We start from the raw sequence: 56,992 nt of genomic DNA on the forward strand, positions 1-56,992 counted from the left end.
ACGGGCCAAGCGTTTAGCGGCTTCCAGGCGGTTCGGCCGCAAATCCTGCAGCTCCATGGAGCCCGATACGTCCAGCACCAGCAGAATATCAATGCCTTCGCCGGTCTGCACCACCCGCTCATCGGTCCGCTGCGGACGGGCCAGGGCCACCACCCCGAAGCTGAGGCTCAGGGCCAACACTACATCGGGCACGAAACGCAGCACGGTGCTCCAGTCGCGTGGGAGCTGTCCGGCCACAAACGCCACGCCCAGCTTCGAACGGTGCCGCCGGGCCATCACCCACCGCAGCACAAACAGCAGCGGCACCAGGGGCAGCAGCAGCAGCAGCCGTGGCTGTTCCCAGGTATAGCTTACGAGGGTGCTGTAGCGCACACTATCCAGCAGGGAAGTCAGAACATCGGGCCAGGGCATGCGCAAAAATAAGGAGGCAGAAATAGAAGGGAGCCGGCAACGCGGCCTGGGAGTTACAGCTCAGGTGGATTGCTGTGCGGCTACGCGAGCGTACTGCCGCTCCGCAAACGTGCGCAACAGTACAAACGCCAAGTCCGTTTCCGTCTCGTCTTCCGAGAACTGATTGCCATACACTACCCGGTCGGCCAGGCGCAGGGCCAGGCTCACGTCGGCATCATTTTGGTAGTGGGCCACAATTTCGCGGGTGGTCAGGCTGCTGATGTTGTTGTCTTCGAGGGCGGAGAGGTAGTTTTTCCAGAGCGTAATGGCCCGCTCCATATTAGTGAGGGAGCGGGAAAGGGCAAACCGCTCTACGTGGCGGGCGTACTGCGCCAGAAAATAGGCGTGGTTTTTCCGGAGCCGGTAGTGCCGGTAACGGCGACGCAGCCGCTGCCGGAACCCCAGAACCAGCGCCCCGGCCACCGCCAGCACGGCCGCCAGCCCCGCCAGCCAATACGGATAATTGAACTGTGGCTCCACGGGCAGCAGCTGCAGGTTCTGGCGCAGCACCGGTGCCCCGGAGCCTGCGGTGGCCGGAGCCGTGCGGACCAGGCGTACCTGCGTGGGTGCCGTGGGCAACAGCAGCGTATCGCGCCCTTGCAGCAGGGTAACGGGTAGCGTCAGGGTCTGCACTGAGTCGAGGCTGAAGGTGCGCAGCCGGTACACGGCCCGGTCGAGGCTGCGGCCCTGCCGGGTGCGGGTAGGCGAGTAGCGGCGACTCACGTACTCAAAAGGCGTAAAATCGGCGGCGGAGTCGGGGAAGATAATTTCCCGGCTGGGCGCGTGCCGGTAGCTCAGCTCAAACTCAATGATTTCGCCCACGCGTACCGTTGGCTGCCGAAACCGGCCCCGGGGCACGGTATCGGCTGGGGCCTGGGCAGCCACCTGCAGCACCCCCAGCAGCAGGCAGCCCAGGGCCACGCTCGAAATCAATTGCGCACGGCCCTGCTTACCCACGACCACCGCGTTGGTTACGCCGCCGGAACAGGTTCACCAACTGCGGAACGAAGTCGGTATCGGTGGCAATGGAGAGGTACTCGGTGCGGTGGCGGCGGCAGATCTGGCCAATCTGCTCCCGGTTCTGCTCGTAGGTGGCGCGGTAGCGGGCCCGGAACGCCTCCGACGAGGTATTTACCCACACCGTCCGGCCCGATTCCTGGTCGTGGAGCGGAATGATGCCCAGGGGCGGGAATTCCCGCTCGCGCTGATCCAGCAGCTGCAGCACCACCAAATCGTGCTTGCGGGCCAGCATCGTCAATTCCCGCTCGTAATCGGCGTCAATGAAATCGGAAATGAGCAGCACAATGGTGCGCCGTTTGAGCAGCCCCAGGGCCTGCTTGATGCCCGCCGCCACGCCCGTTTGCCGGCTACGGGGCTCCAGCTCAAACAGCCGCTTGATGAGGGCGTACGCGTGGCGGGTACCTTTGCCGGGCGCGAGGTAAAACTCCTTCTGATCGGAAAAGGCCAGAATACCGAGCTGCGCGTCCTGGCGGGCAGCGGCCAACGCCAGCACCCCACAGATTTCGCGGCCCACGTCAATTTTGCGGCGGTTAACGGCGCCCACCTGCTGCGAAGCACTTACATCAAGCAACAAAAGCACCTGCTGTTCACGTTCTTCCTTGTAGGTCTTCACGAAGGTGCCGTGGCCCTTGCTGGATACTGCCCAGTCAATGGCCCGCACTTCGTCGCCGTACTGGTATAACCGCACGTCGTCGAACTCCAGCCCGGTGCCTTTGAAGACGGAATGGAAATCACCCTGCAACTGGGCATCTACCGCTTTCAGGATGCGGATTTCCATCTGGCGGAGCTTGCGTACGAGCTGCTGGAAAGGCGAATCAGCGGGTTTCATCTCGACTAAACTACGGCTTACTCCTAACTTTGCAGCTGTGAAACGATATTCCTTCCGCCTGCTGGGCTGGCTAAGTGCCTTGAGTCTGCTGGTTGCCGCCTGCCAGAAACCCGAAGAAGTGCCTGTGCCTCAGCAACTCATCCCGCGCGACAAAATGGTGAGCCTGCTCATCGAAATGCATCTGCTGGAAGCCCGGACCGATGCCGCCGCCCTGCCCACCGACTCGGCCCGCGCCCTGTTCCGGCAGCAGCAGAAAAACGTGTACTGGCGCTATGAAGTCAGTGACTCGGCTTTCGTGCAGAGCTACCGCTACTACGCCACCCACGAGAAGGATCTGGACGATATTTACGCTACCGTGGTAGATAGCCTATCGTTGCGCGAAGCCCGGCAGCAGGAGCCCGGCAGCCCACCGCCGCACCGGTAAGGTAAAATGGTGAAATGGTGCGCTTGACGTTCTGCCGGGCCTGATGGCGCAAGCAGAACGTCAAGCGCACCATTTCACCACCTCACATCAGGCGGCTGCCGTTGGGAACGGGGCCGGCCAGTGCCGTCAGTACGATGTGCCCGGCGGCATCGGGCAGGCCCGTAACCAATACCTCCGACATGAACCGTCCGATTTGCTTGGGCGGAAAGTTGACCACGCACAGCACCTGCCGGCCAACCAGGTCAGTGGGTTGATAGTGGTGCGTTACCTGCGCGCTCGTCTTTTTCAGGCCGATTTCCGGGCCCAGGTCGATAACGAGCTGATAGGCCGGCCGCCGCGCTTCGGGAAATTCCCGGGCTTCCAGAACGGTGCCGGCCCGGATATCTACCAGCTCAAATTCAGCCCAGGTTAGCATGTGGTGAGTTAGTGAGATGGTGAAATAGTGAGTTTTCCTTTCTGATGACCTTGGCGATGCAGTTGGCGCAAGTTGCGCAAGCAGAACGGTAAACTCGCCATTTCACTGTTTCAAGGCAAATGCCTCCAGCTGAGTCAGGCGCTGCTGAATCTGCTGGTCCCAGGCTTGCTGGCGGGGGGCGTTAAGGCCGTGGTTTGTTTCCTGGTCGTAGCGGGCTTCATCACGCTGCCAGGTCAGAAAAGCCATTTTGGTGAGGTTGCCGAAGGCCGGCTGGAGCTTCTCGCAGTCGAGCTTCACCAGGCTGAGCTTCTGCCGCAATAGGCGGGCATGAATTTCGGTAAGGTCGAAGTGCAGCTGCTCGTGGCGCAGCAGGGCCGGCGAGGCCTGCGCCATGTTGCGCACCCACGATTCAGAGGGCGTAAATACGGCCCGCACCTGCGCCGAAAACTGGTAATCGACGCAGCCTACCTTGGCATCAATAGTAGAAGAAGTGAGAGCCGCCAGCCGGTCGGAGTTGGGGCGGGCCTTGAAATCGGTCCAGGTGAGCGGGCGGGCGGCGCTCCATTCCAGCTTGGCGGGCGAAGCCGGCGGGGCGGTTTGGGTGGGAGCAGGAGCGAAGGTGGGAAGCAGGCTCAGTAGCCAGATGGGAGCAACAGACGACAGCATTCGGCGCTAATGGCAAGCGAAACAGGTGGGAAATCAACCGGCAAGGTACGGCCCGGCGGCCGACTCACAACGGGAGCTTAACGCGCGGCAAGGGCCGGTTCGTTCACGGCCGGGGCGAGCAATGCCGGCCGGTTGCGAAACCGCACCAGCAGCACCCCGGCCACCAGCGAGAGACCAGTCAGCAGCCCCACCCACACGCCTGTAGCGCCCCAGCCCAGCCGGAACCCCAGCACGTAGCCCAGCGGCAGTGCCACGGCCCAGTACGCCAGCAATGCTACCACCGAGGGCACCTTCACATCCTCCAGCCCGCGCAACGCGCCCAGCCCCACTACCTGCAACCCATCGGACACCTGGAAGGCGGCGGCAATGAGCAGGAGCGTGCCCGCCTGCGCCACCACGGCCGGGTCGTGGTTGTAGTAATGCGGCACGGTGTGGCGGCCCAGTACCAACAGCAAGCCCATCAGGCTCATAAACCCAAACGTGATGAGGTAGGCCATGAGGCCTGCCTGTCGGGCACCGGGCGCATCATGGCTGCCGATGTGCTTACCCACCCGGATGGTAGCCGCCGCCGCAATGCCGCTGGCCGCCATATAGGTCACCGAGGCCACGTTGATGGCAATCTGGTGCGCGGCCAGCTGAGTGGCACCCAGCCAGCCAATCATGATGGCGGAAAAGCTGAACGCGCCCATCTCAAAAGTCATCTGGACCCCAATAGGAGCCCCCAGCCCGAGTAGTCGGCGCAGGCCGGCGGCATCGGGCCGCAGGTTAAGAGCCGCCGCCTGGCGGTAGGGGCGCAGGCGCACGGCCACCAGCACGTAAGCCGCCATGAGCAGTGCCATCAGTACGCGGGCAATAAACGTGGCCCAGGCCGCGCCCATCATGCCCATTTCCGGCATGCCCAGCTTCCCGAACACCAGCCCGTAGCACAGCACCGCATTCAGCAGGTTGGCCTGCACCGAGAGCAGCATGGCTTGCCGGGTGAGGCCCAGTCCTTCGGCAAACTGCTTAAACCCCTGGAACAGCATCAGCGGGAAAAACGACAGGAACATCACTTTCACCCAGGGCGCGGCCAACGCTACCACCGGTGCCGGCTGCCCGAGGTAGGGCAGCACCTGCGGGACCAGCAGCCCCAGCAAGGCCAGCAGTAACCCCGCGCCGGCGCTTAGCCACACCCCATTTACCAGCAGGCGGCCCAGGCCGGGCACGTCGCGGCGGCCGTCAGCGGTGGCTACCAAAGGCGTGATGCCCATCGTGAGGCCCAGCCCGAGGACCATCACCACGGTGCTCACGCTCACGCTCAACGACACGGCTGCCAGGGGAATTTTGCCGGTCTGGCCTACCACCATACTGTCGCACACATTTACCAGTACGTGGCCCAGCTGGCTCAGCATCACGGGGTAAGCTAAATCGAGTGTGGGCCTGAGGTGGGAGCGGAAAGCGGAGCGGGACATACGGCAGTAACAAGCAAGAAGCCGCAAAGGTACGACGAAGAAACCCCGCCCGGGCCGGAAACCTGAGCGGGGCTGCGGCTGAACTACCGCTTAATCGACCTGTTTTAAATGCAACACCGTAGCCAGTCGGCGCAGGCCTTCGCGCAAAATCGGCTCGGGTACCGCGTAGGAAATCCGGATGAAACCGGGGGTGCCGCAGGTAGCACCATCTACTACCTCCAAGCCACCCCGTTGCAGGCGGCCCACCAGCTCCGCCGACGCTTCGGCGGCCGGCAGCTCCGGCCGGACATACGCCCGCAAGTCAGGAAACGCATAATAGGTAGCCTCCGGGGCCACGGGCGGAATCCGGGGAATTTCAGCGAGCAGCTCCAGCATGAGGCGGCGGGTGGGCTGCAGCTGGTGCACCAGCCCGCCGGCCACACTGGCCGCGGCCCGCGTGACGGCCAAGGCTGCTTCCTGAACCGGTGCTGCCACCGCGCCACCCGTCGCTCGTTGCGCAGCGGCGCAGGCCCGGGCAATAGCCAGCGGAGCCACTAAGTAGCCAATGTTCCAGCCAATCAGCCCCAGTGACTTGCTGAACCCGTTTACAACCAGATGCTGTCCGTGAGGATCCGGAAATTCCAGCAGCGAAGGAACAGGCCGGGCCGCAAAGGTCATCAGGTTATATATCTCGTCACTGAGCACAAACAGGTCCGGGAACTCCCGCGTGATGGCCAGCAAAGCCGCCAGCTCCTCGCGGTGGTACACGCGGCCGGTGGGGTTGTTGGGGTTGGAAAGGAGCAACACGCGCGTACGGGGCGTGAGGGCAGTGCGCAATAACTCCGGCGGCAAGGCATAGTTATCGGCGGCGGAAAGGGGCAGCGCGCGCACAACGCCACCGGCCCGGGTTATCAGCTCTCCGAAACCAAACCAGTTAGGCGTGGGCAGCAGCACTTCATCACCGGGGCGTAGCACGGTTTGGAGCAGCAGAAACAGGGCGGCTTTGGTTCCCGGCGTTACCACCACGTTTTCGGGGCTGGCGTGGGCCGCCGGCACCTCTTGGCCGCGTTGCGCAATGGCCTCGCGCAACGCAGGTAAACCGGCCGCTTCCGGCACTGGCAGCGGCCCGGCCTGAATGCTGCGCACGGCCGCTTCGGCGGCCACGGCCGGCGTGAGAAACGCGCCGTAGCCGGAAGCCAGGCTGATAGATTCGGTCATGAGAAACACCTGACTACCTGGTTAAGCCGGCCGTAGCAGCACGTCGGCAAAGAAATCCTGCTCATCTGTAAAAACGTGCTGTACGCGCAGGCCAGCAGCCTGAGCCACTTCCGCAATACTGGCGCGGGTGAACTTGTAGGAGTTTTCCGTATGAATCATCTCCCAGGCCGCAAAGGCTACTTCCCAGCCTACTGCGGTAAAACGAACGGTCTGGGCCCGGGTGCTGACCAGGAAAGACCGCACCGCGCCGCTCAATGGGTCGTAATCAGTATAGTGCTGCCAGTGGTCCAAATCGAAATCGGCACCCAGCTCCCGGTTGAGGCGGTGCAGCAGATTAAAGTTGAACGCCGCCGTTACGCCCTGGGTATCATCGTAAGCCGCCCGGATACGGCGCGGGTCTTTCTGCAGGTCGAAGCCTACCAGCAGCCGGTCATCGGCCGTAAGGGGCTGGGCCAGGTTTTGGAGGAAGCGGTGGCGGTCATCGGGCAGGAAGTTGCCGATATTGGAACCCAGGAACAGCACCGCCTTACGGCCCGGCCGACTGGCCATCAGGCGCAGCGCATCCGCGTAATCGGCCACTACGGTTTCTACGCGCAGCGCAGGCAGCTCAGCACGCAGACTGGCAGACAGCCCATCCAGCGCCGCCGCCGAAATATCAACCGGTACGTAGGTGAACTGGGCGCCGCTGTCGAGGAGCTGGCGCAACAGGATTTTGGTTTTCAGCCCGTCGCCGGCCCCCAGCTCCAGCAGGAAAAAATGTTCGTCCGGGTTCTGCGGGCGCAGTTCGGCGGCAATGGCGGCCTGGTGGCGCGTGAGCAGCGCAAACTCGGTGCGGGTGGGATAATACTCCGGCAGGGCCATAATCTGCTGAAACAGGCGGCTGCCTTCGTCATCGTAAAAATACATGGATGACAGTGCCTTGAATTGTCGGCCCAGGCCTTCCTGAACGTGCCGGGAAAGGTCGGTAGCCACAAATTCGGGCGGTGCTGCGGGAGTGGTGAGACTGGTGGTAGCAGAGGACATAGGGGAGAGGGTCGTTTGCCGGACCGGGCGTAGCAGGCAGAAAGTATTCGCGCGGGGCTACCTCTGGTGCTACCCCGAACCGGCCCTAGTATGCGTTGGAGAGAGGAGGTCGGTGAGCAGGCCCGGCAGCTACCGCGCCAGCCGGATGCCGGTGAACTGCCAGCGTTTATCGGCCTGGAAAAAGTTGCGGTAAGTGAGGCGAATGTGGCTTTCGGGAGTAGCGCAGGAGCCGCCGCGCAGCACCAGTTGGTTCACCATGAATTTGCCATTGTACTCGCCCAGCGCACCGGCCGCGCGCTGGTAGCCGGGGTAGGGGTGGTAGGCCGAATACGTCCATTCCCAGGCGTCGCCCAACAGCTGGTGGCACTCGTCGGGGGCGGCATCTGCGGGTAACGGCTGCGGATCGAAGAGGCCACTTTCCAGGAACGTGCCACCGGCCGCAGTGGCCCCGAAATGGCGGGCGGCAATTTCCCATTCCTGCTCGGTAGGCAGGCGGTGGCCACGCCAGTTGGCATAGGCATCGGCTTCGTAAAAGCTGACGTGGGTGACGGGGGCCGCCATGTTCACCGGCTGGAGGCCGTGGTGCGTGAAGCGGTGCCAGCGGCCGTGGTGCAATACCCAGTAGAGCGGAGCTTCCCAGGTTTGCTGCTGCACCAAATCCCAGCCTTCACCCAGCCAGTAGCGGAAGTCCCGGTAGCCGCCGGCCTCCATGAACTCCAAGTACTCCGCGTTGGTAACCAGGCGGTTTTGCAATTCAAAATCGGCCACGTAAGTGTCGTGCGGGGCCTGTTCGTTGTCAAAGCAGAATCCTTCCTCCTCAAAGCCTATACGGTGCACACCGCCCGGCACCGGCAACCACGCCACCGGCGGCGCGGAGTGGATAGGCGCCGCTGGTGGCACCGTTTGGTAGGCCGGCGCCAGCGGACTGGTACTCAGAATGTACTTGATATCAGTGGCCAGCAGCTCCTGGTGCTGCTGCTCATGCTGCAGGCCCAGCTCAAACACCTCCCAGCAGGCGGCTGGCAGGGTATCGGCAAGAGCCAGCAGCTGCTCCATATGCTCATCTATGTGCTGACGGTAGTGATAGACTTCTGCCAGCGCGGGGCGGGAGAGGGTGCCCCGGTCGGCGCGGTTCACGCGGGAGCCCAGGGAGTTGTAATAGGAGTTGAATAGGAAGGCGTAGTCGGGATGAAAAACCTGGTAGCCGGGCAGGTATTCACGCAACAGAAAGGTTTCCCAGAACCACGTGGTATGAGCCAGGTGCCACTTCGGGGGGCTTACATCAATGACGGGCTGCACCACCGTGTCTTCAGGCAGGAGCGGGCGGCACAGCGCCTCCGACTGCTGACGAACCGCCTGAAAGCGGAGAACGGGCGAAGAAATAGCGGGAGCAGATACCGAAACGGCAGCAGGAGCAAGTGACATAGGCAGTGGGTAAAGGGCCGGATATACAGATAACGGCAAACCCGGCCAGTAGTTTTGACCACACTGGCAGCCGGTGAAACCGTGCGCGCTTCGCAAGGCTGCTCCGTAGTTATACGGAGCAGCTCCTCAGTACAAAGTGGTATTTTGGCTGTATCTGCTGGTATTTAGTGGTTTCGTGCGTTACTATTCGCAGCCATAGGCCGTAAGCAAACGACCTTCTGATACGAAGAATCTACCTGTCCAACTAACTACCCAGCCAACTCTAGCATGAATACCAAAGCTGCCACTCGCCCCACCACTCCCGAGACTCCCGTAACCAAGCGTCCACGCGGCTTTGCTGCCATGGATGCCGCCACCCAGCGCCGCATTGCCAGCGAAGGGGGCCGTGCCTCGCATCTGAGCGGGCGCGGGCACCGCTTCACCTCAGAAGAAGCCCGCGCCGCCGGCCGTAAAGGGGGGCAGGCCAGCCGTGGGCGCGATAACACCCAGGGCAACGCCGCAGAGTAAGCTGCTGAGGATAAAAACGGAGCCGGTTCTGCCGGTTTCGTTGCCTTACCGCGCCGCCTTCCTGACCGGAAGGCGGCGCCTGCGTTTCTGAGGGGCGTATATTGCCGCTGCTATCTGCCTCCGGTTCTTTACTTGCCCCGTCTGTCTATGCTCCAGCTGCGCTACTCCCACCGTGTTCTGCATTTTAACTTTCCGGCTCGCACCTCCCGGGGGGCTCTCACGGAGCATACCGCGTACTATCTGCACCTCTCTGACACCAACCAGCCGGAAGTGACAGGCATTGGTGAAGCCGCTCCGCTGGCTGGCCTTAGCCCCGACTACCGTCCCGATTTCGTTTCTGCGCTGGAAGGCCTCGTGCGAGAATTCAACCGGCAGCAGCTGTACGACCTGCGGCCCGAAGAAGCCGCCGGGCTGGTTGGTCCTGAGTGGCCGGCCCTGCGCTTTGCCCTCGAAACCGCTGTCCTCGACTGGCAGAATGGCGGCCGGCGCGTGCTGTATGATAACGCTTTCAGTCGGGGCGAGGCGGGGCTGCCCATCAACGGGCTGGTGTGGATGGGCGATGCGGCCTTCATGCGCCGGCAGATTGAGAAGAAGCTGACGGAAGGCTACGACTGTCTCAAGCTCAAAATCGGGGGGCTGGATTTCGCTGCCGAGCTGGAAATCCTGCGGGAAATCAGAGCCGTGGCCGGCCCCAGACAGCTCACTCTGCGGGTAGATGCCAACGGCGCGTTCAGCCCTCAGGAGGCTCTGCCAAAGCTGGAGCAGCTGGCCCGGTTTCAGCTTCACTCCATCGAGCAGCCCATCGGGGCGGGGCAGTGGCACGCTATGGCCGAAATCTGCCGCCTCTCGCCCGTGCCCGTGGCCCTGGATGAGGAGCTGATTGGCATCACCGAGCCCGCGCAGCAACAGGAGTTGCTGGACCTGACCCGGCCAGCTTTTCTTATCCTGAAGCCTACTTTGCTGGGCGGGCTGCAGGCCAGCTTGAACTGGGTGGCGCAGGCCGAAAGCCGGCAAATCGGCTGGTGGCTCACTTCCGCGCTGGAGTCTAACATCGGGCTGAACGCGGTCAGCCAGCTGGCGGGTTCCTATGCCACACCCGGCTTTCCGCAGGGACTAGGCACCGGGCAGCTGTACCACAACAACCTAGCCGCGCCGTTGCACATCCACACCGGGCAGCTGCATTACCACCCCACCGGTCTGTGGGAGCTGCCGGCGTAGCGCACGAAGGGCTTTTGATCCGCTCATTTTACACAGTTTACAGAAACTATTCGGGACTAGAACCCGCACTTTAGTGTTCAGCTTTGTGTCGCAAACAAACGGTTCATCGAAAGCGTTTGTTTCAGTAACTTCAGGGCTCTTTCACTCCGGATATGTTGCTGCGAATCTGTGCGCTACTGCTGTTTTCGGGCCGCGGCCGGGCGGGGGGGCTTGGGCTGCTCGTACTGCTGCTGGCCGTTGGGGCCGCTTCGGGGCAGCCGGCCGCCTTCCGGTTCGAAAAAACCCGCACCCGGCATGTGCAGCTGCCTTTCCTGTTGCAGCGTAACCTGATTGTGGTGGAAACCTGGCTCAATGGCAAAGGCCCCTATAATTTCCTGTTGGATACCGGCATCGGCACTTCCCTGATTACCGATCCGGTGCTGGCGCAAGAGCTGGGTCTACCGCTGGAAGGCCGGTTTCTGGTGGCTGGGGCGGGGGAGGAGCGGCCCCTGGAAGCCTTCCAGACGGCGGCCGATGTGAGTTTGAGCGGTGGCATCCGGGCTCCCAAGCTGCCGTTCCTGATTTTGTCAGATGACGTGCTGAACCTTTCGGGCTACGTGGGCATGCCCATTCACGGCCTGTTGGGCTCCGACGTGTTTCGCAGCTTCGTGGTGGAAATTGACCCCGAGCAGCAGCACCTGACCATGTACGCCTCAGCTTCGTACCGGCCGCCGCTGGGCCGGCGCTGGGCTAGGCTGCCGCTGGATATGGAAGGCCGCAAAACCTACCTCACCCTGCCCGTGCAGCTCACCGATTCCCTGACGCTGCCCCTGAAGCTGGTGCTAGATACTGGTGCCGGCCACGCCCTCTCGCTGGAAACTACTTCCGATGCCCGCCTGCAGGTACCAGCCACCCGCCTGCGCACGCCGCTGGGCCGGGGCCTGAACGGCAACATCAACGGGTATCTGGGCCGGGTGACGGCTTTGCATCTGGGCCGCTACCGCCTGCCTACCTTGCTCACTTCCTTCCCCGATGCCGCCGATGTAGCTTCCCGGGTGGAAACGCCCCGCAACGGCAACCTGGGCTTCGAGCTGCTGAAACGGTTCAAGGTTATTATCGACTACGAGCGTAATACTCTGCTTCTGCGGCCGAACGGCATGTTCCGGGAGCCGTTCGAGCATGATATGTGTGGGTTTGACCTGCTGGCTACCGGCCCTAACTACCGCAACTACAAGGTGCTGCGCATCGAACCCGAAAGCCCTGCCGCCCGGGCCGGCATCACCGTAGGCGATGAAATTCTGTCCATCAACTTGATGCCAGCGGAGTATCTCAACCTGAACCAGTTCAGTAAGATGCTGCACTCCGAAGACGGCCGGCAACTGCTGTTTATCGTGCGGCGGAGCAACGGTGAGCTGTTTACCACCACCCTGCGTCTGAAACGGCAGATTTAGCCTGGACGTGTTGCGCGGCCGGCCTCGGGAACGCGCGGTTGGGTGGGCCGGGCTGCGGCATGTGAACGTAGCCAGGGGGCTTTTTTCGGGGTTTTCAGCCGAGAGCCTGGCAAAATCAGTACATTAGAAGCCCATCGTTTCGGTCTGTTCCCTTATTCGCCGCTCCGTCCGCCCATCCATGGCTCAACCTTCCGCTGCGCTGCCTCAGCCATCCCCCGCTATTCTGGCGAACCAGCATATCTACAGTGATTATTTCGATGAACACTTCGTTGAAACGCTTGACCGGAACATTCTGCAGTTGCTGGATCGGGTGTGGTTCCGGTCCAAGCTGATTGGCTTCGAGAACTATCCTCAGCGCAATAACCCCGAACGGCCGCTCATCTTCGCTTCCAACCATTCGGGCATGGCTTTCCCCTGGGACGCTATGGTGGCCCTCTCGCACCTGTGGCGCGTACTGCCCGATTTGCGCGACCTGCCCCGGCCCTTGTCGGCCCCCATGCTTTCCCAGTCGGCCCTGATGAACCCGTTTCAGGTGCAGGATTTCTGGAAGCGCTGCGGCTGCGTGGATGCCACCACGCTCAACTTCGAGACGATGATGTACTACAATGACCACAACCTGATGCTGTACCCCGAAGGTGTGCCGGGCATCGGGAAGGGGTTCAATAACAAGTATCGGCTGCAGCGGCTGGCCACCAGTACGGTGCGTATGGGCATTTTGCACCGCACCGATATCATCCCGTTCTACACCATCAACGGCGAGTACTTGAACCCCTACACGTATAGCTGGGAGTGGGTGAACCGGCTGAGCAAGAAAATTGGAATTCCCTTTATTCCCATGGGCCCCGTGATTCTGCTGGTATTACTACAGCCGTGGTTTTTCTATATGGCCTTTCCGGCCAAGCTGACTTTCGTGCTGGGTTCTCGTATCAAGCCCTACGAGCTAACCAACAAGACTACCGATGAGTTGACTCGTTCCGAGTACGAGGACCTCTCGAACCAGGTACGTGCCCGCATGCAAACGGAAATGGACGCCGCCGTGCAGCAGCACGGGCAGCACCCCTATCAGTGGAAAGAGCTGTGGCAGCGCATCAAAGAAAACTGGCGATACTTTCCGTTTTTCCTGCCCTGGGCCTGGCCGGCACTGTTCCGCGAGTTTGAGCGGCAGTACATGCGTCACGGCCGGCGCGACTTCGACCTGGATTTACGCAGCCCTGGTGCCTACTGGCGCATGTTGTGGCGCAACCCCTTCACCCTCACCTTCTTTATTCCCGTATTAGGCTGGATTCCCATTGCCATCCGGGGGTACAAGGGCCATCGGATTAATAAGTGATAAATTCAGAGGGCAGGGCTGATCGGCCTGCCACTGCCTGCTTTTCAGCCCCAGCCATTAGTACCCAGCCTCCGGAAGAATGAACGCGTAGCGCATCCTTCAAGCAAGAAATTCCCACCGCCCACCCAATGCCTTCTACCCAACACCTGCTGCTCAAGCAGCTGCTCACGGCCGCCACCGGCCCGCTGGCCCGGCGGCGGCCCCGTCTGCCGGCCATGCGTCTAGCTTTCGAGTTGATGTCTTTTGGCCAATTGATGCCCTGGAACGTGTTTTTGGAAGACGCGGATATTGATGGCATGCCCGGCGAGTGGGTGCGGCCAGCCCAAGCTCAACCTGGGCGGGTGCTGCTCTACCTGCACGGCGGGGGCTACGTGCTGGGTTCCCTGAACACGCACCGGGCCCTGGTGGGCACGCTGGCCCAACGTTGCGGCGTGATGGCCCTGGCCATCAACTACCGCAAGGCCCCCGAGTACCCGTTCCCGGCTGCCCTCGATGACGCGCTGCTGGCTTACCGCTGGCTGCTGGCGCAAGGATACAAGGCCGCCAACATCATGGTGGCCGGCGACTCGGCCGGGGGCGGGCTGGCACTGGCGCTGCTGGTGGCTCTGCGTGACGCGGGTGATGCGCTGCCGGCCGCCGCCATCGGCCTCTCGCCCTGGACCGATCTGCTCCTGCCGGCCGGGAAGCTGCGGCGCGTGGCCCTTGAGGAAAGCCAGGTGCTGGAAGCGTTGGAAATCCGGGGCTGGGGGCCACTTTACGCCGCTGAAACTTCCCTGGCCCACCCGTTGGTGTCGCCGGTGCAGGCTGACTTGCGCGGGTTACCGCCCTTGCTAATTCAGATTTCCGACGCCGAGGTGCTGGGCGACGATGTGCAGCACTTTGCCGCCAAAGCCCGGGCTGCCGGCACGCCGGTGACCCTCCAGGTGTTTGAAGGGCTGGTGCACTGGTGGCATCTGTTTTGGCGTTTCCTGCCTGAAGCCCGCACCGCCCTGGATCAGGTAGCCGATTTTACGCGGCAGGTGTGGCCTGCACCATCTGCTTACGTCCCCCGGCGGGCCGCCTGAAGCGCAAATAGGCCGCTAAATAGAGCTTTTTTGGTGTGTCAACCCGATATGATTAGAAAAATATATCCTCAGGTTCAACTATATAGCCGTGTTTTCGTAGGTTTGCTGAAAGTATTCGGCTTGCATACTACTTAGTCTGAAGACTGTTTTCGCGTTTTCCTTTTATTCTTTTCTCACTCCCTTACTTAACCGCCCAGTTTCATGGAAGATCTGTTTAAAAAGTTCATAAATGCCGGTGTCGGCTTCGTTTCGCTCACCAATGAGCGGGTTCAGAAAAGCATCGATTCGCTGGTGCAGGAAAGCAAGCTTTCGGAGCAGGAAGGCGCCAAAATAATGGACGACCTGAAGAAGAACACCGATGCCAAGCGCAAGGAGCTGGAAAAGCAGGCCCAGGGCCTGGCCGCCCGCCTGCTGAAAACAGTAGGAGTAGCCCCCAACGCCGACGTAGAAGAGCTGAAGCGCACCGTGAAAGGCTCTAAATCTTCGGCTTCGGCAGCTGCTCCCGCCAAGAAGGCCCCGGCCGCCAAAACGGCCGCTCCGGCTAAAGCCGCTGCTGCCGGCGCCACCAGTAAAGTGGCCGGCACCGTGAAAAAAGCCGCCGATAAAACCAGCGCCGCCGCTGGCAAAACCCAGAAATCGGCCGCTGGCAAAGCCGGCGCGGCCAAAAAACAGGCGAACGATACGGCCGCTGCCGAAAGCAACGCGTAGGTTTCGGCCTCAGGCCCGTAAAACCCCGGCCGTTTGTAGCGGCCGGGGTTTTTTATGCGCTTATTTCGCAGATTGGACGAGTTGAACAGCTGCTCGCTCTTCCAGGAGAACTGCCGGCTTCAATCCATGAAATCCGCCCGCTCCGTTTAACCCCGTGCTGCATGTTTAAGAACACCATTTCCAACCTCACGCGCATCCGGCAGGTAGCTGAGGTGCTGATTCGCTACGGCTTCGAGGACGTGGTGACCAGCACGGCGCTGCGGCGGCTGGTGTCGCAGAGTCGGCGCCGCTCGTGGCAGGAAGGGGAGCAGGCGGTGTTCGAAACCACGCGCTGGGAGCGGATTCGCATGATTATCGAGGAGCTGGGGCCTACCTTTATCAAGCTGGCCCAGGCCCTAAGCAACCGCGCCGACCTGCTGCCCCAGCCGCTCATCGATGAGTTTGAGAAGCTGCAGAGCAACGTGCCGCCGTTTCCGGTGGCGCAGGCCCGGCGTATCATTGAGCAGGAGCTGGGCCGGCCGCTGGAAGAGGTGTTTAGTGAGTTCGAGGAGGTGCCACTGGGCTCGGCCAGCATCGGGCAGGTACACGGCGCACGCTTGCTTACGGGCGAGAAAGTGGTGGTGAAAGTGCAGCGCCCCGATGTGCAGGAAAAAGTGCGCACCGACCTGAGTCTGCTGCACGAGCTGGTGCGCCTGACGGCCCCGTTTCTGCGTCGCCAGGGCCTGAGCAACCCCCAGGACATTGTAGACGCCTTCGAGCGGAGCATGACCAAGGAGCTGGATTACACCTCCGAAGCCCGCTCGATGGAGCAGTTTCGCAAGCTCTATGAGGATTATGAGTCGTTCTACATTCCGCGGCCGTACCGGGAGTTGAGTACCAACCGCATCCTGGTGATTGAGTACGTGAGCGGTTGCAAGATTACCGATAAGCCGCAGCTGCTGGAGTGGGGCCTGAGCCCCGAGAAAGTGGCCGAAACCGGCATGGATATTTACCTGACCCAGATTTTCGAGTTCGGGGCCTTCCACGCCGACCCGCACCCCGGCAACGTGCTGGTGCGCCCCGATGGCACGCTGGTGCTCATTGACTTCGGGATGGTGGGCCGCCTCAGCAAGCAGCAGAAGTATGCGTTTGCGGGCGTATTCATCGGGATGGCCCGGCAGGACGCGCGCAGCATGGCCCTGAACTTCCGCCGCCTGGCCCTGACCTCCGAAATCCCGGATATGCGCGCCTTCGAGGCCGACCTTAGCCAGCTGATTGAGGATTTCGCCCTGCTCGACGTGAAGGAAATGAGCATGTCGGACCTGGCCGACGCGCTTCAGAACATCATTTACCGCTACAAGCTGCAGGTACCCGGCTCGGTGTTCCTGATTCTGCGGGCCCTGGTGATTCTGGAGGGTATTGGCAAGGTGCTACACCCGCGCTTCAACACCTTTGAGTTTGTGCGGCCCTATGGCGCGCGCATCATTGGGGAGCAGTATTCGCGGGAGAATATTCAGAACGAGGCCCTCTACACCGGCACCCAGTTGCTGGCCCTGCTGCAAACCCTGCCCAGCGACGTGCGCCAGATCATGCGCAAAATCTCGCGCGGTGATTTGCGGGTGCGGGTGGAGCTGAGTGGCTACCAGCTGCTACTGCGCAAAGCCGATCAGCTGGTGAGCCGCAGTATTCTGGCGGCGGTGGCGGTGGCCGTTATTGTGTTTGCAGGCCTGAGCCTGCTGGGCCGCTACCCGGCCACCATGCCGTTCTACCGGGGGCTACCGGTGGTAACGTGGTATAGCCTGGGCCTCGCCGCGTTTCTGCTGCTGATTCTGTTTATTCTGGGTACCAAAAATGAGCGGCGGCGCGAGTAGCGGCAGGCGTTTAGAACCCAATGCTTACATCCAGGCGTGCTGAGGTATGAATCGGATTAAAAATGACAAACCCGTTGTAGTTGGTCTGTTCGTAGCGCGCTTCCAGCCCTAGCTCTGGTAAGTTTTTTCGCTGAATTGTTGTTCCTAGGCCAGCCGTCCAGCCAACACCAGACTTGGTGATGAGAATAGGCCGCTTCTGGATAACAGTGGAAGTGGAGGACGTCGTTCTGGTTTCAACCGAGGAGTTGCGCAGGTTGTGGCCGTACAGAACACCCGCGTTGATATAGGGCCGGATGATGCCACTACCGAGGGTATAGCGCAACAGGAGGGGAATTTGTATCTGCTGATAGTCTACTACCGCTTCGTTTTCCTGGCTGAACGATGAGGTAGCCGTCACGCTACGATAGGTATTGCGCAACGACAGATAGTTGGCTTCCACAATAGTTGAGAACCGGGACTTGTTGAACAGCCGCAAAAATACTCCCGCCTGATACCCGATTTGGTTCTCGCTGCTGCCCGGGAAGGGTTCGGAGGCAAATTCAAAGTCAGAGGCGTTAATTCCCGCCTTTATACCATACACTGCACGTATTCCGCTGCTGCGCTTTAAAATTTTGCTGGATTCCTGCGGGTGACGGCATGCGTTGTAGTCCATGGTCAGGCGGGTAAGGCCCGAATAGTTGACAGGGTATTTCTGCTGCACTTTGGTAGTGCCAAACTCCAGCGTAGGGCAGCCGGGCAATAGCCGGTGCAACGTTAGCTGGGCCGCGTCAGGTACCACTTGTACCAGATATGCGCTATCCGGCGACTGGAGAAAATAGCCTTTTTTCCCGTCGGCCCCACGGCCTCCGTACAAACTAACGGGGCCTTGCACCAGGGGCGTTACCAGCTGCGGTGTTTTTTTGGAGCCTACCGGTAACGTTTGGCTTATCACTCCTTTCTGGTCACCGAAACTCAGCAATTCCGCCGCTTCAAAACGGGTGCTTGGCGTGTTCCGGCGTTTTAGCGTGACGTGGCCTACGCCCTTTTCAGATACCAGCACCCGTCCATGCAGGGTATCACCAGAGGCGGTAACCAGGTAATCCTGGTCGATACGTTGGGCCTGTACTGAAATTGATAATCCGAGGCAGGCGAGCAACAAAATAGGTTTCACTATGAAACTATAAAAAGTGTAATTGGACGAATACAAAGCTAATGCCGCCGTGAGTAATATGCGCTGAGACGGAATGACAAAATATGATTTATATAACATTTTGTCCAGGTAATAATTTGACCATCAATTTATTGAAAGAAGTATGCAGTAACAGTGGGTAATCCGATAAGAGGATTGATCAATTTATTTTTCTTGCTGCTTGAGAAGTCAGGAAAAGAGATTAGGGTAAATTGATAAATGCATGAATTTCAATAGATTGATATAATTGTTTGTTGTTGCTTGAAGTCTGAAAATGGTCAAATTTGGCATATAGTTCTTTGCCGATGCAGCTCACCTTGCGTCCGCCTTCCGCTACTTGGCGGGGTACACGCACATGGTAAACTGCAACAACTACAAACTCCGTATTCTACTGCCGCTCCTCCTGCTCAGCACTGCCACGGCGGCCACGGCCCAAACGACTGACGACCAGGAATCCTACGAAACCCAGAAGCGGCTGAGCGTGGGCGTCACAAAGTACGCCGAGGCGCGGGTGGCCCTTACTAGCTTCATCCGGACCCGGGCGGCGCGGGTGCAGAAGCAGGAGGAAACCCCCGAGCAGCTGACGGCCGAATTCAGCCTACCCACCCGCGAGCTGCCCCGCCTCGATTCCCTGACGGCCACGCTGGGTTACGTGCTGGAAAACAACCTCAATGCCCGTAACCTGGCCCCGCGCCTACAGGAGTTGCGCACCCAAGAGCAAACCGAAGCGGCGCAGCTCACCCGCGCCGAAACCCGCCTGCGCGACGCTAAGCTCACGAAGGAGGAACGGGAAGACGGGCAGGAAGAAGTAACCCGCCGCGAAACCCGCCTCCAGCAGCTCCGGCAGCAACAGCAGCAACTCACCAGCCACCAGGGCCAGGCCTACGTGACGCTGCGGCTGTTCGATGAAATCAGCTTTCCCACGGGCAACCGGCGCGTGAGCTTCGTAAACATGCCGGGCGTGGAGTATGGCTATCTGCGGCTGGATAACCCGAAAGTCGGCCTGACCAGCCCGGCCTACCAGGGCTACGCTATCAAGTACCTGTTCACGCGGGGCAAGAGCTACTTCAACCTGGGTGTGTACAAGCCCACGACTACCAACAAAACGGATTCGGCGTTTGTGAACGAGCTGTTCGTCATCAATTTCGGGCAGGATTTCTACCCGCGCAATTTCGGCCGGGGCCGCCGCCGCTACCTCAACCTGTACACCAGCTACCAAGTGGGCGGCTTCATCCTCAACCGCAACGATGATAAAAAGAACGAGTTCATCCCGAACCTGAACCTGGGTCTGGGCATAGAGCTGCTCAAAACCCGCCACGTCCTGCTTGATACAAAGGCTAGTTACTTCGTGCCACTGAGCAGCCGCAGCCGCGACCTGCGCGGGCTGCTGGGCCAGGCCTCGTTCAACTTTGTGTTTTAGGCTACCAGAACGTGTACGTAGTGAATAGGTGCCAGCTTTTCAGCCTCCGAGGGTCGATGTCATTTCCACATCGAACAACTTGCTCAATTCGGCTGCCTTTTGAAGAGTAAATTCTTGTTTATCAATAGCGGCAATAATACCGATACGAGAATTTTCGACGCTGAGTAGAACTCTGTACAAACCATGCTGCTGTACTTTCATGCTTGGCGCAATCGAATCGTGTAGTGTGTATACGGCATTGAACGGGGCAACTGAAACTCGCATAATAGCAGGCAGATGAACCCATTCCCCCTGACGGAAGCCAAGCAGCCAGTTATAGGTTCGATAACGGCGGGTTTGCGCATCCAGGGTGATGCCTTCGTAGCTTGATAGCATAATGTAGCCAACCAGCAGACAGGCTGGGCCCGATAGCAACTGAATAAAAGTTACGCCATCCGTAGCGAAACCGTACATGGTTTGCAGAAAAGCAAGCATCCCAAACCCAACAAGTACATATCCGGCAATCCGGGCGGCGGGAGAGAACAGGTACTTAACTTTTCCGTCGTAGCTGCGGGATGAAATAGAGGCCATTTAAAGCTGAAAAGGTGTCTTGCTGGTACATCAGCCGAAACGGTTTGCCTTAAAGCTACAAAAGCCGTTGCAACTGTTGCAACGGCTTTTGTAGCTTCGATAGATTAGCAGGCTTATTTCAGCTGCATATCCTCAATAATGCGCTGGATTTTCTCGCCGGCCAACTTGTCGGCTAGGTCGAAGTCCACAGCGGATTTCAAGGGCTGCCGCACGCTGAAGTAGAATTTGATTTTGGGCTCAGTGCCGCTGGGGCGGGCCGAGATTTTGCTGCCGTCTTCCAGGATGAACTGGAGTACGTTGGAGCTTTCCAGGCCGGTTGCGGTTTCCAGGTTCGTGCGCAGGTCGCGGATGCGGCCGGTTTTGTAGTCGCGCAGTTCCACCACGGGCAGGCCGGCAATGGTGCGGGGCGGGTTGGCGCGCAACTCCGCCATCATCTCCTGAATTTCCTCGGCCCCGCGCTGGCCCTTTTTAGTGAGCGAAATCAGGTGCTCCTTATAGAAGCCGTAGGTCAGGTACATCTGCACCATTTCCTGGTACAGGGTGCGGCCCTGGTCTTTAGCGGCGGCGGCCATTTCGGCCAGCAGCGCGCAGGCCGACACGGCGTCTTTGTCGCGCACGAAGTCGCCAATCATGTAGCCGTAGCTTTCCTCGCCACCCCCGATGTAGTTCTGCTGGCCTTCTAGGTCGCGGATGATGCCGGCAATGTATTTGAAGCCCGTCAGCGTCTGGTAGGCCGTCACATCGTGGTGGCGGGCAATGTCGCCGAGCACGTCGCTGGTTACGATGGTGTACACGATGAAGTCCTGAGGCGTCATCTTGCTGGCCTGCTTTCGGGCCGAGAGCAGATAGTGCGTCAGCAGGGCCGCCGTCTGGTTGCCATTCACCAGCACCCAGTCGCCGTGGTTATTTTTCACGGCAATGCCCACGCGGTCAGCATCGGGGTCGGTGGCCAGCACCAGGTCGGCGTCGAGGACTTTGGCTTGATCGAGGGCCATCTGCATGGCTACCTTCTCCTCGGGGTTCGGCGACTGCACCGTGGGGAAGTTGCCATCGGGCGTAGCCTGGGCTTCCACAATGCTCACGTTGGTGAAGCCCAGCTGCGCCAAAGCCTGGGGCACTAGCGTGATGCCCGTACCGTGCAGCGGCGTGTACACAATCTTCAGATCATGCTGGCGTTGAATGGCGGCGGGGTTGATGCTGAGCTGCTTCACCCGGGCCAGATAGGCGGCGTCGAGGTCGGCCCCAAGAGCATGAATGCGGCTGGCATCGGCCTGAAACTTCACGTCACTGACCGAGTGAATGGCCTCCACCTCGCGGATGATGTTCTTATCATGCGGAGCCACTACCTGCGCGCCGTCGTTCCAGTACACCTTGAAGCCGTTGTACTCCTTGGGGTTGTGCGAGGCCGTCACCACGCAGCCGCTCTGGCAGCCCAGCTCCCGGATGGCAAACGACAGCTCCGGCGTGGGCCGCAGGGCTTCGAAAAGATATACCGTAATGCCATTGGCCGAGAAAATGCCGGCCGCAATGCGGGCAAACTCGGGGCTGTTGTTGCGCGAGTCGTGGGCAATGGCCACCTTGATTTCTTGGCCCGGAAACGACTGCAGCAAGTAGTTGCTCAGGCCCTGGGTAGCCATGCCCAGCGTGTAGCGGTTCATGCGGTTGGAACCCGCGCCCATAATGCCGCGCAGGCCGCCGGTACCGAACTCCAGGTTGCGGTAAAAGGCATCCGACAGAAAATCCTCCTGGTTTTCAGCCTGCAACTGCCGGATTTCGGCGTGCGTGTGGGCATCGTAGCTATCGGTGAGCCAGGTATTGATTTTGTCCTGAATGGTGGGCGTGAGGGCCATAGAGTAGGTGCTTTGGGGGGATGAACTGGTTCAGAGAACGGGAGTAAAGAAAAGAGGTTTTCCCGTCATTGCGAGGACGCAGGACGAAGCAATCCGACCTTTTCAGTTCTCGAAGCCCCAAAAAATGAAAAGCCCCTGACAACCGTGCGGGCATCAGGGGCTTTGGAATAGGTCAGGGCTTTACGCCTTGCAAAGGACGGATTGCTTGGCTCTGCCCGCAATGACAGCGGCTTACAGGTTGCCGCGCAACGCCTGTTCGCGCTCAATGGCTTCAAACAGGGCCTTGAAGTTGCCTTTGCCGAAGCTCTTGGCACCTTTGCGCTGGATGATTTCGTAGAACACGGTGGGGCGGTCTTCTACGGGCTTGGTGAAAATCTGGAGCAGGTAGCCTTCCTCGTCGCGGTCCACCAGCAGGTTCAGGTCGCGGATGCTGTCCAGGTCCTCGTCGATGTGGCCCACGCGCTCCAGTAGGTCGTCGTAGTAGGTAGCAGGCACTTGCAGAAACTCTACGCCCCGGCGGCGTAGCTCCGTCACGGTCGTGCGGATGTCGTTGGTGACCAGGGCCATGTGCTGCACGCCGGGCGCGTGGTAGAAGTCGAGATACTCTTCAATCTGGCTCTTTTTCTTGCCTTCGGCGGGCTCGTTGATGGGGAATTTCACGAAGCCGTTCCCGTTGCTGACCACCTTGCTCATGAGGGCCGAGTACTCGGTGCTGATGTCGTCGTCGTCGAAAGTAATGAGCAGCTTGAAGCCCATCACGTCCTCGTAAAACTTCACCCACTGGTTCATTTCGCCCCAGCCCACGTTGCCCACGCAGTGGTCAACCACCTGCAAACCCACAGGCGCGCCCTGCGGGATACCGCTGGATTTCGCCACGAAACCGGGCAGGAAGGGCCCCGAATAGTTGCTGCGCTCCACGAAGGTGTGGATAGTTTCGCCGTAGGTATAGATGCCGGCTAGCGTTACCGAGCCGTGCTCGTCTTCGATGGTGTAGGGCTCGAAGGCGGGCTTGGCCCCGCGCTTGGTGGTTTCCTCGAAAGATTTGCGGGCGTCGTCCACCCACAGGGCCATCACCTTCACACCGTCGCCGTGCTGGGCCACGTGGCGCGTAATGTCGGAATCGGGTAGGAGGGACGTGGTGAGCACCAGCCGGATTTTGTTTTGCTGGAGCACGTAGCTGGCCCGGTCGCGCAGGCCGGTTTCGGGGCCGGCGTAGGCCACCAGCTCAAAGCCAAAGGCGGCCTGGTAGTAGTAGGCCGACTGCTTGGCGTTGCCTACGTAAAATTCCAGGTAATCGGTGCCGTTGAGGGGCAGGAAGTCGTGGGCGGGGTGGGCCTGTACGGCCGGGGAGGTCATGGTTTCCATAGAAAAACGGCTTGGGTGGCGGGTGGAAGTAGTGGTTGGGAGTAAAAATACGGGAATACCCGAATCTGCGCCCGGTTGGTTGGTGGCTTGAGTAAGGAGCAGGCCCCGCGTATGGGATTTTCCCGAAACCTACGCACCTTTGTGGCACACCATTTTATTGCCCGTGGCTATGAATAAGGAGGACCTCAACCGCGCCCTCACGGCGCTCATCGAGAAAAAACAGGCCCTGCACGAGCTTTCGTACGACGACACCCGCTACGACGACGTAGAGGAAGAGCTGCACGACCTGGAAGACGATTTCAACGACGAATACGGCGCGTTCCTGGAAGCGGCCCTGGAGAAAGTTCACAACGACCTGAACTCCGATACCGACGTGCTGCTGCCTACCGCCTACCTGCCCTCCAGCACCGGTGGCACGCCCTCACCCAAGGAAGGCGTATGGGTTGATTCGGAAAAATATCCCGGCAAAGAAGCCCGGATTACCCTCATTCCCAACCCGGTTCGCATTGTGCTCACCGTGGGTAAGGCCGTGCAGCAGGAGCTGTGGAAAGCGTAAATCGGAAGTAAAAAAGTGAAAGGTCAAAAGTAAAAGCTCACACGGGGCTTTTACTTTTGACCTTTCACTTTTTTACTTTTCTACATGCTGTATCGCATTGCCCAACCGGCCGACTGGCAGCAGGCCCAGCAAACCGGCTTTTTCGCTAGTGCCGACCTCGTAGCTGAAGGCTTCATTCACGCCTCCGAGTTGGCCCAGGTGCTGGAAACGGCCCGCCTGTACTACCAGGCCAGTCCCGGCGCGATATTGTTGGAAGTAGAGGAAAAAGCGTTGCAAGCGGCCGGCATCCGGGTGGAACGGGAGTGGGTGGAGCGGCGCCAAGCGTACTTTCCACACGTATTCGGGCGCATTCCGCTGGCGGCGGTACGACGGTTCTGGCCGTTTCCAGTGGCTGATGATGGAGCTGCCCAGCTTCCGCCAGAAATAAACTGAGCAAAATTGGAACTATTCTTGCAACGGCGCTAACAGCGGCCGGACCAGCCGATGGTCCGGCCGCTTTTTTATTCTCAATTTTTTTTATTCAACTCCGATGACTACCGCTACTCGTCTGCTATTTATGTCATTGACCGGGGTGCTGGCCCTACTGTTATCCGCCTGCGGGGCCAGCACTTTTCTGGCCGTTGAGCCGGCCCAATTCAACGGGCCCTGGGTAAACGGCCACCCCACCAGCGTCGTCAGTCACCCCGATAGTGTGTATGTGCGGGCTGGCTTTATTCGGGCCGACGATAATGAGCTGGTATTTGAAGTAGCCTACCTGAATTACTCCGATAAGCCCATTCTCATTGCCCCGGAAACCTTCTATTACGTGGCGGTGCCAGATACCCTGGCCGATAGTGTAGCCGTGCCCGCCGGATACTTCGAGTCCCGCCGGCTGGCCGCTAACCCGGCCGTGCGGCTGGGGCAACTCCAGGCCCGGTTAAAGGAGCAGGACCGCAAAGCCACCAATGTCAGCTGGTTTGAAATCCTGACGATGGTGGTCAATACGGCCGAGGACATATCCAGCATCAAGAAAAAAGAAACCGACCAGCAAATAGCCGAACGGGAAGACCGGCACGAGTCAACCCGGGCAACCTTTGACGACCAGCGCCTTGACCACGCTGAGCAGGCCGACCAACTGTACTCGCAAGCCGCCGTGCTGGAATCCGTAATGCTTTGCCGCGACACGCTGAACCCCGGGGAGGGCCGGAAGGGACAGGTGTTTTTCCCGCGCCTGGATGCGGCGCGCAAGCTACGCGTGGTCGTGTTCTTCGATGAGCGGCCAGTGCAGTTTACCTTCAACCAGACCCTGCGCAATGCCCGGCAATACCAGCCCGCCCCCGCCGCCGTAGCCCAAACGCAACCCCACTAACGCACAAAAGCCAGCGGATGCATCCGCTGGCTTTTGTGCGTACCGGCTGACGGGCTATTTCAGTCCAACCAATACTTCCTGGTTTTCCCAGCGCAGAATCAGGCCCTGGGGCGTTACCTCGTACACGAGGCGCTCGGCCATGCTGGCGGTTTTGCGCGGGGTAGCCATTACGCGCAGGGCATCCTGCTTTTCATCATATTTGAAAGCACCCCACTGCTTGGCCGTTTTATTGAAAATGATGGTCCACTGCTTCTCGGTAGGAATAACGAATAGGGCATAGGTACCGGCGGGCAGGGCTTTGCCTTCCACCATCAGGGGCTGGTCGGTGGTGAAGGTGGTGGCTTCATTGGCCCCGGCCCGCCACACCTGGCCGTAAGGAACCAGCCCGCCCCACACCGTACGGCCCTTCACGGCCGGGCTGCTGTAGGCCACCGTGATAGTGGCTTTACCAATTTTGCCGGTGGCAGTAGCAGCCGGGCTGGGTTTTTCCTTGGCGGCATCCTGGGCCTGAGTGCGGCTCACCCAAAGTACGCCAATGAGCAGAAGGGTGAGCAGGCGGAAAAGACGAAGGTTTTTCATGGTATGGGAAAGGAGAGTGAAAAAAAATACCCAGCCCCCCGAACAGGAGGCTGGGTAAATTACAAATTCAGCATCAATTGGTTTAAGCGCCGGCCAGCCGGGCTTATACAAAGTCAGCCAGTTCCAGCCAGCGCATGCCTTTGTCGTCGAGGGCCGATTCGGTGCGCTTGAGCTCGGCGGCCCAGTCGGCCAACTCCTGGTGGGAACCGGTGCCGGAGTTGAGCTTTTCGATGAGCTCCTCCTTGCGGATTTCCAGCTGTCCGATTTCCTTTTCCAGCGTTTCGTACTCCTTTTTCTCGGCGAAGGTGGCCTTGCGCTTAGGAGTAGCGGGTGGGGCCGGAGCCGCTACTGGCGTGGGAGCCGGAGCAGCCGCTACGGCCTTGGCGGCGGCGCGGGCGGCTTTGGCTTCCTTCTCGGCCGCTTCCAGGGCAGCATCGGTTTCGCGCTCGGCCAGGTACTCGCGGTAGTCGGTGTAGTTGCCGGGGAAGTTGAGCACGGCCCCGCCGGGTTCCAGCACAAACAGGTGCTCGGCCAGCTGGTCGAGGAAGTACCGGTCGTGGCTGACGATGAGCAGGCAGCCCGAGAAGTGCAGCAGGAAGTCTTCGAGGATGTTGAGCGTGCCCAGGTCCAGGTCGTTGGTGGGCTCGTCAAGAATCAGGAAGTTGGGGTTCTTGATGAGTACGCGTAGCAACTGCAGGCGGCGCTTTTCGCCGCCGCTCAGCTTGTTCACCAGCGTATACTGCTGGGCCGGCGGAAACAGGAACAGGCTCAGGAACTGGCTGGCCGTGAGCACGTCGCCGTTGGCCAGCTCCACCACTTCGGCCACTTCCTTCACAATGTCAATCACCCGCTGGGAGGGGTCGAATTCCAGCTCGGTCTGGGTGTAGTAGCCGAAAACGGTAGTCTGGCCTACCTCGATGGTGCCGGAATCGGGCTGGAGCTTGCCCGTGAGCATGTTCAGCAGCGTGCTTTTGCCCGCGCCGTTGGGGCCCACGAGGCCGATCCGGTCCTTTTTCTTGAAGACGTAGCTGAAATCGTCCAGCACCACGTTGTCGCCGAAGGACTTGTTCAGGTGACTGGCTTCGATGATTTTGCCGCCTTGGCGGGTAGTTTTCACGCTCAGCTCCACCTGCTGCTTGCTCAGGTTGGTGCTGGCTTTTTCCTTCGTGATGTAGAAGGCGTCGATGCGGGCTTTCTGCTTGGTACCGCGGGCCTGAGGCATGCGGCGCATCCAGTCCAGCTCTTTCTTGAACAGCTGGCGGGCCTTCTCCACTTCCACCGATTCGCGCATTTCGCGGTCAGCTTTTTTCTCTACAAAATAGGCGTAATTGCCTTGGTAGCGGTACATCTGGCCCTTGTCGAGCTCCACAATTTCGTTGGCTACGCTGTCGAGGAAGTACCGATCGTGGGTGACCATGAGTAGCGTCAGGTTCGGCGACGACAACCGGTTCTCCAGCCACTCGATGGTGGCCAGGTCCAGATGGTTGGTAGGTTCGTCGAGCAGCAGTACGTCGGGCTCCTCAATGAGCACCCTGGCCAATGCCACGCGCTTGCGCTGCCCGCCCGAGAGCATGCTGATGTTGCGGTTGAGCAGCTCGCCCAGAATGCCCAGCCGGCTCAGAATCTGCTGCACCTGTGCCTCGTAGTCCCAGGCATTCAGCGCGTCCATACGCTCCAGCACGCGCTGCAGATCGTCGGATTTATGGTCGGGGTCGTTCACGACGTGCTCGTACTCCTTGATGGCCTTGAGCGTGTCGTTCTGGCTGGCGAAGATGGTTTCCTCCACCGTCAGGCTTTCGTCGAATACCGGCTGCTGGCCCAGGTAGGTTACCCGGATGCCCTTGCGGGTGCTTACCAGGCCGGTATCGGGCTGTTCCAGGCCGGCCAGAATGCGCATCAGGGTGGTTTTGCCGGTGCCATTGATGCCCACAAAGGCCACGCGCTGGCCCTGCAGCAAGCCAAAGTTCAGGTCCCGGAAAAGCCACCGGTCGGCATAATTCTTCGAAAGGTTCTCAGCGGAAAGCAGATTCATGCCGCAAAGGTACACTGTGGTGAAATGGTGAGTTAGTGAAATGGTGAGTTTTATGTTCAATCTGCGTCAGCCATGCTGTCAAAACATCAAACTCACCATTTCACCACCTATATCACCCGCACCCGGTCGCGGTTGGCGTCGTCGCGCAGAATTTCCAGGCCGCGGTAGGCTAGGGGGCGGCCGGTGTTGTGGGTCAAAGAGCCGCCCTCGGCGTGCAGGTGGGCTACATCGAGGACTAACTGGGTGTATTTTCGTTCGCCCAGCTCAATGGCAATCGGGCGGCCGTGGCTGGGGTCGAAGGAGGCCAGGGCTTGGTCAATTTCCTCCAGAATCTTACTCATAGCTCAAAAAGGCAAGTCAGCAAGCGGGAAATATAAAAATATGTCCGGATTTCAAGCCGTAAATCCGCCTCTGTTTCTACAATCTTTGGCCCATGCCAAAATGCCCCGGCCACTCCTGTGTAGGGAGTCGCCGGGGCATTTTGAGAGAGAGAGTAGAGCCGTTAGCCTACTTCTTCAGCAGCTTCAGCAGGGCCTCAGCAGCGGGCTCCGAGGAGGCCGGGTTCTGGCCCGTGATGAGGTTGCCGGCCTGGGTAACGTACGGGGCCCAGTCGGCACCTTTCGAGTAGTCGCCGCCGTTTTCCTTCAGCATGTCTTCCACCAGGAAAGGCACCACGTTGGTCAGCTGCACGGCTTCTTCCTCGGTGTTGGTGAAGCCGGCTACCGACTTGCCGCGTACCAGCGGCTCGCCGTTGGCGGCTTTCACGTGGCGCAGCACGCCGGGAGCGTGGCACACGGCGGCTACCGGCTTGCCGGCGGCGTACATGGTTTCAATCAGCTCAATCGACTTCTTGTCTTCGGCCAGATCCCACAGGGGGCCGTGGCCGCCGGGGTAGAACACGGCGTCGTAATCGGCAGCCGACACGGAGTCGAGGGTTACAGTGTTGGCTAAGGCCTGCTGGGCGGCCTCATCGGCTTTGAAGCGGGTGGTGGCGTCGGTCTGGGCGCTGGGGTCGTCGCTCTTGGGGTCGAGGGGCGGCTGGCCGCCTTTGGGCGAAGCCAGGGTCAGCTCAGCGCCGGCATCCTTGAACACGTAGTAAGGGGCGGCAAATTCTTCCAGCCAGAAACCGGTTTTGTGGCCGGTATTGCCCAGTTGGTCGTGCGAGGTGAGCACCATTAGAATTTTCATCGGAGGGGAATTTTAGAGTAGAAAAAAGGAAAAATGCAGCGGCGGCCCGTTAGGCCAGCAGCTGGTAAAGCGTTACAGTGCGCTCGGTGAGGAGCGGGACAATCTGGGCGGCCACCAGGTTTTTGTAGTGCGCCGAGGCGACGTGCGCGTCCAGGGCCGCCTGGTTGGCATACTGCTCATAGAAGAGGAAGTGCGTCGGATCCTTGGGGTCTTGGTGGGCCACGTAGAGCAGGTTGCCCGGCTCGTGGGCGCGCACGGCGGCGGCGGCCTCGCGCATCAGGCGGCAAATGGTGTCCACGTGCTCGGGCCGGGTGCGCCACTCGGCGGCCACGCAGATGATTTCAGCGGTAGTTGACATGCGGCAGGGTTAGGTTACGCGCCGAAGCGCCGGAAACGTTAGGCCACTTTTACAATGGCCTTGCCGGTGTTGTCGCCCTTGAACAGGCCCAGGAAGGAGGTCGGAATCTGCTCAAAACCTTCCGTTATGGTTTCCTCGAACTGCAGCTTGCCCTGGCCGTACCACTCAGTGAGCTGCTTCACGCCCTCGGGCCACTGGGGCAGGTAGTCGCTCACGATGAAGCCCTGGAGCCGGGTGCTGGTTTTGAGGAGCTTGCCCTCGGGGCGCGGGCCTACGGGTGCTTCGGTATTGTTGTAGGTCGAAATCTGGCCGCAGAGGGCAATGCGGGCGTGTTTGTTGAGCAGGTCGTACACCGCGTCGGTGATGACGCCGCCCACGTTATCGAAGTAGCAGTCCACGCCGTTGGGCGCGGCGGCGGCCAGAGCGGCCGGAATGTTGGCGGTTTTGTAGTTGATGGCCTCATCGAAGCCCAACTCCTTGAGGTACGCGACCTTCTCATCGGAGCCGGCCGTGCCAATCACGCGGGCACCTTTGATTTTGGCGAGCTGACCCACCACCATGCCCACCGCGCCGGCCGCTCCCGATACCACCACCGTTTCGCCCGGCTTGGGCTGGCAGATGTCGAGCAGCCCGAAGTACGCCGTGAGGCCGGGCATGCCCAACAGGCCCAGGAAGTAGCTGATGGGGGCCTGATCGGCCGGCACGCGGTTGAGGCTGGCGGCCGGGGCCACGCTGTATTCCTGCCAGGGCAGGTTGCCCACCACAATGCTGCCTACGGGTAGGTTTTCGGCCTGGCTTTCCACCACCTCGGCCACTACGCCGCCGGCAATGGGCTGGCCCACCTCAAACGGTGCCACGTACGATTTGGCGGCGCTCATGCGGCCCCGCATGTAGGGGTCGACGCTGACGTAGCGGGTTTTGAGAAGTACTTCGCCGGCTTTGGGCGCGGGTACTTCGCGGGTTTCAAACTGAAACTGGGCCGCCGTGGGCTCGCCCTGGGGCCGGCTGGCCAGTAGAATGGTGTTGGTTTGCATAAGGAGCGGGAAAAGGAAGGAGGATGGGTGGAACTGCCTGGCGCACGGGGCACGCATAAGCTCAACGGTAGAAAAAGCGGAGGGTCGAATTCAGACCAGCAAAACTGTTGCGGCCAGAACTCAACCCTCCGGAAAGTATCGTCGCAGCCTACGCGTTGGTGGTGGTGGTGAGGTTTACCTCAATGTTGCCACGGGTAGCGCGCGAGTACGGGCAGATGCCGTGAGCGGCTTCCACCAGCTGCTCAGCCTGGGCCTGCTCGAAGCCGGGCAGGTTCACATGCAGGTCGGCCGAAATGCCGTAGCCGCCGTCTTCGGCCTGACCGAAGCCGATGAGGGCCTCCACCGTCACGTCCTGGAGCTTCACGCCGGCCTGGCGGGCGGCTACGCCCAGCGCACCCTCAAAGCAGGCCGCGTACCCGGCGGCAAACAGCTGCTCGGGGTTGGTAGCGCCGGCTTTGCCGGGGCCGCCCATTTCCTTCGGCGTGCTCAGCGTGAGGTTCAGCACGTCGTTGCTGGTGGTGATGGCGCCGTCGCGGCCACCTTTGGCTTTGGCCTGGGCCGTGAAGATTTTCTCGATTTTCATGAGAAGAGGAAGTGAAAGAAGAAAAGGGAATTGGAAACGGTTGCGTTACTGCAGCCGGGTAAGTAAGTGGTTGAGTTGGTCACGAAGGGCTTCAAACTCGGCCTGGGGCATACCCAGCTTCGCAAACAGCTGCTCCGGAATGCGGCAGGCTTGCTGGCGCAACGCCGCCCCGGCCGGTTGCAGCCCGATGATAACGGACCGCTCGTCGCGCGGGTCGCGGCGCCGACTCACCCACTGTTTCTGCTCCATGCGCTTGAGCAGGGGCGTGAGCGTACCGGAATCCAGCAGCAGATTATCGCCCAGCTCTTTCACCGTCAGCTCTTCGTGCTCCCACAACAGCAGCAGTACCAGGTACTGCGGATAGGTCAGGTCCAGCTCCTGCAACAGGGGCAGATAGGCTTTGGTGAGCATGCGGGAGGCGGCGTATAGCGGAAAGCACAGCTGGTTCTCTAGCTTCAGCAGCAGGTTCTGGTCGGCGGAAGAAAGAGGCGTTGCAGTCATCGTTGGCAAATAAACGGATTAAGGTTGTGTAATGTTTAATTGTGCGCAATTAAATTTCTATACTTGCTTCATGTTAAGCGTAACTATCAGATATAGTGTTGGTTAAAGTGTAATAAAAAATGGTCCGTCGTGCACCGCACAACGGACCATTTACAACCTGAGGTGCACTTTACGCCTGCTGGTAGCCCTGCATGCCCCCAATAAGGTTGCGGACGTGGTCGAAGCCATGCTGCACGAGGAAGGCTTTGGCGGAAGCGGAGCGGCCTCCGCTTTTGCAATGCACCACAATTTCCTGATGCTTGAGGTCTTCCAGCTCGTCGAGCTTGCCGGGCAGCTCGCCCAGCGGAATATTGCGGCTGCCGTTGATGCGGCTTTCCTCATTCTCCCAGGTTTCGCGCACATCAATAATAACGGGGGCCGTGCCATTATGCTGGCGCTCTTTCAGCTCGGGGGAGGTGATGTCGTTCATATGTACAACAAAGTGAAGGGTGGTAAAAAGGCCAGCTACGGCCATATGTGCAAGATTAACGAGAAAACCGGTAACCCAACCTCAGGGCTGGGCCACCGACAGGCGTTTGGTAACAGTCTGGCCATTGGGCAGACTGAGCCGCACGAAGTACAGCCCGGCCGGCAGCGGCACCTGCAGTACCGGCTGGCCCGCCTGGTTGGCCGGCTGCTCCCACACTACACGGCCCACGGCATCCAGCACCGAGGCCCGGACGTAGCGGCCCACTACCTGCACCTGCCCATCAGTGGTCGGATTGGGATAGAGCTGATAAGCGGCGGCCACGCCGGCCGGGGCGGCCGTGCCGGTTACCACGCCGGTCGTTACCGGCCGGAGCATGAGCGAGCCGGCGGGGCGGTAGTTGGACGCGGTGGTAGTTGTACTCCAGACGCCCTGCGAGCTGAGAAAGAACGTATTGGACGGCGGGGCGTTGTTCAAATCCAGCCCAAATTCCACAAATTGGGGCGTAGCTGCTTGGCCGTAGCCGGCGTAAAACCGGCTGCTTACGGGCACCGGGCTATCAAAGGGGATTTCCACAAAGGTCTGTCCGGCCGGCAAGGAAGTGGGCAGCACAACGCTTTTGCTGGCTTTGGGAGCTGCGTTAGGCTGGCCGTTGCCATTGTCATCCCAGATATTGATGGTAACTGCCCGGCCCCCCGCAGTCAGAAATGACGGGGCCAGCCGAATGGCCCGGATCTGGTCGGGACGGTTCAGGTCGAAGCGCAGGGCGAGGTAGCTGGCCGGGCCGGTAGAGGCCGGGGGCAGGCTCACCGTGGCCTCGGCCGTGCCGTCGTCGTAGGCGTAGTAGTCGGTCAGGTCGGTGAGGCGGCTGATGGTGTCGTTGGGCAGCGTGAGCGGGTTGGTTTCGTTGCTGATAAGAAATACCCGTTGCCGCAGCTGCTTGGCCGCCGCAGTAACAGGCAGCGTAGCCAGACGCGGATTGCCCGTAATGGGCTGCTGGCGCAGACCGGCATCGAGGGAGCGGCCACCGGTAAGAAAACGGCGGCTGGTATTGTCCGGCAGCGTTTCCAGGTAGCCCTCCCAGGTAACGGGCGTAGGGGCCGGGCCGGCATCCAGGTTGTTCATGGTAGTCACGGTCCGGTCGTTGAGTTCCTGGGCCGGGTTCTGGTTGAACTGCGTTATGGGCATGGCCGCAAACCGCTTCAGGGCGCTGGGCAGCGGCTTGCTGAGGGCAATATCCCGGTAGGCCGAGTCGGTAGCAGTGCGGTTGCGGTCCAGGCGCACGTAGTCCACGCTCCAGGCGTCGCGGGCGTTGTAGAGGTAGCCGCTCACCCGGAAGCGGAACTGAAAATCATCGTGCAGAAAGGCGGCCTGATTTACGGCCAAAGCCTTAAACCGGAAGTTAGTAGTGTCGGCCGGACTACGTAGCTGCCAGACCTGCTGCCACTGATCAGCTGCGTCCTTGAAATCGACATACAGCGCAATGGGCCGCGTGCCGCTGGGCGAGGGTGGCCCCACCAACGTGCCGGCCTGCCAGAAAAAGCTCAGGAACACGTTGCTGCCCGTTGTCAGGCCACTCAGGTTCAGAGGTTGGGACGTCAGCGTATCGGCGTCGCCCACCATCGAAACACTGCCCCGGGGGCGGCCCTGGCCATCCAGCCCGTCCAGCGTAGCCACACCCCGGCTAATGGGCCGGCGCGGAAAGCGGTTGTTGATGAGAGCCCCGCCCGTCGTTTCCCATCGTGCTACTGCCGGGGTACCTTCCGGCTGGCTGGCAAAGTCATCGAAAAAAGGCAAATTCAGGGCAGAAGGGCGTTGCGCTGTCGTTGGGGCCGGCACAGCATGATGAGTGGGCTCGGTCCCCAGCGGCTGCACCACCTGGGCCGCTGCCGGTAAGGTCAGCAGACTCAGCAGGCCGGCGGCGGCACTTACTACGCGTAAGGAATCAGTCATAGAAAGCAAAGAGAAGCGAATGAAAGCGAAGATGCAGCGGTAGCGTACTTGCTCACGGCTGAGAACGGAAAAAGGTTCGTTGTCAGCCAACGAACCTTTTTTCACCACTAGTATACTGCGTGCCGCCGGCCAGGGCTCAACCAAGGTAAGGAAACGCAAATACGGTTCGGGAGCCAACCCAGATTCCTCGTTTCACTCGGAATGACAGCTAGTCAACGGCCTTTACCGGCTCGCTGCCGGCCACCCACAGGTCTACCAGCTGGCCCATCCGGATGGTGGTGCCGGGGCCGGGTACGGGGCGCTGTTTTACCACGGTGCCTTCGGTCTGGCCGTCTTCGGGCGTCTGGTAGAAGATTTCGCCTACCTGCAGGCCCTGGCCCACCAGTAGGGTCGTAGCTTCATCGGCGGGCATATTCACGAGGTTGGGCACCGGGAACTCCTGGTTGCCCAGGCCGTCGCCCACTTCCAGGTCCACGCGGGTACCTTTGGTAATGGCCGCGCCGGCTGCTATTTCCTTGCCGTTGACCAGCTGCTTCAGCACCGCATCCTTCTGAATATTGGGCACGAATTTCAGCTGTCCTACCACCAGATCGTAGCTTTTGAGGATCATCTGGGCGTTTTTCACCGAGCCGTCGGTGAGCTTGGGCATCTTGATAACGGGCGGGTTTTTCATGGAAACCGACACGTAAATCTTGCGGCCTTCCTTCACTTTCTCGCCGGCCTTAGGCTCCTGCGTAAGCACCGTGCCGGGCTTGATGCTGGCGTCGTAGGTGCTGTCGTCCACGAAGTAGGCCAGGTCCCGCTCATCGAGGTAGTCCTCCAGATCGGCCTGATTCATGCCGGTTACTTTGGGTACCACAATGGTTTCGCCGTGGTTGGTAGTGATGGGCAGGTACACGTAAAAGAACCCGAACACCAGGGCCGCCGTGGCTACCACAATAATGAGCACGTGCTTGAGCAGGTCGGCCGGCGTATCGGAACGGAAAAAGGACATCGGGAGAAGCTAGGAGGTAAAAGCTACAAGTAGCCGACAAAACTAGGAATTAGAAAGGGAGTATGGGCCGCGGCCGAATAGTTTACAGCAGCACGTCATTCCGATTATAGTAGCACGTCATTCCGAGCTTGCCGAGGAATCTCGCGTGCTGATGTTGGATTACTCTGGCAACGTCAGCACGCGAGATTTCTCGGCTCCGGCTCCTCACACTGGCTCTATGCGCCACATGCTCGGAATAACGTTTCTTTTACGCCCGAGCCTTTTCCGTGCGCTGCTTGCCGAACTCCAGAATCCGGTCGATAAAGTCGTAGGGGGTGTAGCCGGCCAGGGCCGTCTGGTGGAAGATGCAGGTGGCGGGCGTCATGCCGGGCAGGGAGTTTACCTCGATTATGATGACCTCCACGGCCCCGTTCTGGCGTACCCGCACAAAGGCGTCGATGCGGGCGTAACCCTGAATGTGCAGGATTTCGGCCACCTGACGCAACTCCTGTTTCACCTCCTCCGACACGCGCTGCCGTTCCGTGAGGTCGGCGGCGTAGCGGGCCGGGGTGATGTTCTGGCCTTCGCCGGCCAGGAATTTCTCCTCCAGGCTCAGCACCTCGCCGGTAGCCAGAGCCTCGGAGGCCTCAAATACCTCGATTTGCAGCTGGCCATTGTCGTCCCAGTGCGTGAGCAGGCCGCCGGTTACTTCCAGGAAGTGGGCCGCCCCGTCGCGGTCAATCAGGGTTTCAACCAAGAAGGCTTCCTTCTGCGGGAATTCCTCCTTGAAGCCCAGGCTGAGCGTGGCGGCGTCGGTTTCGTTCAGGTCTTCCTGAGTACGGAAGATGAGACGGGTAAAGGCCTCCAGCTCTGCGCGGTTCTTGATTTTCTTCACGGCCGAGGAGCAGCCGTCGTCGGCGGGCTTGGCAATGAAGGGGTAGGGAAACTGGATTTCGAGGCTGCGGTAGAAGCTTTCCGCGTCGGCGTCCCACTCCAGGCGGTTGGCCATGCGGTGCTCGGCCACGCGCAGGCCGGCTTCGCGCAGGCGCTTGTTGGTTTCGAACTTGTTGATGGTGATGCTGGAGCTTTCCACGCCCGAACCGTTGTAGGGTAGCCCGAATTTTTCCAGCTCCCGCTGCAACGCGCCGTCCTCGCCGGGGCGGCCGTGCAGGGCAATGAACACCTCGTCCACCATGCCCGCTAGCTCCTCAAACGACACCCGGCGCGGCTGGGCCGTGGGCTGCCCGGCAAAGGTGCTGGTGATGCTTTGGGCCTCGTGGCGGATGCGCTCCAGAATGGGGTGCAGCGCGTGGCCGGCCTCCATGTACTCCACCTTCTCCCGGATGTCGTCGGCGTTGTCCTTGAGCATCACGTTAATGGGCAGCACGTAGAGGCGGAATTCCTGGCTGTTACCGGTCAGGAACACGGGCACCGGCTCGTATTTGATGCTGGAGCTGAGCTTCTCGTAAATGTTCCGGCCGCTTTCCACCGAAATATGCCGCTCCGAGGAGTAGCCGCCCATAATCACGGCCACTTTGGTGCGGGTGCGCTCCTCCGAGGCTCGGGCCGCCACGGCCGCATCCAACTGCGCCAGCAGGCCCGCCAGCTTCACCGGGCGCAGCCCGCCGCGCCGCCGCGCCGCCAGGGAGGTGCGAATCAGGAACGTCAGAAACTGGCTCGGGTTCAGGCCGATTTCGGCCGCCTGATGGAAGAAGAATGAGGCCGGCAACATGCCGGAAGTCGTGTTCGGGTCGTTCAGGAACAGCTTGCCGTCGGGACCAATAAACCCATCCAGACGCGCGTACACCTGGAAGCCAAACGTGCGGAACATTTCCTCACAGGCTTCGCGAATGCGCTGGATATCAGCTTCGGGCAAGTCAATAGGGGTGATTTTGCGGGCCAGGCCGGGGAGATATTTCGAGCGGTAGTCGAACATTTCCTCGCCCTTTACAATCTCCGTGGGCGGCAACGCCAGCGGCTGACCGTCGGTGTTTTCCACCACAATGCAGGAAAACTCGCGGCCTTGCACGAAGCTCTCCACCAACACCTGCGTTTCGCCTTCCACGCTGGTCAGGCGCACAGCTTCGGCCGTGGCCAACTGCTCGTTCAGGGCGCGCAGCAGCTCCTCGGGCTGGTAGATGATGGTTGTTGGTTGCTGGTCGGAGTCTGACAACTGAGAACCGGCAACTGGCAACTCCAACACGACCGGCAGCCCGATACCATCCCGAATGTCCACCAGCTGCTGGAGCCACACCGTTTTCTGGGTGTCTGATAGGTCCTGCCACTCCGTGCGCGTTACGGTTTTACGGAACAGGCTGCGCTCCACGGCCGTGGCAAATTTGGTTGCGTCGGCTTCGCGCAGAATGCTGATGCCGATGCTGCTGCCCTGGCGCGGGGCCTTGAACACCAGCGGCAGGCCCAGCTCGCGCACCAGGTAGTCCAGCGTGGCCTGCGGGTCGGCCGCGTCCCACTCTTCGGCCGTGATGAGGCGGAAATCTGGCGTGGGCCGGTCCAGGGCTTTCAGCAGTTTCTTCTGGGCAATCTTATCAATGCCGAAGGCCGAGGGCAGGATGCCGGAGCCCGAGTACGCAATTCCGTACCATTCCAGCAGGCCCTGAATGGCCCCGTCCTCGCCGGCCGGGCCGTGCAACGCCAGGAAGGCGAAATCAATCAGGCCGGTTAGCTCCCGGGGCTCCACGCGGCGCCCCACTTCCGCGATGATGCGGTCCTGCTCCTCCAGGCTCAGCTCACCCAGGCTTTCAAAGTACATCTGCACCGGCAGCTGCGCGGGCGGCAGCGCCGACACGGGCGGGTAAAAGTCCCGGATGGTGCCTTTGTAGATGTATTCCCAGTTCAGCAGGATGAAGTTGCCCCGGCTGTCCACAAACACGGGCACGGCCTCAAACAGGGACTTATCCAGATTATCGTACACGGTGCGGCCGCCCGCGAAGCTGATTTCCCGCTCGCGCGACGGGCCACCGAAGAAGATGCCAATTTTCATATCGGGGGCAAAGATAGGTAATGAGGTGACAGGTGTTGAAGGGATGAGGTGGTGGAGTGAGGTGGTAGAAAAAGCCTGTCATCCTGAGCGGAGCGAAGGACCTTATCACACATGAACGAACCGTTGCAGCGGGATAAGGTCCTTCGCTCCGCTCAGGATGACAGTTTCTCTTCTGCCCCAGCATATGTTACCCGCCAATCGTTCATCCCCTCATTTCCTATCTTCGCCCCAGCCAAACCCATTTCTTCTTTCCATGAAAACCCTCGATCAATACAACTTCGCCGGCAAGCACGCCGTGGTGCGCGTAGATTTCAACGTGCCGCTCGATAAAAGCTTCGCCATTACCGACGATACCCGCATCCGGGCCGCCACTCCCACTATCAAAAAAATACTAGCCGATGGCGGTTCCGTGGTGCTGCTCTCGCACCTGGGCCGGCCCAAAGGCGGCCCCGAGGACAAGTTCTCGCTCAAGCACCTGGTAGCTCGTCTGGGCCAGGAGTACGGCCAGGAAGTGCAGTTTGCCGATGATGCCCTGCAGGCCGAAGCCCAGGCCAGTGCCCTGCAGCCCGGCCAGATTCTGCTGGTGGAAAACGTGCGCTTCTACGCCGAGGAAGAAAAAGGCAACGCCGAATTTGCCGCCAAGCTGGCCAAACTGGGCAACGTGTACGTGAACGACGCCTTTGGGGCCGCGCACCGCAAACACGCCTCCACGGCCGTTATTGCCGACTCCTTCGCTGCCGAAGACCGGGTGGGTGGCTACCTGTTGCAGGGCGAGTTGGATAACGCCAAAAAGGTGCTGGAAGAAGCCGAGCGTCCTTTCACCGCCATCATGGGCGGGGCTAAAATTTCCGATAAGATCCTCATCATCGAAAAGCTGCTCGACCGGGTGGATAACCTGCTCATCGGGGGCGGTATGGCCTACACCTTTGCCAAAGCCCAGGGTGGCAGCATCGGCAGCTCGCTGCTGGAAGCCGACAAGATGGAGCTGGCCCTGGAGCTCATCGAGAAGGCCAAAGCAAAAGGCGTAAACCTGCTGCTGCCCACCGACAGCCTCATTGCCGATAAATTCGCCAACGACGCCGAAACCAAAGTAGCTGCCAACGACCAGATTCCCGACGGCTGGCTCGGCCTCGACCTCGGCCCCGACTCCATTAAGGCATTCAGCGAGGTAGTGCGCAACTCCAAAACCATCCTTTGGAACGGCCCGATGGGCGTGTTCGAGCTGCCCACCTTTGCTAAAGGCACCACCGCCGTAGCCCAGGCCATTGCCGACGCCACCCGCGAATCGGGTGCCTTCAGCCTCATCGGCGGCGGCGACTCGGCGGCGGCCGTCAACCAGCTCGGCTTCGCCGACCAAGTGAGCTACATCAGCACCGGCGGCGGCGCGCTGCTGGAGTACATGGAAGGCAAAGAGCTGCCCGGCGTAACGGCTTTGGGGTAAGCGCCTAGTAAGTAATAGAGAAGTTGTGATACCGCTAAAAAGCCCCCTGGCAGGATATGCCAGGGGGCTTTTTAGTGTCTTGCAAGGCTAATTTGCAGAAGGGGAGAGTCCATATTCATCTCCCAGAATATTCTCTGCACCGAAAAAACGGCCAAGTAAGCGAGTTTTTAACTGATGAAACTGCGCGTTGTTGAGTGCGCCAAGACTCCGTAACCACTCAAGACGGGCCAGTTGTGGCTCTGCTGGTAATAGAGGGTCAACAGTAGCATACTGCCTTCGCATGTACAAGATGGTATGGTCGCGCAAGGCATTGGCAAAATCATACAGTAAAGCCTTGTTACGAGGACTGTGAAACAAGGCGATATTGCCCCTTCCGGTGGTAATTAGAAAGTCATGGCGCCAGACTTGTAGAATGTATGCTCCTAATCCCAAAAAAAGGCCTAGCAAAATCAACAGGAGCCATACTGCTGATTCTCGCTGGTTGGGTTGGGTTATTAGTGTGTAGCAGGCTTTACCACATCCAAAACCCAAAAAAACCTCCGCTAACAGCAGTCGGAACGGTACAAAGTGATGATGGCCGACGCCTATTGGCAGCAGGTCTTCGTAAGGAATATCAACGGCCGTTTGTTGAAAGAAGCGCTTTTCTTCAATGCGCAGGTTGTTATCCTGCATAGTAAGTCTAGTGGATCCAATGAGAGGATAAGCCTGTGTTATCTGGCGGGTAGGGGTAGTCATAAAGCTCTTGGTAAGACGGCAAAAATAACCTAATTCACATACGGTGTTTCCAGGTCCTGGCCCATGAGCTTGACAGGGTCGAGGGAGAGGCGGCCGGTGAGGCGGGTACTGAGGGTGCGCAACTCCTGTTCGGAGAGAACATCCAGATGGTGGAGCCAATGCAGCCGGTGCAGCTGCAGCTCGATAGGACCAAGCGGATTGACCTGGGCGTATTCATCACGTAGGTAAGCGTGGGCGCGTAGGCGCAGAGCTTCCATAAAGGTTTCCAGGGCATCGTGCTTACCAGGCCGGTTGGGCAAGGTGATGCGGATGCGGTTGGTGCCCACCGTGACCGTGCGGCCCCAGTAGCGGCGGGTGATGAACACTCCGGCCAGGCCCAGCAAAAACCCTATGCACGCCACCCACAACTCGGTAGGCAGCTGCTGCTGGCTTTTGAACAGGCGGCTGAGGCCTTGTATAATCACCCAGACGGCTACCCAGGTGCCAGCCGGAGGCAGGCGCAACGGTGCCGGCTCGTGGTACTCCAACTCCACGGGCAGCAGCTCTTCGTAGGGAATTTCGGTTTCCAGCCAAGCCTCGCCCCGACGGTTGCGCTGGCTCACGTACAGGCCGTGCTGCCGCAGCAACAGGAGCGTGGTGCCCCGGAAAAGATGGGTATGAGAAAATTGTGGGGTCGTCATTCAGGAGTGCCAGAGCCGGAGCAATCGGCTAGCTGGCTAAAATCTTCAGCGAAATATGATAGGGGAGGGAGAGAAGCACAGCACAAAAATAACCAGCATCAGCCAGCCCAGCACTTTGCGGCCCCGGGAAAGTGGGCGCTCATCGGGTGCGGGCGGGTGAAAAATACCCATGACGCGCGCCAGCAACAGGCCAAACAACAGCCAGCCTGGGTTGCCTTCCAGCCCCGGTACGGCCGAGGTCAGGGCCACCTGCCCCAGCCAGACGGCCGCACCCAACAGCAACGCCCGCCGGGCCGTAGGTACCACCCGCCGGAACACCAGCCAGAGGTATAACCCGTACGGTGCGCCCCAGTAGAGCCAGGTTTCGGCATCGGTGCGGAGAGAAAACAGTCCCAGTCCTGCGTAGAAGATGAACGCAACAAACAGCACCACCGATACCCGCGCGGCCCGGCGCGGCCCCAGCAGCCCGTACACAATGTGGCCGCCATCCAGTTGCCCGATGGGCAGCAGGTTCAGGGCCGTGAAGAACAGCGCCAGCAACCCGGCCGTCAGCACCGGGTAATGCAGCAACTCGTTCGGGTGCGGCAGTCTGGTTGGGTCGGCCAGCAGCGCCGCCATACCCTGGAAAAGCAGCGGCTGCGCCAGGGATACTGCAGTGCCCGGCGACACCGCTTGATACACGTACTGCGCATAATCGGCTCCGTAGGGCCGGTAATCCGGATGGATAGCGTACAGATACTCCAGCGGCGGCAGGTGTAAAAAACCGTAGGCTAAGACTCCCACCGCCACCACAAAGCCAGCCAGCGGCCCGGCTAAACCCACGTCAAAAAACTCACGACGGGAGAAAATCCGGTCTTTGATGCGGATGACGGCTCCGAAAGTGCCAATACCCAAAGGCAGCGGAATAAAATACGGCAGCGTAGCCCGGATGCGGTTGTAGCGGGCCGTAAAATAGTGCCCGAACTCATGTACCGTTAGCACCCCCAGAAATGGCAGCGAATACGCCAAACCCGGCTGCAACGCGGACCACACCTGTGCCAGCGGCTGCAACAGCAACTGGCCCGGCAGCAAATCGAGGCCACCGGTGCGTAGTTGCACCCCGGCCAGCGTAGTCGTCAGGAGCGTAACCAGAAACAGCAGCAGATGCAGGCTATATCGTGCCCAACGGGGCCACGGGGGGCGTTCGTACCGCTGAAAAGCTGCCCGAGCTGCCCGTAACCCGGCTTCGGCATCGTGAGTGGAATCTTGTGTATCAGGTAGGGGCAACAGCGGGGTATTATCAGTTGGGGAAGGCACGGAGGGCAGCGGGCAGAGCGTCTTGCAGCATGAGAGGCGGCGTCAAAAAAAGCGTGTGCAGCCCCAGCCGGCGGGCCGTTTCAATGTGCTGGGGGCTGTCTTCAATAAACAACGTTTCTTCGGCCTTCCAGTTCATCTCCCGCAGGGCGTGCCGGAAAATTTCCTCCCCCGGCTTGCGTAACCCCACCTGCTGCGAGTAAAACACCCGGTCCAGGCAGTCGGCAATACCATGCTCCAATCCATACTGCCTCTTTAGCCGCCGGTTGATTTCCTCGATGTGAATCTGGTTGGTATTCGACAGCAGGGCCGTTTGGTGGCCTCGGGCGCGCAGGTCGGCCAGTAGGGCCAACCGCTCGGTTGGCACATCCAGCAGCATAGCGTTCCATGCTGCGTCCAGCTCCTCATCAGTGGCCGTGAGCTGGTAGTGCTGGCGCAAACCGGCGCGGAATGCTTCCGGGCTGAGCCGGCCGGTTTCCATCTGGTCGAATAGCTTCGCCTGCGCCGCCTGCGTGAATTCGATAGTACCGCCGTGCCGGCGCATGGCCGCCAGCGTCAGGCTATAATCAATGTTGATAATGACCCCGCCGAAGTCGAAAAGCAGGTTGGGTAGTTGCTGAGACATAAGGATGCGTCGCTGGGTATCGGACAGGCAAGTTGCTTTTCCTGACCGGGGCAATTGCAAAATCCGCCGTAAAAGTCGAAGTTTGTGCTGCCGAAACCAACTGCTTCCGCAGCTGGCCACGCATCGGGCCTATAGCTCAATCGGTTAGAGCAGCTGACTCATAATCAGCAGGTCACTGGTTCGATTCCAGTTGGGCCCACTTGTAAGCCGCATAGTTCATTGACTTTCAATGTGCTATGCGGCTTTTGCTTTTTTACGGCATAGCTAGCGGAACATTGTTTTTATTGTACAGACAATAATGTTGTGCCAACTGTGGTCAACGAATAGTGTCGCGTCTCTACACTATTCGCGAAACCGCTAGATGCCCGGGCCGGCTGGCGCCCATGCAAAGCCCGGGATAACCAAGCGGTAAGTGCGGCAGCTCAGTAGTGTACTAACTGCGCCGTAAGCGTAGCGGGGCGGGCTGACCGGAAGTCACACCACGCGTAGAATCTGTGAAACATCACCCGAAAAACAGTTTCTTTGGGGGAGTCCATATTGCCTGCCTTCCGTATGCCTACCCGCCGTAAGTTTCTTGCCTCCTCGGCTGCGGGGTTGGCCGCGCTGGCCGCCAGTCCCTCTGTAAAAGCCCTGAGTCTGCCGCCGCTGCCGGTAGCGAGCAAACTCTTGGTGATTTCGACCTGGGACACCGGCCTTTCCGCTAACCTGGGAGCCTGGAAAGTGCTCAGCCAGGGTGGCCGCGCCCTGGACGCGGTGGAGGCCGGCGTGATGGTGACGGAAGCCTCGCAGAACTGCTGCGTGGGCCTGGGTGGCAACCCCGACCGGGAGGGCATCGTGACGCTGGATGCCTGCATCATGGACGAGCAGTTCAACTGCGGCAGCGTGGCGGCCCTGGAGCGCATCAAGCACCCCATTAGCGTGGCCCGGCGCGTGATGGAGCGTACCCCGCACGTAATGTTGGTGGGAGAGGGTGCCCAGCAGTTTGCCGTGGCCCAGGGCTTTCCGCTGGAACCCCAGAAACTTAGTCCCGATGCCGAAAAGGCCTACCGCGAATGGCTCAAAACCAGCCAGTACAAGCCTGTGGTTAACATCGAAAACTCCGGCAACCGCAAAACCGGCCCGGTGGGCGGCGCCAACAACCACGATACCATTGCTATGCTGGCCCAGGATGCCCAGGGCCGCCTCAGCGGCAGCTGCACCACCAGCGGCATGGGCTTCAAGATGCGCGGCCGTCTCGGCGACTCGCCCCTGATTGGCTCGGGGCTGTTTGTGGATAATGCCGTGGGCGCGGCGGCCGCTACGGGTCAGGGCGAGGACGTGATTCGGATTGCCGGAGCCCACACCGTGGTGGAATTGATGCGCCAGGGAATGTCGCCGAAAGTGGCCTGTAAAGCTGCCGTGGAACGCATTGCCAAGATCAAGGGCGACAAAGCCCGCGACATTCAGGTGTGCTTTATTGCCGTGAATGCTCAGGGCCAGCACGGTGCCTTTGCCCTGCAAAAAGGTTTCACCTACGCCGTCTGCGACGCCAGCAACCAGCAGCAGCTCATCCAGGCCGATTACCTGCTGAAATGAGGGCGCGCGTGCTGGAAATCTGCGCGGGCTCGGGGCAGTCGGCCGTGGCGGCGCAGGCCGGAGGGGCCCACCGCATTGAGCTGTGCCAGCACCTGGAACAGGGCGGCACTACTCCCTCGTACGGTACCATCCGGCACGTACTGGGCCAGCTTACCATTCCCGTATTCGTGCTGATCCGGCCGCGCCCCGGAAACTTCTGCTACGACGCGGAGGAACTAGCCATTATGGAAGCAGACATCCGGCAGTGCCGCACGTTAGGGTGCGCAGGCGTTGTGCTCGGGGCCCTGAACCAGGTGGGCCGCGTGGATCTGGCCGCTTGCCGGCGGCTGCTGGCGGCGGCCGGACCGTTACCAGTCACGTTTCATCGCGCTTTCGATGCGTGCCCGGATCAAGCGCAGGGCTTGGAAGAAATCATCAGCCTGGGCTGCCAGCGGATTCTGACTGCCGGAGGCCAGCCCACCGCGCCGCAAGGAAGCCCGCAACTGGCCGCCCTGGTACGGCAGGCGGCCGGGCGAATCAGCATCATGCCGGGCGCGGGAGTGACGCCCGCTGCCATCCGGGAGTTAGCCCGACATACGGGGGCCTACGAGTTTCACGCCAGCGCTAAAAGGCAGCTGGCTCCTGCGCCCGCGCCGAAAGCCACGGAGTTTGACGCGCCGCGTTGGGAAACCGATGCGACTATTGTGCGGGAATTGGCCGCGCACCTGAACTCGCCTTTGGATTGAGCCTGCGCGTACTCCGCGCCGGACACCCGGAATCTGATTTGCGCAAACTACATGCGGCCTCCCGGCTACAGCAGGAGCCGTTCACCTTTCTTCATAACGTACTTTCTCTGTGAAAAAGAACATCCGGGTGGCATTGGCGGTAGTGCTGGGTCTGGGCGGCGGCATTGGATTGGCCGGGGCGGCTTTTGCCCAGCAGCCCAACGTGAACCGTAGTACCATATCCATCATTCCGCAGCCGGCGCACCTTGTGGCCGGCAGCGGGAGCTTTACGGTTACGTCGGCTACCAAAATTTACGTCGACCCCAACAATGAGGAGCTGCGCCGCATCGGGGAGATGCTGAGCCAGGATCTGCAGCGCGCCGCCGGCGTGCAGCCGCCGGTAGCGTCGGCCCCATCGGGCAAGCCGGGCCCCGGGGGCATTTACCTCACCTTGCGGCAACCGTCTGATAGTCTGGGGCCGGAGGGATATACGCTCAGCGTGCAGCCTACGCAGGTGGTGCTGGTGGCCGGCAAGCCGCAGGGGGTGTTTCTGGGCCTGCAAACCATCCGGCAGCTGCTACCTGCGCAACGTGCAGCCACGGTCGTGCGCCTGCCGGCCCTGGAGGTGGCAGACCAGCCCCGCTACCAGTGGCGCGGCATGCACCTGGATGTGTGCCGCCACTTCTTCCCGGTGGAGTTCGTCAAGCAGTACATCGACTACCTGGCTCTGCACAAAATGAATACCTTCCACTGGCACCTGACCGATGACCAGGGCTGGCGCATCGAAATCAAAAAGTATCCTAAACTCACCTCGGTAGGAGGGTGGCGCGACGGTACACTCATCGGGCATTACACCGACCAGCCCCACCAGTTCGATAACATCCGCTACGGCGGCTTTTATACCCAGGAGCAGATTAAGGAGGTAGTGAAATATGCCCAGGACCGCTACATCACAGTGGTGCCGGAAATTGAGATGCCCGGCCACGCCGTGGCCGGGCTGGCCGCCTACCCGGAGTTTTCCTGCGCGGGTGGGCCTTTTAAAGTGGAGCGGCTCTGGGGCGTATTCGACGACATTTTCTGCGCCGGTAATGAGCAGACGTTCAAATTTCTACAGGATGTGCTGACGGAGGTGATGTCCTTGTTTCCGGGCAAAATCGTGCATATCGGGGGGGATGAAGCACCCAAGACCCGCTGGCATGAGTGCCCCAAATGTCAGGCTCGCATGAAGGCAGAAAACCTCAAGGATGAGCACGAGCTGCAAAGCTATTTTGTGCAGCGCATAGAGAAGTTTGTGAACTCCCGGGGCAAGTCAATCATTGGCTGGGATGAAATCCTGGAAGGCGGCCTGGCGCCTAACGCGGCCGTGATGTCGTGGCGCGGGCAGGAGGGCGGTATTATGGCCGCCCGGCAGCAGCATAACGTGGTGATGGCGCCCGGCTCGCACGCCTACTTCGACCATGCCCAGGGCGAGGCCGGCCTGGAGCCGTTGTCGTTCGGGGGCTACCTGCCCCTCTCGAAGGTGTATGCCTTCGAGCCCACGCCCAAGGAGCTGACCGCCGCCGAGCAGCAGTACATTCTGGGCGGCCAAGCCAACATCTGGACCGAGTATATTCCTACCGCGCAGCAAGTGGAGTACATGGCGTTTCCCCGCATGTCGGCGCTGGCGGAGGTGCTCTGGACCCCGGCCCGGCAACGGAGCTGGCCCGATTTTCAGCAGCGCATGCAGCAGCAGTACCGCCGCTACGAAGCCTGGGGCACCACCTATTCCCGCAGTGCTTTCAACGTGCGGCAGCAGCTCACCCTCGACCCCGCCCGGCGCACTACTCTGGTTACGCTGCAAACGGACGCCGCCGGGCCGCAAATCGTCTATACGCTTGATAGTTCCGCGCCCACCGCTTCGTCGCCGGTCTACACCCAGCCGTTCACGGTACCGAGGGCCGCCGTTATCAAAGCTGCTTCTTTCGAGCAGGGTGAGCTGGTGGGCAAAGTCACGACCCGGGAGCTGCTGATGCACAAGGCCTTTGCCACTTCCCTGACGCTGACCAACGAACCCAACAAGAACTACCGCGGCGCGGGCGCTTTCACGCTGGTGGATGGCCAGAAAGGCTCCACCAACCACGCCGATGGGCAATGGCTGGGCTTCTACGGCACCGACATGGTGGCAATAGTCGACCTGAAACAAACCACCGACGTTAACACGGTCAGCAGCACGTTCCTCCAGGCGGCGGGCTCCGGAATCCGACTCCCGGCCAGTGTGGAAGTTGCTGTTTCGGAAGACGGTAAGAAGTACCGAACGATGTATTCTGCCCCCGTGCCGGCGTTGGTCGATCAGGCCAAACCAACCATCCGTGAGGTGCGGACGGACTTGAAAAAAACGCAGGCTCGGTTTGTTCGCATCACGGCCAAAAATGCCCAGGCGGCCGGCGCTGCTAAGCCCGAAACCTGGCTGTTTGCCGATGAAATTGTGGTACGGTAAGGCCTTGCGCGGGTTTTCCGGGCTCTCTGCAATGAAGAAGCATCTCGTTCGGGCCAGGGCGGGATTGAGGTTGCGCTGACCAACCTGGCCGCCGCTCCGGTAGCTTTCTTCAACCGCTTAGCTCTGCTGAAATCCGTTGCCCGAAAGCGTATTTTGCCCGTGTTCAACGCTGATAACTACGTGTCGGTGGAAGGGTGGAAGGTGGGGCTGTAGCTGGTGCCCGCAGCGCCTGACTAAGATGCCCCCGAAACCCCGAACGATGTAGCCGTGACCCTTCGCGTCTCTATAGTATTCCCGATGCTATTTACCTTTCCCACCGTTCCAGTCAGCCATCCTATGCAGCGTATTTCCACCCGATTCATTCTGGCCGCCACTGCCCTGGTCTGCGGGGCGACGACTGCTTTTGCGCCTCATGCCAGTAGCCGGAAGAAAGCCGCCAGAAGCCCGGAATCCAGCCTTACCCGGTACGTAGATCCGTACATCGGCACGGGGTTTCACGGGCACGTATTTCTGGGGGCCAACGTGCCGTTCGGCGGCGTGCAGTTGGGGCCGGTCAACATTACGGAGGGCTGGGACTGGTGCTCCGGGTACCATTATTCCGACTCCACCATCGTCGGGTTTGCGCACACTCACCTGAGTGGTACCGGTATCGGCGACCTGGGCGACGTGACGGTGATGCCCACCACCGGGCCAGTGCGCGTGACCGAAGGCCGGGTGAAAAACCCCGAGCGAGGTCTGGTTTCGATGTTTTCGCACAAAGAAGAGCAGGCCCGGCCCGGCTACTACGCCGTGCGCCTGCAGCGCTACGACATCCGGGCCGAGCTGACCGCCACCGAGCGGGTCGGCTTCCACCGGTACACGTTTCCGCAGTCCGATGCGGCACATTTGGTGTTTGATCTGCAGCAGGGCATCGGCTGGGATTTGGCTACGGATACGCACATTGAGCAGCTCAACGACAGCACCCTTGTCGGGTACCGCAACTCCAGGGGCTGGGCTGCCGATCAGCGCCTCTACTTCGCGGCGGTATGCTCGAAACCTATCCGCAATTTCAGCAGCCTGCAGGTGCTCGATACGCTGGGAAACACCAAGCCTGCCGCTACCGGCAACCGCATCAAAGGGGTGCTGACTTTCGCCACGCGGGCCGGCGAAAAAGTGCAGCTGAAAGTGGGCATTTCGCCCGTAAGCACCGACGGCGCGCTGGCCAATATCCGGGCCGAAATTCCGCACTGGAACTTCGATGAGGTAGTGGCGCAGGCCGACGCTGCCTGGAACAAAGAGCTGCGGAAAGTGCAAATTCAAGCCGATGAAACCCGGCTGAAAACCTTCTACACGGCCCTTTACCACACCATGATTGCGCCCTCGGTTTTCAATGACCACAACGGCGACTACCGGGGCACCGATAAGCAGGTACACCGCAACCCGGGCTTCACCAACCTGACTACCTTCTCCCTCTGGGACACCTACCGGGCGGCGCATCCGCTGTTCACTATTCTGCAGCCGGAGCGCGTCAATGATATGGTGAGCTCCATGCTGGCCATTTACCAGCAGCAGGGCAAGCTGCCGGTGTGGCACCTGATGGGCAACGAAACCAACTGCATGGTGGGCTACAGTGCGGTGCCGGTGGTGGCCGATGCCTACCTCAAAGGCTTCAAAGGCTTCGATGCGGCCCTGGCCTACGAGGCCGTAAAGGCCACCGCCATGCGCGACGAATTCGGGCTGAAAGCTGTGAAGGAGCTGGGCTACATTCCGGCCAACAGTGAGGTGGAAAGCGTGTCGAAAGGCCTGGAGTACGCCATTGACGACTGGTGCATTGCCCAGATGGCCAAAAAGATGGGCAAGAAGGACGACTACGCCTACTTCAGCCAGCGCGCCAACAACTACCGCAACTACTTCGACAAAAAAGCCGGCTTTATGCGTGGCCGCGTGGCCCGGAATGAGTGGCGCGCACCCTTCGACCCCTTCAAATCGGTGCACATGAAAAGCGACTTTACGGAGGGCAACGCCTGGCAGTACACCTGGCTGGTGCCCCAGGATGTGGAGGGCCTGATTGGTTTGTTGGGTGGGGAGCAGCGGTTCAGCCAGAAGCTGGACTCCTTGTTTCTGGTGAAGGGCAGCATGGGCGAAGAAGCCTCCCCCGATATTTCGGGCCTGATAGGGATGTACGCCCACGGCAACGAGCCCGGCCACCATATTACCTACCTCTACAACTACGTGGGCCAGCCCTGGAAAACCGCCGAAAAAGTCCGGTTTATCACCGATAATTTCTACACGGCCAAGCCTGATGGTATCATCGGCAACGAGGATGTGGGACAGATGTCGGCGTGGCATGTTTTTTCCACTTTGGGCTTCTACCCGCTCAACCCGGCCAACGGCGCGTACGTGTTCGGCAGCCCGGCCGTGGCGCGCGCTACTATCCAGCTGGGCGCCGGTAAAACGCTGACTATCGAAGCCAAAAACAACAGCGCGGCCAACAAATACATCCAGGCCGTTAGGCTCAACGGGCGGGCCTACTCCAAATCCTACATCATGCACCAGCAGTTGCAGCAGGGCGGTACGCTCACGTTTGATATGGGCCCTACCCCCAGCACTACCTGGGGCGTGGCCCCCGCCGACCGGCCGAAATCGGTGCTGTAATCTGCCTGGCCTACCCAACATCTTCCACCCTACTTCCCACTTGCCCCTATGAACCGCCGACACTTTCTCCAGGGCCTGACGCTGCTTTCCGGCGGCGCGTTGCTGCCACCTGCCGCGCTGCTGGCCGCGGCTCCCGGCTTTCCGGTAGTGCGCCCTGCGGAAGCCAAGCGGCGGTTTCGCAGCCGTTCCGTGGAAGCGGCCATTCGCGAGTTTCAGCAAAAAGTGCCCAACCCAGAGCTGGGGTGGCTGTTTGAGAACTGCTTTCCCAGCACCCTGGATACCACCGTTACCCACACCACGCGCGAAGGCCGCCCCGATACCTACGTCATTACCGGCGACATTGACGCCATGTGGCTACGCGACAGCTCGGCGCAGGTGTGGCCCTACCTGCAGTTCATCCGGAAGGATGCGGCGCTGCGGCAGCTGGTGGCCGGGGTTATCAACCGGCAAACGCGCTGTATCCTCAAAGACCCCTACGCCAACGCCTTTTACGGCGACGATACGCGGGTGGGGGAGTGGAAATCGGACCTGACGGCCATGCAGCCCGGTGTGCACGAGCGGAAGTGGGAAATCGACTCGCTTTGCTACCCCATTCGGCTGGCCTACCACTACTGGAAAACGACCGGGGATACCGCGCCGTTTGATGCGGCCTGGCAGCAGGCCATGAAGGCGGTGCTGCACACCTTCCGCGCGCAACAGCGCAAAGCCAGCCTGGGGCCGTACAAGTTTCAGCGCGAAACCGCCACCGCCACCGATACCCAGCCCATGAACGGCTACGGCTACCCCGTGCGCCCGGTCGGCCTCATCTGTTCGGCCTTTCGCCCCAGCGACGACGCCACGCTCTACTCTTTCCTGGTGCCCAGCAACTTCTTCGCCGTAACCAGCCTGCGCCAGGCCAGTGAGATGCTGACCCAGCTGACCCGAGACGTCACCACGGCGCGGGAACTCACCACTTTGGCCGACGAGGTAGAAGCCGCCCTGCGCCAGTACGCGGTGGTCGACCACCCGAAGCACGGGAAACTCTACGCCTATGAAGTGGACGGCTTCGGTAGCCAAGTACTGATGGACGATGCCAACGTGCCCAGCCTGCTGGCCCTGCCGTATCTGGGCGCGGTGCCGGCCACCGACCCTATCTACCAGAATACGCGCCGGTTTCTGCTCTCTGAAAACAACCCGTTCTTCTTCAAGGGCCGGGCCGCCGAAGGCATTGGCGGCCCCCACGTAGGCCAGGATATGATCTGGCCCATTGCCATTACCATGCGCGGACTCACCAGCCTGAACGACGACGAAATCCGAGCCTGTGTGCAAAGCCTGCGCGCCACGCACGCCGGCACCGGCTACATGCACGAATCCTTCCATAAGGACGACGCCACCAAGTTCACGCGCGCCTGGTTTGCCTGGGCCAACACGCTCTTTGGGGAGTTTCTCTGGAAGGTGTACCAGGAAAAGCCCCGGCTGCTGGGGTAGCCTGCACCACAGAAAATGACAGGACTTATCAGGCTCAAATGAAGGCGGTAGGCTCACCGCAATACGTGAGCGTGAGCTGGTGCATGGCCCGGGTGCAGGCCACGTACAGCATGCTCCGGTCGACCTCCGTTTTGTAGTTGCGGGCGGCGGCAAATGGCACGATGACGGCGTCAAACTCCAGCCCCTTGGCCAGGTGGGCCGTGGTGATGATAACGCCTTCCTTGAACTTGGTGGACTCATCGGTGAGTAGATACACGCCGGGTGCCTGTAGTGCTTCGTACACCTGCTCCGCCTGCCGGAGCGTTTTACAGATAATGCCCAGCGAGTGGCTGCCGGAGCCGGGAAAATCTGCTAGTAGCTGCCGGATGCCCTGCAGTTCCTCCGCTTTATTGCCGAAGCGCGCCACCGTAGGCTCCGGGCCGTGCCGTTCCAGCGGCAGAATGTTCGGGTTGGGTGTGATGCGCTGGGCAAAGGCGGTAATTTCCATGGTGGAGCGGTAGCTGCGGTAAAGCCGCACCACATCAGCCTGCGGAAACACCCGCTCAATGGTTTCGGCCGAGGACGCGCTGTACGGGTTTACCGTCTGGCTGACGTCGCCGAGAATGGTTTTACGGCAGTGGAACAGGCGCGACAGCACGGCGTATTGCACCGGCGTGTAATCCTGCATTTCGTCGATCAGCAGATGCTTCACGTGGTCGTAGCCAGGCAGGCCTTCCAGCCGGATGCGCAGGTAAATCAGGGCGAATACGTCGGCGTACTCCAGCGGCTGGCCCTGGTTGAACTTCAGCAGCTCGGGCCGCCCCAGCCAGCGGTAAAAGTCGCGGTAGAGTTCCGGCACGTTGTGCAGGCGGAACATGCGGGGCAGGGCTTCCCCGATGGTGCCTTTCTCCTGACCCGTGAGCTTGCGGCCCACCGCGTCGCGCACGTGGGCCCGCACGTCGTTGGCCACCAGCGCAAACCGTTTCAGCAGCGGCACCCGGTGGTAGGTTCGGAACTTCTGCTGAATGAAAGCGGCGGGCACCACCGTGCGGCCCACCCGCAGCTCCGTCACGGTGAAGTAGGTATTCTCAATGTGCAGCAGGTACTGGTTGAGCTGGCTCAGAAACTCAAACGATGACTTGAACCGGATGCGCTCAATGAAGGCCGCATCGTGGTGCTCCAGCAGAGCCGACACCTGGTCGAAAAACGTTTGGAACTGGTAGCGGTTTTCCAGCAGATCGGCAGCCAGCTCCTCCATGCCCATTTCCGGCAGGTGCTCCTCGCCCAGTTCGGGCAGCACGTTGGAAATGTAGTCGGCGAAGACCTTGTTGGGGGAGATAATGAGGAGGTCCTTGGCGGCAATGGTTTCGCGGTAGCGGTAGAGCAGAAACGCAATGCGGTGCAACGCAATGGAGGTTTTGCCCGAGCCGGCCACGCCCTGAATCACCATCACCGTGGCTTCCTCGTTGCGGATTACCGCGTTCTGGTCGCGCTGAATGGTGGCGACGATGTTCTTCATCTTATCGTCGGAGGACTTGGCCAGCTCCTGCTGCAGCACGTCGTCGTGAATGTTCACGTCGCTGTCGAGCAGAAACTCCAGGCGGCCGTCCCGGATTTTGTACTGCCGCTTCAGGTCGATATGGCCCTGCACCTTGCCCGAGGGGGTGGCGTACGACGCCTCACCCAGCTCGAAATCGTAGAACAAAGAGGAAATGGGCGCGCGCCAGTCGTATACCAGGTTCTGGCGCTGCTGCTCATCAAAAAACGAATGCACCCCGATGTATACCGGCACGGCCGGCTGGTTTTTCGTCCCGAAATCGAGGCGGCCGAAGTAGGGCGACTGCACCAGCTTGAGCAGGCGCCGCTTCCGGGCTACTGCTCCTTCGCCCGTGAGTGCCATGCGGTTGATGGACTGGTCGGCGGCCACCATATCGGCCTCATCCATACCCGACTGGTGCTCGTGGATGTACTCCTTTTTCTGGCGCAGCTCCGTGGAAAACTGCTTTACGGCGTCATCCACGCGGCGCACGGCCAGCGTGAGCTTCTCCTTGATTTCCTCCAGATATTCTCTCTCTTCTTGCTCGGTTGCGTTCATCACGGGCTGATTCTGAAAAACAGGCCACAAAGGTGCCATCAAATTCCGGGCTGCCGATGAATCACGCATATTTTATCGGTTGCGTAGCGCGCTGCGAGGCAGGCCCGGTAAACCAGACTGCGGAAGACCTGAAAAAGGGTGTTATCATCGTGGCGAAGCGGCGCATCTGCCGGCGGCGGGGCAACCGGCGGCGGCTTTGCCCGGTTGAAGCTCAGATGCCTGGCTTCTGCGAAAGGCTAGCCAGAAGCCCTTTTTTCACCCACTGATTTATCTTACATGGAAGTCGGAATTGACAGCTTTGCCTCCCATCTGCTCCAGAACGGCGGCGACCTGCTGAGCGGCACGGAGGCCATGCGCCTGCTACTCGAACGGATTGAACGCGCCGATCAGGTTGGCCTCGACGTATTTGGCATCGGCGAGCACCACCGCGCCGAGTACCTTGATTCGGCTACGGCCGTGATTCTGGCGGCGGCGGCGGCTCGCACCCGGCGTATCCGCCTCACCAGTGCCGTCACGGTGCTGTCGGCCGCCGATCCGGTGCGCGTGTTTCAGGAGTTTGCCACGCTCGACCTGATTTCGCAGGGCCGGGCCGAAATGGTGGTGGGTCGGGGCTCTTCCACCGAAGCCTTCCCGCTCTTCGGCTTCAGTCTCAATGATTACGACGAGCTGTTTGCCGAAAAGCTGGAACTGCTGCTGGCCATCCGGGACACCGAGAAAATCCGGTGGCAGGGCCGGTTCCGGCCGGCCCTCACGGGACAGGGCGTGTACCCGCGCCCGGCGCAGGCACAGCTACCCATCTGGCTGGGTGTGGGCGGCACCCCCGAGTCGTTCGTGCGGGCCGGGGCACTGGGCCTGCCGCTGATGGTGGCTATCATCGGGGGGGATACTCACCGCTTTCGGCCCCTGCTCGACCTCTACCGCGAGGCCGGCCGCCGGGCCGGGCACGCGCCCGAGCAGCTGAAAGTAGGCCTGCACTCTCTGGGCTACGTGGCGCCTACTACCGAGGAAGCGCTGAATGATTTTGCGCCCGGCTACATCCAGACCTTCGGCCAGCGCGCCCGGGAGCGGGGCGGAATGGCTCCCACGCGGGCGCATGTAGCGGCGCAGGCCGGTCCGCTCGGTGCCCTGCTGGTGGGTAGCCCCGAGGAAGTAGCCGCCAAGATTCTGCGCCACAGCGAGGCGCTGGGCGGAATCTCCCGCGTGACGTTTCAGATGGACGTAGCCGTGCTGCCGCACGAGAAAATTCTGCAGGCGACCGAGCTGATTGGCCGCCGGGTAGCCCCCCTGTTGCGCGGGGAATAACGTTGCCTGTAAGCTAGCGGGTTTCGATGGTTTGCTGCTGAAAAAAAGCCCGGATAAAAGCAGGCAGCCCAGTTGAGTCCGGTTTCGGTGCTCAGCTGGGCTGCCTGCTTTAGATCCGGCCTGAACAGGGAAAGATAATACTCCCTGGAAAGGCTGTGAGAGAAGAAGCGGCGCTATACGCTAGTGTTTTGGAGGGGTGAAACCGCGCAACCGTAGCGAATTGGTCAGTACCGATACGGAGCTGAGGGCCATGGCCCCGGCCGCCAGCATAGGTGAAAGCAGCCAGCCGAAAACAGGATACAGCAGCCCTGCCGCAATGGGAATCCCCAGCGTGTTATACACAAACGCAAAAAACAGGTTCTGGCGAATGATGCGAATCGTCTGCCGGGAGAGCTGCAGAGCCGTTACAACGCCCTGCAGATCGGAGCGCATGAGGGTGATGCCGGCGGCAGCCATGGCTACGTCGGTGCCGCCACCCATAGCCAGCCCAACGTCGGCCCGGGCCAGGGCGGGCGCGTCGTTAATACCGTCGCCGACCATAGCCACGACGCGCCCCTCCGCCTGCAGGGCCTGTACTTTGCCGGCCTTGTCCGGGGGCAGTACCTCGGCAAAGTAGCGCGTGATGCCCACCTGTTTGGCTACCTGGGCGGCGGTTTGCGGGTTGTCGCCGGTCAGCAGGATGACTTCCAGCCCCATGGCCTGCAACTGCCGGATAGCCGCTGCCGAAGTTTCCCGCACGGTGTCGGCCACGCCAATCAGGCCGGCGGCCTTACCCGCCACGGCCACGTAAAGCACGGTTTTGGCCTGGGCCAATAGCGCCTCGGCCTGCTGGCGCACAGCCGATGAGAGAGTGATACCAGCCTCCGTAAACAGCCGGCCGTTACCGATGAGCACTGCCACTCCCTGCACCGTGGCAGCGGCCCCCTGGCCGGCCACGGCGCGAAATTCGCTGGCGGGTAGCGGGGTCACCTGCCGGGCTTCGGCGTAGCGCACTACGGCCTCGGCCAATGGGTGCTCACTTTGTCGTTCCACGGCTGCTACCAATGCCAGCAACTGGCTGGCATCCTGGCCGGGGGCAGGCACAAAATCCGTAACGGTAGGCTCGCCCCGGGTGATGGTGCCGGTTTTATCGAGCAGTACGGTGGTTACTTGGTGCGCTTTTTCCAGCGCCTCGGCATTGCGGATAAGTACCCCGTATTCGGCCCCCTTACCGGTACCCACCATAATAGCCGTGGGCGTTGCCAGCCCCAGCGCACAGGGGCAGGCAATGATGAGTACAGCCACAAAATTGACCAGCGCCAACGGTAGCCGCGTCTCGGCCGGGGCCAGTACAAACCAAAGCCCAAACGTGAGGATGGCAATAACCAACACCGTGGGCACGAAAACCGCACTAACCTTATCGGCCAGCCGCTGAATGGGGGCGCGGCTGCCCTGGGCGTCTTCCACCAGCTGCACAATCCGGGCGAGCATGGTAGCGGAGCCTACTTGGGTAACGCGGAAGCGGAAAGAGCCGGTTTTGTTGAGCGTGGCCCCGAATACCGGGTCGCCGGCTCGTTTTTCCACCGGCAGGCTTTCTCCCGTCAGCATGGCTTCATCCACTGCCGAGTGGCCTTCCTCCATGATACCATCGGTGGCTACTTTCTCGCCAGGTCGCACCAGCACAAGGTCACCGGGCTGCACCTGTTCAATGGGCACATCTACTTCCTGGCCGCCGGGGCGCACCACGCGGGCCGTCCGGGCCTGCAGGCCCATCAGGGCTTTGATAGCGGCGGAAGTTTGCGTTTTGGCGCGCATCTCCAGCACCTTGCCCAGCAAAATCAGGGCAATGATGGTGGCGGTCGTATCGTAATATACTTCGGGCGACAGGCCCCGGCTGGTAAAGAAACCGGGTGCTATTGTGGCAGCCAGGCTGTACAGGAAGGCGGCACCGGTGCCCACGGCAATAAGGGTATCCATGTTGGCGGCCCGGTGCCGGAAGCCGTTCCAGGCAGAGATGTAGAACTCGCGGCCGCTGTAGAGCAGCACCGGCAGCGT

50 protein-coding genes, 1 tRNA gene and 1 pseudogene (2 of these 52 only partly in view) are annotated in these 56,992 nt (G+C 60.6%); 21 read left to right on the forward strand and 31 right to left on the reverse strand.

Features of this window, described 5'->3' with window-relative positions; all coding sequences use genetic code 11:
• The 3 genes in view from EI293_RS06920 to EI293_RS06930 are tightly spaced (at most 60 nt apart) and all read right to left on the reverse strand, a layout consistent with a single transcriptional unit that may run on beyond the window.
• Positions 1-411, reverse strand: the start of a protein-coding gene (locus EI293_RS06920; RefSeq protein ID WP_170170285.1) for a vWA domain-containing protein. It extends 633 nt beyond the left edge of the window; 411 of the gene's 1,044 nt are visible here — the first part of the coding sequence; its start codon is at positions 409-411; its stop codon lies off the left edge, out of view.
• 60 nt (positions 412-471) lie between these two features.
• Entirely contained in the window at positions 472-1,407 is a 936-nt protein-coding gene (locus EI293_RS06925; protein ID WP_125436428.1) for a hypothetical protein, read from the reverse strand.
• The gene (locus EI293_RS06930) at positions 1,400-2,299 is read right to left on the reverse strand and encodes a DUF58 domain-containing protein (RefSeq protein ID WP_044002636.1); all 900 of its coding nucleotides are present in this window, start codon (positions 2,297-2,299) and stop codon (positions 1,400-1,402) included. Before EI293_RS06930 ends, EI293_RS06925 begins: the two co-directional genes overlap by 8 nt.
• A gap of 37 nt (positions 2,300-2,336) precedes the next feature.
• Here EI293_RS06930 and EI293_RS06935 point away from each other — a divergent pair, with 37 nt between their 5' ends.
• Positions 2,337-2,723: a DUF4296 domain-containing protein gene (locus EI293_RS06935; protein WP_170170286.1), complete on the forward strand. Its 387-nt coding sequence runs from the start codon at positions 2,337-2,339 to the stop codon at positions 2,721-2,723.
• An 82-nt stretch (positions 2,724-2,805) separates the two neighbouring features.
• On the opposite strand, the gene EI293_RS06940 is transcribed toward EI293_RS06935, so the two are convergent.
• The 6 genes from EI293_RS06940 to egtB all read right to left on the reverse strand — a co-directional run bounded on the left by EI293_RS06940 (position 2,806) and on the right by egtB (position 8,900).
• Positions 2,806-3,138, reverse strand: coding sequence for a tRNA-binding protein (locus EI293_RS06940; RefSeq protein ID WP_125436430.1), 333 nt, complete (start codon positions 3,136-3,138; stop codon positions 2,806-2,808).
• 102 nt (positions 3,139-3,240) lie between these two features.
• A complete protein-coding gene (locus tag EI293_RS06945; protein WP_125436431.1) occupies positions 3,241-3,804 on the reverse strand; it encodes a DUF922 domain-containing protein in 564 nt (187 codons plus the stop codon).
• Between the two features lie 77 nt (positions 3,805-3,881).
• A complete protein-coding gene (locus EI293_RS06950; protein WP_125436432.1) occupies positions 3,882-5,255 on the reverse strand; it encodes an MATE family efflux transporter in 1,374 nt (457 codons plus the stop codon).
• A gap of 90 nt (positions 5,256-5,345) precedes the next feature.
• Positions 5,346-6,452, reverse strand: a complete 1,107-nt coding sequence (locus EI293_RS06955) for a pyridoxal phosphate-dependent aminotransferase (protein WP_125436433.1) — start codon at positions 6,450-6,452, stop codon at positions 5,346-5,348.
• Positions 6,453-6,473: 21 nt separating this feature from the next.
• Positions 6,474-7,475 (reverse strand): L-histidine N(alpha)-methyltransferase, encoded by a 1,002-nt coding sequence (gene egtD, locus EI293_RS06960; RefSeq protein ID WP_125436434.1) that lies wholly within the window; start codon positions 7,473-7,475, stop codon positions 6,474-6,476.
• A 129-nt stretch (positions 7,476-7,604) separates the two neighbouring features.
• Positions 7,605-8,900 (reverse strand): ergothioneine biosynthesis protein EgtB, encoded by a 1,296-nt coding sequence (egtB, locus tag EI293_RS06965; protein WP_125436435.1) that lies wholly within the window; start codon positions 8,898-8,900, stop codon positions 7,605-7,607.
• Between the two features lie 267 nt (positions 8,901-9,167).
• Here egtB and EI293_RS06970 point away from each other — a divergent pair, with 267 nt between their 5' ends.
• From EI293_RS06970 to EI293_RS07000, 7 genes are all read left to right on the forward strand, one after another.
• Positions 9,168-9,407: a KGG domain-containing protein gene (locus tag EI293_RS06970; RefSeq protein ID WP_125436436.1), complete on the forward strand. Its 240-nt coding sequence runs from the start codon at positions 9,168-9,170 to the stop codon at positions 9,405-9,407.
• 147 nt (positions 9,408-9,554) lie between these two features.
• Positions 9,555-10,625 (forward strand): o-succinylbenzoate synthase, encoded by a 1,071-nt coding sequence (locus EI293_RS06975; RefSeq protein ID WP_125436437.1) that lies wholly within the window; start codon positions 9,555-9,557, stop codon positions 10,623-10,625.
• Positions 10,626-10,777: 152 nt separating this feature from the next.
• On the forward strand, positions 10,778-12,055 hold the full coding sequence (locus EI293_RS06980) for an aspartyl protease family protein (RefSeq protein WP_125436438.1): 1,278 nt from the start codon (positions 10,778-10,780) through the stop codon (positions 12,053-12,055).
• 178 nt (positions 12,056-12,233) lie between these two features.
• Entirely contained in the window at positions 12,234-13,385 is a 1,152-nt protein-coding gene (locus EI293_RS06985; RefSeq protein WP_246010565.1) for a lysophospholipid acyltransferase family protein, read from the forward strand.
• A 128-nt stretch (positions 13,386-13,513) separates the two neighbouring features.
• Entirely contained in the window at positions 13,514-14,449 is a 936-nt protein-coding gene (locus EI293_RS06990; RefSeq protein ID WP_125436439.1) for an alpha/beta hydrolase, read from the forward strand.
• Positions 14,450-14,650: 201 nt separating this feature from the next.
• Positions 14,651-15,157 (forward strand): phasin family protein, encoded by a 507-nt coding sequence (locus EI293_RS06995; RefSeq protein ID WP_125436440.1) that lies wholly within the window; start codon positions 14,651-14,653, stop codon positions 15,155-15,157.
• A 161-nt stretch (positions 15,158-15,318) separates the two neighbouring features.
• A complete protein-coding gene (locus tag EI293_RS07000) occupies positions 15,319-17,007 on the forward strand; it encodes an ABC1 kinase family protein (RefSeq protein WP_125436441.1) in 1,689 nt (562 codons plus the stop codon).
• 10 nt (positions 17,008-17,017) lie between these two features.
• Here EI293_RS07000 and EI293_RS07005 read toward each other — a convergent pair whose 3' ends face one another.
• A complete protein-coding gene (locus EI293_RS07005; protein WP_125436442.1) occupies positions 17,018-18,256 on the reverse strand; it encodes a porin family protein in 1,239 nt (412 codons plus the stop codon).
• A gap of 274 nt (positions 18,257-18,530) precedes the next feature.
• Between EI293_RS07005 and EI293_RS07010 the strand changes: the two genes are divergently transcribed.
• Positions 18,531-19,595 (forward strand): hypothetical protein, encoded by a 1,065-nt coding sequence (locus EI293_RS07010; RefSeq protein ID WP_125436443.1) that lies wholly within the window; start codon positions 18,531-18,533, stop codon positions 19,593-19,595.
• A 39-nt stretch (positions 19,596-19,634) separates the two neighbouring features.
• Here EI293_RS07010 and EI293_RS07015 read toward each other — a convergent pair whose 3' ends face one another.
• The 3 genes from EI293_RS07015 to hppD all read right to left on the reverse strand — a co-directional run bounded on the left by EI293_RS07015 (position 19,635) and on the right by hppD (position 23,380).
• Positions 19,635-20,165, reverse strand: a complete 531-nt coding sequence (locus EI293_RS07015; protein WP_125436444.1) for a hypothetical protein — start codon at positions 20,163-20,165, stop codon at positions 19,635-19,637.
• Between the two features lie 113 nt (positions 20,166-20,278).
• Complete coding sequence (locus EI293_RS07020; protein ID WP_125436445.1) at positions 20,279-22,015, reverse strand: phospho-sugar mutase; 1,737 nt, start codon at positions 22,013-22,015, stop codon at positions 20,279-20,281.
• Between the two features lie 231 nt (positions 22,016-22,246).
• Positions 22,247-23,380 carry a 4-hydroxyphenylpyruvate dioxygenase gene (gene hppD, locus EI293_RS07025; protein WP_211339512.1) on the reverse strand — a complete coding sequence of 378 codons (1,134 nt, stop codon included), beginning with the start codon at positions 23,378-23,380 and terminating at the stop codon, positions 22,247-22,249.
• A gap of 169 nt (positions 23,381-23,549) precedes the next feature.
• On the opposite strand from hppD, the gene EI293_RS07030 reads away from it, so the two are divergent.
• The 3 genes from EI293_RS07030 to EI293_RS07040 all read left to right on the forward strand — a co-directional run bounded on the left by EI293_RS07030 (position 23,550) and on the right by EI293_RS07040 (position 25,284).
• Positions 23,550-23,936 (forward strand): hypothetical protein, encoded by a 387-nt coding sequence (locus EI293_RS07030; protein ID WP_125436446.1) that lies wholly within the window; start codon positions 23,550-23,552, stop codon positions 23,934-23,936.
• Positions 23,937-24,020: 84 nt separating this feature from the next.
• A complete protein-coding gene (locus tag EI293_RS07035; RefSeq protein ID WP_125436447.1) occupies positions 24,021-24,368 on the forward strand; it encodes a DUF952 domain-containing protein in 348 nt (115 codons plus the stop codon).
• 97 nt (positions 24,369-24,465) lie between these two features.
• Positions 24,466-25,284, forward strand: coding sequence for a hypothetical protein (locus EI293_RS07040; RefSeq protein ID WP_125436448.1), 819 nt, complete (start codon positions 24,466-24,468; stop codon positions 25,282-25,284).
• A gap of 54 nt (positions 25,285-25,338) precedes the next feature.
• On the opposite strand, the gene EI293_RS07045 is transcribed toward EI293_RS07040, so the two are convergent.
• From EI293_RS07045 to EI293_RS07100, 12 genes are all read right to left on the reverse strand, one after another.
• On the reverse strand, positions 25,339-25,863 hold the full coding sequence (locus tag EI293_RS07045) for a DUF2911 domain-containing protein (RefSeq protein ID WP_125436449.1): 525 nt from the start codon (positions 25,861-25,863) through the stop codon (positions 25,339-25,341).
• Between the two features lie 103 nt (positions 25,864-25,966).
• Positions 25,967-27,895 (reverse strand): ABC-F family ATP-binding cassette domain-containing protein, encoded by a 1,929-nt coding sequence (locus tag EI293_RS07050; RefSeq protein WP_125436450.1) that lies wholly within the window; start codon positions 27,893-27,895, stop codon positions 25,967-25,969.
• Positions 27,896-28,002: 107 nt separating this feature from the next.
• On the reverse strand, positions 28,003-28,236 hold the full coding sequence (locus EI293_RS07055; protein WP_125436451.1) for a hypothetical protein: 234 nt from the start codon (positions 28,234-28,236) through the stop codon (positions 28,003-28,005).
• Positions 28,237-28,402: 166 nt separating this feature from the next.
• On the reverse strand, positions 28,403-29,083 hold the full coding sequence (locus tag EI293_RS07060; protein WP_125436452.1) for a type 1 glutamine amidotransferase domain-containing protein: 681 nt from the start codon (positions 29,081-29,083) through the stop codon (positions 28,403-28,405).
• A 49-nt stretch (positions 29,084-29,132) separates the two neighbouring features.
• Positions 29,133-29,441 carry a putative quinol monooxygenase gene (locus tag EI293_RS07065; protein ID WP_125436453.1) on the reverse strand — a complete coding sequence of 103 codons (309 nt, stop codon included), beginning with the start codon at positions 29,439-29,441 and terminating at the stop codon, positions 29,133-29,135.
• 38 nt (positions 29,442-29,479) lie between these two features.
• Complete coding sequence (locus tag EI293_RS07070; protein ID WP_125436454.1) at positions 29,480-30,475, reverse strand: NADP-dependent oxidoreductase; 996 nt, start codon at positions 30,473-30,475, stop codon at positions 29,480-29,482.
• Between the two features lie 148 nt (positions 30,476-30,623).
• Positions 30,624-31,058, reverse strand: a complete 435-nt coding sequence (locus EI293_RS07075; RefSeq protein WP_125436455.1) for an organic hydroperoxide resistance protein — start codon at positions 31,056-31,058, stop codon at positions 30,624-30,626.
• Positions 31,059-31,103: 45 nt separating this feature from the next.
• Positions 31,104-31,559, reverse strand: coding sequence for a MarR family winged helix-turn-helix transcriptional regulator (locus EI293_RS07080; RefSeq protein ID WP_125436456.1), 456 nt, complete (start codon positions 31,557-31,559; stop codon positions 31,104-31,106).
• A gap of 169 nt (positions 31,560-31,728) precedes the next feature.
• The gene (locus tag EI293_RS07085) at positions 31,729-32,028 is read right to left on the reverse strand and encodes a rhodanese-like domain-containing protein (RefSeq protein ID WP_125436457.1); all 300 of its coding nucleotides are present in this window, start codon (positions 32,026-32,028) and stop codon (positions 31,729-31,731) included.
• Positions 32,029-32,109: 81 nt separating this feature from the next.
• On the reverse strand, positions 32,110-33,978 hold the full coding sequence (locus tag EI293_RS07090) for a T9SS type A sorting domain-containing protein (protein WP_125436458.1): 1,869 nt from the start codon (positions 33,976-33,978) through the stop codon (positions 32,110-32,112).
• 208 nt (positions 33,979-34,186) lie between these two features.
• The gene (locus tag EI293_RS07095) at positions 34,187-34,972 is read right to left on the reverse strand and encodes a PASTA domain-containing protein (protein ID WP_125436459.1); all 786 of its coding nucleotides are present in this window, start codon (positions 34,970-34,972) and stop codon (positions 34,187-34,189) included.
• A 247-nt stretch (positions 34,973-35,219) separates the two neighbouring features.
• Positions 35,220-37,952, reverse strand: coding sequence for a D-alanine--D-alanine ligase family protein (locus EI293_RS07100; protein WP_125436460.1), 2,733 nt, complete (start codon positions 37,950-37,952; stop codon positions 35,220-35,222).
• Positions 37,953-38,205: 253 nt separating this feature from the next.
• Here EI293_RS07100 and EI293_RS07105 point away from each other — a divergent pair, with 253 nt between their 5' ends.
• Positions 38,206-39,393 carry a phosphoglycerate kinase gene (locus tag EI293_RS07105; protein ID WP_125436461.1) on the forward strand — a complete coding sequence of 396 codons (1,188 nt, stop codon included), beginning with the start codon at positions 38,206-38,208 and terminating at the stop codon, positions 39,391-39,393.
• An 87-nt stretch (positions 39,394-39,480) separates the two neighbouring features.
• On the opposite strand, the gene EI293_RS07110 is transcribed toward EI293_RS07105, so the two are convergent.
• The 4 genes from EI293_RS07110 to EI293_RS07125 are packed head-to-tail and all read right to left on the reverse strand — an operon-like array spanning position 39,481 to position 42,726.
• Positions 39,481-40,128: a hypothetical protein gene (locus EI293_RS07110; RefSeq protein WP_125436462.1), complete on the reverse strand. Its 648-nt coding sequence runs from the start codon at positions 40,126-40,128 to the stop codon at positions 39,481-39,483.
• Positions 40,129-40,157: 29 nt separating this feature from the next.
• Positions 40,158-40,808 carry a hypothetical protein gene (locus EI293_RS07115; protein ID WP_125436463.1) on the reverse strand — a complete coding sequence of 217 codons (651 nt, stop codon included), beginning with the start codon at positions 40,806-40,808 and terminating at the stop codon, positions 40,158-40,160.
• A 45-nt stretch (positions 40,809-40,853) separates the two neighbouring features.
• The gene (locus EI293_RS07120) at positions 40,854-42,104 is read right to left on the reverse strand and encodes a site-2 protease family protein (RefSeq protein WP_246010566.1); all 1,251 of its coding nucleotides are present in this window, start codon (positions 42,102-42,104) and stop codon (positions 40,854-40,856) included.
• A complete protein-coding gene (locus EI293_RS07125; RefSeq protein ID WP_125436464.1) occupies positions 42,088-42,726 on the reverse strand; it encodes an HAD family hydrolase in 639 nt (212 codons plus the stop codon). The genes EI293_RS07120 and EI293_RS07125 overlap by 17 nt, the downstream gene beginning before the upstream one ends.
• Before the next feature lie 125 nt (positions 42,727-42,851).
• Between EI293_RS07125 and EI293_RS07130 the strand changes: the two genes are divergently transcribed.
• The 7 genes and pseudogenes from EI293_RS07130 to EI293_RS07155 all read left to right on the forward strand — a co-directional run bounded on the left by EI293_RS07130 (position 42,852) and on the right by EI293_RS07155 (position 51,582).
• Positions 42,852-42,925 (forward strand) — tRNA-Ile (locus tag EI293_RS07130).
• Positions 42,926-43,278: 353 nt separating this feature from the next.
• Positions 43,279-44,301 (forward strand): N(4)-(beta-N-acetylglucosaminyl)-L-asparaginase, encoded by a 1,023-nt coding sequence (locus EI293_RS07135; protein WP_125436465.1) that lies wholly within the window; start codon positions 43,279-43,281, stop codon positions 44,299-44,301.
• Positions 44,298-45,026: a copper homeostasis protein CutC gene (locus EI293_RS07140; protein WP_125436466.1), complete on the forward strand. Its 729-nt coding sequence runs from the start codon at positions 44,298-44,300 to the stop codon at positions 45,024-45,026. Before EI293_RS07135 ends, EI293_RS07140 begins: the two co-directional genes overlap by 4 nt.
• Positions 45,027-45,135: 109 nt before the next feature.
• Positions 45,136-47,481, forward strand: coding sequence for a glycoside hydrolase family 20 protein (locus EI293_RS07145; RefSeq protein WP_125436467.1), 2,346 nt, complete (start codon positions 45,136-45,138; stop codon positions 47,479-47,481).
• 48 nt (positions 47,482-47,529) lie between these two features.
• Positions 47,530-47,694 (forward strand): annotated as a pseudogene (locus EI293_RS22605) (hypothetical protein); the annotation flags it as partial.
• 123 nt (positions 47,695-47,817) lie between these two features.
• Positions 47,818-50,115 (forward strand): GH92 family glycosyl hydrolase, encoded by a 2,298-nt coding sequence (locus EI293_RS07150; protein ID WP_125436468.1) that lies wholly within the window; start codon positions 47,818-47,820, stop codon positions 50,113-50,115.
• Between the two features lie 48 nt (positions 50,116-50,163).
• Entirely contained in the window at positions 50,164-51,582 is a 1,419-nt protein-coding gene (locus tag EI293_RS07155; RefSeq protein WP_125436469.1) for a glycoside hydrolase family 125 protein, read from the forward strand.
• A gap of 34 nt (positions 51,583-51,616) precedes the next feature.
• Here the strand turns inward: EI293_RS07155 and EI293_RS07160 are convergent, their stop codons facing one another.
• Positions 51,617-53,656 (reverse strand): HelD family protein, encoded by a 2,040-nt coding sequence (locus EI293_RS07160; protein WP_246010594.1) that lies wholly within the window; start codon positions 53,654-53,656, stop codon positions 51,617-51,619.
• A gap of 276 nt (positions 53,657-53,932) precedes the next feature.
• On the opposite strand from EI293_RS07160, the gene EI293_RS07165 reads away from it, so the two are divergent.
• On the forward strand, positions 53,933-54,958 hold the full coding sequence (locus EI293_RS07165) for an Atu2307/SP_0267 family LLM class monooxygenase (RefSeq protein ID WP_125436471.1): 1,026 nt from the start codon (positions 53,933-53,935) through the stop codon (positions 54,956-54,958).
• A 180-nt stretch (positions 54,959-55,138) separates the two neighbouring features.
• Here the strand turns inward: EI293_RS07165 and EI293_RS07170 are convergent, their stop codons facing one another.
• Positions 55,139-56,992: the 3' portion of a heavy metal translocating P-type ATPase gene (locus EI293_RS07170; protein ID WP_125436472.1), read on the reverse strand. Its footprint extends 420 nt past the window's final position; the window shows 1,854 of its 2,274 coding nt (coding positions 421-2,274); its start codon lies beyond the right edge, outside the window; its stop codon occupies positions 55,139-55,141.

Origin of the sequence: Hymenobacter perfusus, assembly GCF_003944765.1 — a bacterium.
GTDB lineage: Bacteria > Bacteroidota > Bacteroidia > Cytophagales > Hymenobacteraceae > Hymenobacter > Hymenobacter perfusus.

Coding starts and splice junctions, on each gene's coding strand:
- EI293_RS06930 (WP_044002636.1), bottom strand. CDS start 2,299: ATGAAACCCGCTGATTCGCCTTTCCAGCAGCTCGTACGCAAGCTCCGC.
- EI293_RS06940 (WP_125436430.1), bottom strand. CDS start 3,138: ATGCTAACCTGGGCTGAATTTGAGCTGGTAGATATCCGGGCCGGCACC.
- EI293_RS06945 (WP_125436431.1), bottom strand. CDS start 3,804: ATGCTGTCGTCTGTTGCTCCCATCTGGCTACTGAGCCTGCTTCCCACC.
- EI293_RS06950 (WP_125436432.1), bottom strand. CDS start 5,255: ATGTCCCGCTCCGCTTTCCGCTCCCACCTCAGGCCCACACTCGATTTA.
- EI293_RS06955 (WP_125436433.1), bottom strand. CDS start 6,452: ATGACCGAATCTATCAGCCTGGCTTCCGGCTACGGCGCGTTTCTCACG.
- egtD (WP_125436434.1), bottom strand. CDS start 7,475: ATGTCCTCTGCTACCACCAGTCTCACCACTCCCGCAGCACCGCCCGAA.
- egtB (WP_125436435.1), bottom strand. CDS start 8,900: ATGTCACTTGCTCCTGCTGCCGTTTCGGTATCTGCTCCCGCTATTTCT.
- EI293_RS06970 (WP_125436436.1), top strand. CDS start 9,168: ATGAATACCAAAGCTGCCACTCGCCCCACCACTCCCGAGACTCCCGTA.
- EI293_RS06975 (WP_125436437.1), top strand. CDS start 9,555: ATGCTCCAGCTGCGCTACTCCCACCGTGTTCTGCATTTTAACTTTCCG.
- EI293_RS06980 (WP_125436438.1), top strand. CDS start 10,778: ATGTTGCTGCGAATCTGTGCGCTACTGCTGTTTTCGGGCCGCGGCCGG.
- EI293_RS06985 (WP_246010565.1), top strand. CDS start 12,234: ATGGCTCAACCTTCCGCTGCGCTGCCTCAGCCATCCCCCGCTATTCTG.
- EI293_RS06990 (WP_125436439.1), top strand. CDS start 13,514: ATGCCTTCTACCCAACACCTGCTGCTCAAGCAGCTGCTCACGGCCGCC.
- EI293_RS06995 (WP_125436440.1), top strand. CDS start 14,651: ATGGAAGATCTGTTTAAAAAGTTCATAAATGCCGGTGTCGGCTTCGTT.
- EI293_RS07000 (WP_125436441.1), top strand. CDS start 15,319: ATGTTTAAGAACACCATTTCCAACCTCACGCGCATCCGGCAGGTAGCT.
- EI293_RS07005 (WP_125436442.1), bottom strand. CDS start 18,256: ATGTTATATAAATCATATTTTGTCATTCCGTCTCAGCGCATATTACTC.
- EI293_RS07010 (WP_125436443.1), top strand. CDS start 18,531: ATGGTAAACTGCAACAACTACAAACTCCGTATTCTACTGCCGCTCCTC.
- EI293_RS07015 (WP_125436444.1), bottom strand. CDS start 20,165: ATGGCCTCTATTTCATCCCGCAGCTACGACGGAAAAGTTAAGTACCTG.
- EI293_RS07020 (WP_125436445.1), bottom strand. CDS start 22,015: ATGGCCCTCACGCCCACCATTCAGGACAAAATCAATACCTGGCTCACC.
- hppD (WP_211339512.1), bottom strand. CDS start 23,380: ATGGAAACCATGACCTCCCCGGCCGTACAGGCCCACCCCGCCCACGAC.
- EI293_RS07030 (WP_125436446.1), top strand. CDS start 23,550: ATGAATAAGGAGGACCTCAACCGCGCCCTCACGGCGCTCATCGAGAAA.
- EI293_RS07035 (WP_125436447.1), top strand. CDS start 24,021: ATGCTGTATCGCATTGCCCAACCGGCCGACTGGCAGCAGGCCCAGCAA.
- EI293_RS07040 (WP_125436448.1), top strand. CDS start 24,466: ATGACTACCGCTACTCGTCTGCTATTTATGTCATTGACCGGGGTGCTG.
- EI293_RS07045 (WP_125436449.1), bottom strand. CDS start 25,863: ATGAAAAACCTTCGTCTTTTCCGCCTGCTCACCCTTCTGCTCATTGGC.
- EI293_RS07050 (WP_125436450.1), bottom strand. CDS start 27,895: ATGAATCTGCTTTCCGCTGAGAACCTTTCGAAGAATTATGCCGACCGG.
- EI293_RS07055 (WP_125436451.1), bottom strand. CDS start 28,236: ATGAGTAAGATTCTGGAGGAAATTGACCAAGCCCTGGCCTCCTTCGAC.
- EI293_RS07060 (WP_125436452.1), bottom strand. CDS start 29,083: ATGAAAATTCTAATGGTGCTCACCTCGCACGACCAACTGGGCAATACC.
- EI293_RS07065 (WP_125436453.1), bottom strand. CDS start 29,441: ATGTCAACTACCGCTGAAATCATCTGCGTGGCCGCCGAGTGGCGCACC.
- EI293_RS07070 (WP_125436454.1), bottom strand. CDS start 30,475: ATGCAAACCAACACCATTCTACTGGCCAGCCGGCCCCAGGGCGAGCCC.
- EI293_RS07075 (WP_125436455.1), bottom strand. CDS start 31,058: ATGAAAATCGAGAAAATCTTCACGGCCCAGGCCAAAGCCAAAGGTGGC.
- EI293_RS07080 (WP_125436456.1), bottom strand. CDS start 31,559: ATGACTGCAACGCCTCTTTCTTCCGCCGACCAGAACCTGCTGCTGAAG.
- EI293_RS07085 (WP_125436457.1), bottom strand. CDS start 32,028: ATGAACGACATCACCTCCCCCGAGCTGAAAGAGCGCCAGCATAATGGC.
- EI293_RS07090 (WP_125436458.1), bottom strand. CDS start 33,978: ATGACTGATTCCTTACGCGTAGTAAGTGCCGCCGCCGGCCTGCTGAGT.
- EI293_RS07095 (WP_125436459.1), bottom strand. CDS start 34,972: ATGTCCTTTTTCCGTTCCGATACGCCGGCCGACCTGCTCAAGCACGTG.
- EI293_RS07100 (WP_125436460.1), bottom strand. CDS start 37,952: ATGAAAATTGGCATCTTCTTCGGTGGCCCGTCGCGCGAGCGGGAAATC.
- EI293_RS07105 (WP_125436461.1), top strand. CDS start 38,206: ATGAAAACCCTCGATCAATACAACTTCGCCGGCAAGCACGCCGTGGTG.
- EI293_RS07110 (WP_125436462.1), bottom strand. CDS start 40,128: ATGACTACCCCTACCCGCCAGATAACACAGGCTTATCCTCTCATTGGA.
- EI293_RS07115 (WP_125436463.1), bottom strand. CDS start 40,808: ATGACGACCCCACAATTTTCTCATACCCATCTTTTCCGGGGCACCACG.
- EI293_RS07125 (WP_125436464.1), bottom strand. CDS start 42,726: ATGTCTCAGCAACTACCCAACCTGCTTTTCGACTTCGGCGGGGTCATT.
- EI293_RS07135 (WP_125436465.1), top strand. CDS start 43,279: ATGCCTACCCGCCGTAAGTTTCTTGCCTCCTCGGCTGCGGGGTTGGCC.
- EI293_RS07140 (WP_125436466.1), top strand. CDS start 44,298: ATGAGGGCGCGCGTGCTGGAAATCTGCGCGGGCTCGGGGCAGTCGGCC.
- EI293_RS07150 (WP_125436468.1), top strand. CDS start 47,818: ATGCAGCGTATTTCCACCCGATTCATTCTGGCCGCCACTGCCCTGGTC.
- EI293_RS07155 (WP_125436469.1), top strand. CDS start 50,164: ATGAACCGCCGACACTTTCTCCAGGGCCTGACGCTGCTTTCCGGCGGC.
- EI293_RS07160 (WP_246010594.1), bottom strand. CDS start 53,656: ATGAACGCAACCGAGCAAGAAGAGAGAGAATATCTGGAGGAAATCAAG.
- EI293_RS07165 (WP_125436471.1), top strand. CDS start 53,933: ATGGAAGTCGGAATTGACAGCTTTGCCTCCCATCTGCTCCAGAACGGC.